The sequence below is a fragment of the Streptomyces sp. NPDC086766 genome (genome assembly GCF_044746005.1).
In the GTDB taxonomy this organism is placed as follows: domain Bacteria; phylum Actinomycetota; class Actinomycetes; order Streptomycetales; family Streptomycetaceae; genus Streptomyces.
Genome location: NZ_JBIVBI010000006.1, coordinates 382,239 through 437,613 on the forward strand (window position 1 = coordinate 382,239; position 55,375 = coordinate 437,613).

The window sequence follows — 55,375 nt, forward strand, 5'->3', positions numbered from 1 at the left end:
AGCCAGGCCGGGAGCAGCGCCTGCGCGGCGCGGACATGGGCCATCACGTTGACGTCCCAGGCCTGCGCCCAGACCTCCTCGCCGGCCGCCTCCGAACCGCCCGAGCCGACACCGGCGTTGGCGCAGTAGATGTCGACGGTGCCGCCGAGCGCGGCGCGGGCCTCCTCGACCACGGCGGACGCGTCGCCCGGGACCGGGACGCCGCCGATCTCCGCGGCGACCGCCTCGGCCCGCCCGGCGTCGAGGTCGTTGACGACGACCCGGGCCCCCTCGGCGGCGAACCGGCGGGCCAGCGCGGCGCCGATGCCGCCTCCAGCCCCGGTCACCACGACTGAGGCACCCTGCACGGCTTCCACCATCGGTCTCCTTCGACACGGCGTCGCGGGCGCGCGTGGCCGCACGCCCCGGCTCTGCTGGACGGTCAGACTAACCGGTCGGTATGTGGCCGCGGAAGGGGTCCGTGCGACGCGGCGGCGCCGCTTCGTTCCCCTGCGCCGGGGCCCGCGCTAGCGTGCGTGTGCATGACACCCGCTGCGATCACGGAGGTCCCCGCATGAAGCTGACCAGACGGAGCCTGCTCGCCGGGACGGCCGCGGTCGCGGCCACGACGGTCCCCGCGGCCCCGGCGCGAGCTGCCGGCCGGCCCGGCGAACGGCTGCGCACCGGCTTCGAGCGCCTCGCGGCGGACGGCTACGCCCTCCTCGCCGGGCAGCGCGTCGGCGTCGTCACCAACCCGACCGGCATCACCCGGGACGTGCGCCACATCGTCGACGTCATGCACGCCGACCGCCGGGTGGACCTGGTCGCCGTCTTCGGCCCCGAGCACGGCTTCCGCGGCACCGCGCAGGCGGGCGGCTCCGAGGGCCGCTACGACGACCCGGCGACCGGACTGCCCGTCTACGACACGTACCTCAAGAGCGGGCAGCCGCTCGCCGACGTCTTCACCGCCTCCGGCGTCGACACCGTCGTCTTCGACATCCAGGACGTGGGCGCGCGCTTCTACACGTACATCTGGACGCTGTACGACTGCATGGAGGCGGCACGGCTCGCGGGCAAGCGGTTCGTGGTGCTCGACCGGCCCAATCCGGTGACCGGGCGCGCGGCCCTCGGGCCGGTCCTGCACCGGGAGTTCGCCACCTTCGTCGGGCGGCAGCCCGTCTCCCAGGCGCACGGGATGACGGTCGCGGAGCTGGCGCGGCTGTTCAACGGGGAGTTCCTGAGCGCGCCGGTGCCGCTGGAGACGGTCCTGATGACCGGCTGGAGACGCTCGGAGTTCTACGACGCCTCGGGCCTGCCGTGGGTCCCGCCGAGCCCGAACATGCCCACCCCCGACACCGCGCTGGTGTACGCGGGGACGTGCATGTTCGAGGGGACGAACCTGTCCGAGGGCCGCGGCACCACGCGCCCCTTCGAACTGCTCGGCGCGGACGGCATCGACGGGCGGTGGGCGGCCGAGGCCGGCCGGCTCGCCCTTCCGGGCGTGCGCTTCCGCGAGGCGTACTTCGCGCCCACCTTCTCCAAGTTCCAGGGCACCACCGTCGGCGGGGTGCAGATCCATGTGCACGACCGGGCCGCCTTCGACCCGGTGCGGACGGGCATCGCCCTGCTCGTCACCGCGCGGAAGGTCTGGAGCGGCTTCGCCTGGCGCCCGGACCACTGGATCGACAAGCTGACCGGCTCCACCTGGGTGCGCACGGCGATCGACTCCGGGGCGGACACCGACGCGGTGGTGGCGGGCTGGCAGGAGGACCTGGCCGCGTTCCGTGCGGTGCGGCGGAAGTACCTCGTCTACGGCTGAGGCCCGTCGTCCGCCCGTCCGCGGACGGGGCCCGTCCTCCGCGGATGAGGCGTGACGTATGGCCAACTCCGCCCGATGGCAGGACGATGCGCCCACATCAGCCGCCGTGGGGGACGAAGGAGTCGGTCATGACGGATCCTGGGATGAGTGTGGCTCCGTACTGGGAGCTGACCTTCGACGCCGACGGGGACGTGGACGGCCGGGAACGGGACCGGCTGCTGGACGGGGTCACGCGGGAGGGCGTGCGCGACCTGATCGTCTTCGCGCACGGCTGGAACAACGACCGCAGGCGCGCCACCGACCTGTACCGGCGCTTCTTCGCCCCGATCCCGGGCCTCGCAGCGGCGGCCCGGATCGGGTACGTCGGCGTGGTGTGGCCGTCGATGCGGTTCTGCGACGAGCCGGTCCCGGACTTCCCGCGCGCCACGGCCGCCGGGCCGCTGCCGGGCACGGCGCTGGACAAGGACACCCGCGTCGCGCTGCTGGCGGCGTTCCCGGGACGGGCCACGGTGATCGACCGGATCGCCCGGCTGCTGGACGGGCCGCCGCCCGAGGCGGCCGCGCTGGACGAGTTCGGGCGGCTGGTGCGGCTGCTCGTCGAGGTGGAACCGAGAGCCCCGCGGACGCTCTTCGCGGCGGACACCGTGGCCGAGGGCGAACCACCGGGCGAGCCGGAGATGTTCTCCCGGCCCGCGGCGGAGGTCTGCGCGGAGTTCGCCGGGGCGCTGGCGGACCTGCGGGCCGCGGCGGGCGAGGAGTCCCTCGCGCTGCCCGGGGCGCTGGGCGACGCGCGGTCCGGGGCGCTGGAACTGCTGCGCCAGGCCACGTACTTCGAGATGAAGCGGCGGGCGGGCACGGTCGGCGAGCGCGGGCTCGGCCCGGCGGTCGGCCGGCTCGCCGGGGCGGCCCCGGACGTCCGGGTGCACCTGGTGGGGCACAGCTTCGGGGGCCGTCTGGTCTCGTTCACGCTGCGCGGCCTGCCCGGGGGCGTGCGCACGGTGAAGTCGGTGACGCTGCTCCAGGGGGCGTTCTCGCACCACGCGTTCGCGGACCGGCTGCCGGACGACGCGCGCGCGGGCGGGGTGCTGCGGGGCCTGTACCGCCGGGTCGACGGTCCGGTGGTGTGCTGCTTCTCCCGCTTCGACTCGGCGCTCGGCACGCTGTATCCGATGGCCTCGCGGATGGCGGGCGACGACCGCTCGCTGGCGGGCTTCGACCTCGGGCGGCTGCTCGGCGCGCGGTGGGGCGCCATGGGGCACGACGGGGTGCAGGGGGTGCCGGGCACCCACGCGTGCGCCCTCGCCGACGCCCTGCGGGCGCCGCTGCCCGTGTCGGGCTGCGTGAACGTCGACGCCGCCGAGGTCGTCCGGCGCGGCGGGCCGCCGAGCGGGGCGCACAGCGACATCCTGCACCCGGAGCTGGCCCGGGTGGTACTGGCGGCGGGCCGCATAGGCTGACCCGCCGCCATGGGGTGTCACCGGTGTGACGTGTACTCCACCACCTGCTGGTAGGTGGGCCGGTTCTGCCAGCCGATCCTGTCGTGCTTGATGCCGCCCAAGGGGCGCTGCACGATCGAGTCGGCGCACCACTGGTCGCCCGCCGCGCACTGGTCGTCGCCGGGGTAGACCTCGGACGCCGTCCTGCCGGCCGCCTCCTTCAGGGTGCTGATCAGGATGTCCCGGCAGGAGGTGAGGCTGCCGCCGCCGCAGTACTTCTGCGCCAGTGGGCCCCGCACCGGCTCACCGAGCACCGACCGGAGGTCCTTGTCGACATAGCTCCACCAGCCGTACTGGAAGGAGCTTCCGGCGTGCGCGCCGGTCGGGCCGTGGGCGGCCGAAGGCGCCTCGTCGACGGGCAGGTTGGCGGTGAGTGCGGTGTACAGGTCGCTGCCGAGCCCCGGTTCGAACTCGGCCTTCACCAGCAGCGGCCACCAGGCGTCGAGGATCCGGATCGCCTCGGCGTCGGCGTACGTCTTCGAGCCGGCCGCGGTCTCGGTGCGCCGGGCGCCCGCCGTGACCCACGCCTGGAGCTTGCCCACCGCCGCGGCGGCCGTAGGGTCGGTGACCGCCGAGCTGGTGACCACCTGCAGCAGCCTCGGCAGCACGTCCTCCGCCCGCAGGTCCGCGAGCGCCGCGTCCGCCATCGCCTTCACCAGGGACGCGCGGGTCACCCCGCCCGCCGCGACGAGCCGCCCGACCCGGTCGTCCAGCAGATCGCCGCGGTGCACCGATCCCTCGCCCCAGGGCGCCGCCGTGTACTCCTCGGCCTGCTTGTTGTTCCAGGAGATGTAGTAGTCCTGGTCGACGGAGTTCGGGTGGGCGGAGGCGGGGGTGTAGTCGGCGGTGTTGGTCGCCGGGTCCCAGCCGCGCCACTCGTACGCCGTCCGCGCCCACACCGGGAACTCGGCGTCCACGCCGTCCGCCCGGACCGGGTTGTCGCCGCTGTTGTAGTACGCGGTGTGCCGGGAGTCGGCGTAGAACCAGTTGAACGTGTAGTTGATGTGCTGCGTCGCGCTCTGGAAACTCTCCGGGCCCTTGACGTAGTCCGGGTCGTTGAGCATCTGGAAACCGATGATCGAGTCGGTCTCGTGAAAGTAGGAGGAGCGCAGGGTGGTGTAGGCGACCTTCTTGCCGCCGACGGTCGCCCGGTACTGGACGGGGCCGTACTTGGTGCGCCACACGCGCATCGTGTACGAGCCGGCCGCGGTGCCGTCGGCCACGGTCGGCGACCAGGAGTTCTTCTGCTCCACCTTCTCCATCGCCGTGCAGGTGCCGTGGTAGAGGTAGTGGTGGTCGTCCTGGCACAGCTCCACCGCGTAGGTGTCGATGACGTCCTGGCCCGAGGTCGTGGCACTCCACGAGTAGTCCTGGCCGCGGCCCAGTTCGACGTACATGCTCAGGCCCGCGAAGGAGGCGCCGCGGGCGCTGAGGCCGGGTCCCTGGATCTCCTGGAGCATCAGCAGCTGGGGGGCGAAGTACCCGGTCTGCGGTCCGAACACGGCGACGGGGTGGCCGCTCGCGGTGTGCTTGCCGCTGACCACCAGGGCGTTGGACATGCCGCGCCGGGCGGAGCTCAGCGCGGTCGTGGCGGCGGCGGCCGAGGCCCCGGTCGCGGCGGAGGTGCCGGCACTGCCGGTACGGTCGTACACGAGCTGTTCCCGGTCGACCGAGCCCGCGTCGGGCAGGGCCTCACCCTGGGGGTCGTCCGGTCTGGTGGCGTAGGGGAACTTCTCGCCGTTGTGGAGGGTCAGGACGGCCTCGGGGTCGTTGCGCTCGCGGAATGACTCCCAGACCCGGGTGCCCTCGGTCACGCCGTACTTGGACTGGGCGGAGAGCAGGGAGAGCGCGTTGTTCACCTCGCCGCCGCCGCCGGAGCCGAACAGCGCGCCGACCACGGAGGCCAGCGCGACCAGGTCGGTGACCTTGAAGTGCTCGATGGTGCCGGCGTTGGTGATCGCGTCCTTGTGGCCGGTGAGGACGTACTCGCCGGGGAAGTAGCGGCCGGAGTCGGAGGCGTCGATGTACGCGTTGACACCGGCGAGGTAGGCGTTGACGTCGGCCAGGGCCTGCTGCCCGCGGGCGCCGCCGCGCGCCACGGCGCCGTCGATCTGGGCCTGGAGGTCGGCCTCGGTGTACGGGGCGTTGCGGTAGAACTCCTGCTCCAGGCCCTGGTTGGCGGGGGCGCCGCCCGCGAAGCCGGTCAGCTGGCCGCGGCCGACGTGCCGGAAGACGTCCATGAGCCACAGCCGGTCCTCGGCGGCGGCGTACCCGGCGCCGAACTCGGTGCCGTAGCGGGTGGTTCCCGTGATGTGCGGCACACCGGACTTCTTGTCCCGGACGATGGTGACGTCGCCGCGGCCGGCCGGCTTCTCCGAGGACGCCACCTGGTCCGAGGGCACCCCGAACGAGGCGTCCCGGAAGAAGTCGTTGATCTTGGCGTCGGTGAGCGCGGGGTAGCCCTTGGCCAGGCCGGCGTAGGGGCCGAGCTGGTCCTCGGCGTGGCTGGGCTGGGTGCCGAAGGCCTGGTTGAGCAGGATCTGGGCGAGGGTGGCGTTTCCGTTCTCGCCGGGCGGCAGGATGTCCGAGCACTGAGAGCCGCAGTAGTCGTTCACAGTGGCCGACTCGGCCGCGGCCGCTTGGGAAAAGGGCGACAAAAGACCGGCAATGAGGACGCATACGGATGCGGTCTTCAGGAACCCGTTGAGTCTGCGGGGAGTTCTCTCTTCGTCGAGCGCGTGACGTGGGGTGCGCCGTGGCATGGGGCGGCTCCTCCGGACGGGGACGGGGCGGGACGTTACCGCCGGTATCCCCGAGTTGGAAGATGAACGTGCGTCACTTTTTGGAGTCGGCGTGGAGGTGCCGGGAGGTCAAGCAGGGCGGGCTTATGGAGGGCATCGGAAATCGGATGGAGCCGATTGGCGTGTCGACACGTCTATTCGGCGACGTCCGTACGACGACTTCGTACGACGCGTACGACGACGCCGAAGTGACCGAAGTGCAGGTGCAGATGTGACGGAGGTGCAGGGCGATGGCCGGTTTCCGGAGTCTGGCGAGACAGGTGAGGGACCCGCGGTGCGATCTGGCGCTGCGGCGCTACTCGTTGCGCAAGTGCCTTGAGCGATTCGCCCCTTACGGGCACAGGGCGACCTGGGACCACCTGTGCTCCCGGTGGGGGTTCGGCCCCGAGGACCGCTCCCCCGATCCGGCGCGGCTCGTGGCCGCACTGGACGAGCTGGAGCAGGCGCGTTCGGTCTGGCTGGGCTACGAGGTCGAGTTCGCGGACCGGCGCAGGAAGGAGAAGCACGACGGGCTGCGCAGGCCGGGCAGCGTGGACGACTGGCACCGGATGACCTGGGGCGGGTTCGGCGTCGCCTGGTGCGACGACCCGCGGGTCCACCCGCGTGAACCGCTGGCGGAGGTCCTGCGCCGGCTGATCGCCGCACTGCAGCGCGAACCGGGCTCGGGGTGCCCGGTGTGCGGGGGCGTGCGCCTGGTGTGGCAGTACGACCTGGACCACGAGCCGTCCTCGGGTCCGGTCTGCACCGACTGCGGCATCCTGGTGCCGCGCCCCGTCCTCACCGCGGAGGCGCTGGCCTTCGCCCGGCGGGGACGGCTGCTGGTGTCGGCCTGAGTACGCGGGGGTGCGACGGGGATGCCGCACCCCCTTCGCCGGCGGACGCGCGTCAGGGCCGCCGGCCGGGCGAACGGGCGGCGGCGCGGCCGCCGGAGGGTTCGCCCGGACGTTCCACCATCAGCCGTGACCCCGCCCGGCGCTCGCCGAAGGCGTCCTCGGGGTTGGACAGGACACAGCCCTCCAGGGACAGGCAGCCGCAGCCGATGCAGTCGGTGAGGTGGTCGCGCAGCCGGTTGAGCTGCCTGATGCGTTCGTCCAGTTCGGACCGCCAGGCCTCGGACAGGCGCGCCCAGTCCGCCCGGGTGGGCGTGCGTTCCTCGGGGAGTTCGGCGAGCGCCTCGCGGATCGTCGCCAGCGGGATCCCGACGCGCTGCGCGGCCCGCACGAACGCCACCCGGCGCAGCGTGTCGCGTGTGTAGCGGCGCTGGTTGCCGGCGGTGCGGCGGCTGCTGATCAGTCCCTTGGCCTCGTAGAAGTGCAGGGCCGAGACGGCGGCCCCGCTGCGCGCGGACAACTGGCCGACGGTCAGCTCGTGGATCTTCTCGGGAATCTGCGGCACCCCGCAGAGCCTACCCACCGCACCCCGGCCCGGTCCGTTGACAGCGGCCCCGCGGCCCACCATGCTAAGCAGTTGCTTAGAGATGGCGATGTGGGCGACGGACACGGCGCCGCACGACGGAGCAACCCGAGAGGCCGGGCACATGGCAGAGCCGAGGATCTTCACGTCCGCCGACGAGCTGAAGGCGGCGGTGGGCGAGCAGCTGGGGTACACCGACTGGCTGGAGATCGACCAGAAGCGGATCGACCTGTTCGCGGAGGCGACCGGCGACCACCAGTGGATCCACGTGGATCCGGAGAAGGCCGCCGCGGGCCCCTTCGGCACGACCATCGCGCACGGCTACCTGACCCTGTCGCTGCTCCCGCTCTTCGGACCGCAGCTGATGGGCGTCGAGGGCGTGAAGATGGGCGTCAACTACGGCACCAACAAGGTCCGTTTCCCCGCCCCCGTCCCGGTCGGCTCGCGGGTGCGCGCCACCGCGACGATCACCGGCGTGGACGACGTGCCGGGCGGCGTGCAGGTGAGCGTCGGCTTCACGGTGGAGCGCGAGGGCGGGGACAAGCCGGTGTGCGTCGCGGAGTCGGTGGCCCGGTACTACCTCTAGGCCCCGAAGGAGCCGCGCGCCGCCCGCCGCCGGGGCCCCGTGCCGGGCCCCGGTCACTTCCGCCGGGCGTCCGGCTCCTTCGCCCCGACCATCCGCAGCACGAGGTCGGCGTAGAGCGCGCCGACCTCCTCCGGGGTGCGGGGGCCGTCGAGGTTGAACCAGCGGGCGACGTCGATGCAGAGGGAGAGCACGGCGAGCGTGGTTCCGTGGACGTCCAGGACGTCGAACTCGCCCGACGCCACGCCCTCCTCGATGATCCCGCGCACCTCGGCGTCGACCTTGTGGCGCAGCGCGAGGATCTCCGCGCGGGCGTCCGGGCCGAGCGAGTCCAGCTCGTACTGCACGACGCGCGCGGTGGTGCGACCGCCGGCGTGCCAGCGGACGAAGGAGCTCACCGCGTCGGCGAGCCGCTCGGTCGCGCCGCCCTCGCGCCGGGCCGCCGTCCGCAGGATCTCCAGGGCCTTCTCGTGGCCGATCCGGCTGATGCGGTGGAGCAGCTCTTCCTTGGTCTTGTAGTGGATGTAGAGCGCGGCCGGGCTCATGCCGGCGCGGCCCGCGATGTCGCGGGTCGTCGTCGCGTGATAGCCCCGCTCGGCGAAGGCCTCCACGGCGGCCACGAGCAGCCGCCGGGCCGCGTCAGGCGTGACCTCGCCCCACGGCTGCGCCTCGCCGCCGGCCGTCTCCTCCGCCGTAGTCATCGCTCGCCCCTCTCTCGTCAGGGGCACCACCATACCGCCGAAGGTGAGCGGTCGCTTAGCGCGACCGCTCGCCGGAGTGCCGTGGCACCGTCACGGCTTCGCGGGCGCTCCGGTTCCGTCAGAGCTTCTCGAAGGGGTCGTGGTCGGCGAGCAGCCTCTCCAGGCGGGCCTGGTCGACCCGGCTGACGATCTGGCCGGCCTCCTGGCGGTCCCGGATCACCTTGGCGAGGGTGAAGGCGGACGTGACGAGGTAGAGGACGGCGATGGCCAGGAAGCCCCGGACCCAGGCGTCGGCGTTCAGCCGGAAGATCCCGACCGCGGTCGCCGCCATGGCCACCGCGAAGGAGGCGACCGCCTGGCCGTAGAAGGCGGCGGTGCTCTGCTGCTTGACCGGTGTCTCACTCATGCCGACCAGCCTCGGCGCACGGGGCCGCCGGCACATCCGCACAGGTACTCAGCGGAGGTACTCAGCCGGGGCACCCGGCCGGGACCCTCGGCCGGATCCCCACCGAGTTCCCGCGCGGGCCCTCAGAACGCCGAGACCCCCGTCAGAGCGCGCCCGATGACGAGCTTCTGGATCTGGCTGGTGCCCTCGTAGAGGGTCATCACGCGGGCGTCGCGCAGCAGTTTGCCCGCCGGGTACTCGTCGATGTAGCCGTAACCGCCGTACACCTGGAGGGCGTTGTTGGCGGCGCGCACCGCGGCCTCGGAGGCGAAGAGCTTGGCCTTGGAGGACTCCACCGCGAAGGGCAGTCCGCGGTCGATCAGGTCGGCGACCCGCCAGGTCAGCAGCCGGGCCGCGTCCACGTCCACGGCGATGTCGCTGAGCAGTTCCTGCACGAGCTGGTGGTGGGCGATGGACCTGCCGAACTGCTCGCGCTCGCCCGCGTACCGCACCGCCGCGTCCAGCGCGGCCTGGGCTATGCCGACACAGCCCGCCGCCACCGACATCCGGCCCTTGGCCAGCGCCGACATGGCCACCGAGAAGCCCTTGCCCTCCGGCGCCAGCATCGCGGAGGCGGGTACGCGGACGTCCTCCAGGACCAGCTCGGCGGTGGCCTGGCCGCGCAGGCCGAGCTTGCCGTGGAGGGTGCGCCGGCTCAGGCCGGGGGTGTCGGTGGGCACCAGGAAGGCGGAGACGCCCTTGTGCCCGGGGGCGTCGGTGGAGCGGGCGAAGAGCAGGACGACGTCGGCCCAGGTGCCGTTGGTGATGAACATCTTGGTGCCGTTGACGACGTAGTCGCCGCCGTCGCGGACCGCCCGGGTGGCGAGGTTGCCGGCGTCGGAGCCGGTGCCGGGCTCGGTCAGGCCGAAGCAGCCGACCAGCTCGCCGGAGGTCAGCCCCGGCAGCCAGCGCCGCTTCTGCTCCTCGCTGCCCCAGGCGGCGATCGTCTTGGCGACCAGTCCGAGGGAGACGGACACGATGCCGCGCACCGACGAGTCCCCCCGCCCGAGCTCCTCGGTCACCAGGCAGTAGGCGAGGTGGTCGCCGCCGCAGCCGCCGTACTCCTCGTCGACGGTCAGCCCGAGGAAGCCGACCTCGCCGAGCTTCTTCACGATCGACCGGTCGACTTCCTCGGCGCGGTCCCAGGCCACGGCGTGCGGGGTGATCTCGCGCTCGACGAAGTCCCGGGCCAGTCGCCGGACCGCGGCCTGCTCCTCGCTGAGTCCGAGGTTCATGACGGATCACCCCACAAGTGACGGACGGTGCGGACCGTCCCTTAAATTAGCACTGCTAGTTTAAAGACTCAGCCCTACTATGTGCGCCATGGCCCGACCGCGCAAGCCCCTGCTCAGCACCGACCGCATCGTCGCGACGGCGCGGGACCTCGTGGACCGGGAGGGCCTGGCGGCCGTCTCCACCCGCCGGCTCGCCGCCGAACTGGGGGTCAGCGGACCCTCGCTCTACAACCACTTCCGCACCAAGGACGAGATCCTGGAGGTGGTCGCGGACTCGGTGAGCGCCCAGGTCGACCTGTCGATGTTCGAGGACGGCCGCGACTGGCGGACCGCGCTGCACGACTGGGCCGTCTCCTACCGGGCCGCCCTGCGCGACCACCCGAACATCGTCCCGGTCCTCGCCCGCGGCCCCGGACGCCGCCCGGCCGCGCTGCGCCTGGCCGACGCCGTGTACGGCGCGATGGTCGAGGCGGGCTGGCCGCCGGCCCAGGCGACCTCGATCGGCGCGCTGATGCGGTACTTCATCATGGGCTCCGCGCTGGGCTCCTTCGCGGGCGGCTTCGTGGACGACGCGAGCGCCTACGACCCCGCCGACTATCCCCACCTCGGGCAGGCGCACCTGCTGGCCGACCAGCAGGAGAAGATCGACGAGCGGGCCTTCGAGACCGGGCTGACGGCCCTCCTCGACGGCCTGGCGCAGCAGTACGAGCGGGCGGCGCGGACCGCCTGAGCACCCCCGCACGGGGCACTCCCCCGGGGTGCCGCGGGCCTTCCCCACGGACGCGCCCGCCGGCCCCGCGCCACAAGGCTGCCGCCCGGGATGTGGGGCGTCCCGAAGGCGTGGCGCCCGAGAACATGACGTCCGGGATACGTGACGCCCGGGAGCGTGGCGCCCGGGAGCGTGGCGCCCGGGATACGTGACGCCCGGGAGCGTGGCGTCCGAAATCCGCCAGACCTTGCGCGCTCCCCCGCCTAACCTCTGGAGCATGATGAACGTCTCTCCGTCCCGCCGCGCCGCGGGTGCCGCCACGGTCACCGTGGTGCTGTGGGCCTCCGCCTTCGTCTCGATCCGCAGCGCGGGCGCCGCGTACTCACCGGGCGCGCTGGCGCTCGGGCGGCTGCTGTCCGGGGCCCTGGCGCTGGGACTGATCTGCCTGGCGCGGCGGGAGGGGTGGCCGCCGCGGGCCGCCTGGCGCGGGATCGCGATATCCGGGCTGCTGTGGTTCGGCTTCTACATGGTGGCCCTCAACTGGGGCGAGCAGCAGGTGGACGCCGGCACGGCCGCGCTGGTCGTCAACATCGGACCGCTGCTCATCGCCCTGCTCGGCGCGCGCCTGCTCGGGGACCCCATGCCGCCGCGGCTCCTCGCGGGCATGGCGGTCTCCTTCGCGGGCGCGGTGACCGTGGGCCTGTCGATGTCCGGCGCGGGCGGAGCCTCGGTGCTCGGCGTGGTGCTGTGCCTGCTCGCCGCCGTCGCGTACGCCGCCGGGGTCGTCGCGCAGAAGCCGGCGCTGGGCCGGGCGAGCGCGCTGCAGGTGACGACGTTCGGGTGCCTGGTCGGGGCGGTGGCCTGTCTGCCGTTCGCCGGGAGGCTGCTGTCCGACGCCGCCGACGCGCCGGTGCCGGCCACCCTCAACATGGTCTACCTGGGCGTCTTCCCCACCGCTCTGGCCTTCACGACCTGGGCCTACGCCCTGTCCCGGACCACGGCCAGCCGCATGGGCGCGACCACGTACGCCGTTCCCGCCCTGGTGGTGCTGATGTCCTGGCTGGCGCTCGGCGAAGTGCCGGGGCCCGTCACGCTCGTGGGCGGGGTGCTGTGCCTGGCGGGCGTGGCGGTGTCCCGCTCGCGGCCGCGGGTCCCGCGCACGGCCGCGGCCCCGGACGCCCGTCCGGAGCCGCAGCCCGAGCGGGCCTCCTGATCAGGAGCTGCGGGTACGGGCCCGGCTCGCCAGGACCTTGATGCAGACCAGGGCGATCACGGCGAGGGCGACGATGTAGCCGGACACCGCCATCGACGTGCCCGTCGCCTCCAGCAGCAGCACCATCACGAAGGGCGCGAGACCGCCGCCGAACACGGCCGCGATCTGGTAGCCGAGCGAGGCGCCCGTGTACCGCATCTCGGGCGTGAACAGCTCGGCGAACAGCGCGGCCTGCGGGCCGTACATGATGCTGAGGAAGCAGCTCGCGACGAACGTGCCCACCGCCAGCCACAGCAGCGAGCCGGTGTCGATCAGTAGGAACAGCGGTACGGCCCACAGCGCGATGCCCGCCGCGCCGAGCGCGTAGATCCGGATGCGGCCGATGCGGTCGGACAGCGCCGCCGAGGCCGGGATCAGCACGAGCTGGGTGACGCTGACGCAGAGCGAGACGGTGAGCACGGCGCCGCGATCCATGTGCAGGGCCCGGGTGGTGTACTCGAGGACGCCGGTGATCAGGATGTAGAAGGTCGCGGTGTTCACGGCGAAGGACCCTCCGGCGAGGAGGACCGTGCCGAGGTGGCCGCGCAGGATCTCCCGCAGCGGGGAGCCGCGCTCGGCCGCCTCCTTGCGTGCCAGCGCCTCCTCCGCCGCCCGGAACTCGGGGGTCTCCTCGACCCGGGTGTGGATGTACCAGGCCAGGACGAGGACGAGCAGGCCGACCAGGAAGGGCAGCCGCCAGCCCCAGGCCGCGAACGCGGAGTCGCTGGTGAAGGCGCCGGCCAGCAGGAAGACGGTGTTGGCCGTGATCACGCCGATGGGGACGCCGAGCTGGACGACGCTGCCGTAGACACCGCGCCGGCCCTCGGGAGCGTACTCGGTGGCCAGCAGCATCGCGCCGCCCCACTGGGCGCCGACCGCGACGCCCTGCACGACCCGCAGGGCGACCAGCAGGATCGGGGCGGCCACGCCGATGGTCGCGTACGTGGGCAGCAGGCCGATGCCCGTGGTGGCGAGGCCCATCAGGGTCAGGGCCAGGACCAGCATCGGCTTGCGGCCGCGCTTGTCGCCGAGGTGCCCGGCGACGATGCCGCCGATCGGGCGGGCCAGGAAGCCGACCGCGAAGGTGGCGAAGGAGGCCAGCACGCCGGCGGTGGAGCTGCCGGACGGGAAGTAGAGGCCGCCGAAGACGAGGGCGGCCGCGATGCCGAAGACGAAGTAGTCGTACCACTCGACGGCGGAGGCGAGCGCGGCGGCCGTGGCGACCCGGCGGCGGTGCCGGTCGACGGGGGCGGCGGGCGTGGTGAGCGGTTGAGCGGAAGGGGCCGTGTCCATGCGTGCACGCTCCGATGGGTGCGGGGACGGACGGGGGGGAAGCGGGGGGCGGCTCGAGTTCCGGGGAACGTACTGACCGGACGGTATGGACGTCAACGGGTCGCACACCAGCAGTTTTTACCTGTACATGGCACCAAATGCGGCCCGTGGGCACGCCGAGGGCCCGGTCCTCGGTGGGAGGGCCGGGCGCGTCGCGGGGCGGGCTAGAAGACGACCAGGGCCCGGCCGCCCTTCCCGGCCGCCATGTTCTCGAAGGCCGCCGGAATGCCGTCCAGGGCGATCCGATCGGTCACCAGCGCCCCCAGGTCCAGGCGTCCGGCGCGCACGTGCCCGGCCAGCACGGGCAGGTCCTTCGCCGGGTCCGAGTTGCCGTACACGCAGCCGGACAGGGTCCGGCCCCAGTGGAAGATCTCCAGCGCGTTGAAGGTGACCTGCTGGTCCTTGCCCCCGATGCCGACGACCGTGGTACGGCCGCCGCGGCGGGTGGACTCCCAGGCGGCGCGGATGGTGACCGCGCGGCCCACGCACTCGACGGACACGTCGACGCCCTGCCTGCCGGTCAGGGCGCGGATCTCGCGGGGGGTGTCCGCGGAGGCGACGACGTAGTCCGTGGCGCCGGCCGCGCGGGCCAGCTCCTCCTTCTCCGGGGAGACGTCGACGGCGACGATCTTCGAGGCCCCGGCGATCCGGGCGGCCTGCAAGGTGGCCAGGCCCACGCCGCCGACGCCGAACACGGCCACCGTCTCCCCGGGGCGCACCTGCGCCGAGTGGTGCACGGCGCCGTAGCCGGTGAGGACGGCGCAGCCGAGCAGGGCCGCGTCGGTGAGCGGGACGCCCTCGGGCAGCGGCAGGACGCAGGCGGCGGAGACGACGGTCTCCTCGGCGAAGGCGGCGACGTTCAGACCGGGGTGGAGGTCGGTGCCGTCCACGGTGCGGGCGTGGACGTCCGCCGCGCCGTTCAGGGCGTTGGCGCACAACCAGACCTCGCCGAGCGAGCAGGCGTGGCAACGCCCGCACGAGGGCGCCCAGTTGAGGACGACACGGTCGCCGGGCGCGACATGGGCGACGCCGTCCCCGACGGCGACGACGGTGCCGGCGCCCTCGTGCCCGAGGACGGCGGGCACCGGCACCCGCATGGTGCCGTCGGACAGCGACAGGTCGGAGTGGCAGACCCCGGCGGCGGCCAGGCGGACCCGGACCTGGCCGGGACCGGGCTCGGGCAGCTCGATGCCGGTGATCTCCAGCGGGGAGCCGATGGCGGGCAGGACGGCGGCGCGTACGGCCATGGTGGGCAACGCTCCTAGAACTGGAGGGACTTGGTCTGGAGGTACTCGGCGAGGCCGTGCGTGCCGAGCTCGCGGCCGACGCCGGACTGCTTGTATCCGCCGAAGGGGGCGAGGGGGTTGAAGCGGCCGCCGTTGATGTCGACCTGGCCGGTCTCCATCCGGCGCGCGAAGGCCACCGCCTCCGCCTCGTCTCCGGCCCACACGGCGCCCGCGAGGCCGTAGACCGTGCCGTTGGCGATGCGCAGGGCGTCCTCCTCGTCCTCGTAGCGCAGGAGGGTGAGGACCGGGCCGAAGATCTCCTCCTGCGCGATCGTCATCTCGGGGGTGACGTCGGCGAAGACGGTCGGGCTGACGAAGCAGCCCCGCTCGCGCGGGGATTCGGGGCCGCCCGCGACCAGCCGGGCCCCCTCCGCCACCCCCTGCTCGATGTAGCCGCGCACCCGCGCCCGCTGCTTGGCGTTCACCACCGGGCCGATGCGGTCGGCGTACTTGGCGGCGGCGGCCGCGGCGAGTTCGACGGCCGTGTCGTACTGGTCGCGGTGCACCAGCATCCGCGTCCAGGCGCTGCACGTCTGGCCGGAGTTGGACATGACGTTGGCGACGCCGACGTTGACCGCCTTGGCGAGGTCCGCGCTCGGCAGGATGACGTTGGCGGACTTGCCGCCCAGTTCCAGGGCGACCTTCTTCACGGCCGCGCCGGCCGTGGCGCCGATCTGCCGGCCGACGGCGGTGGAGCCGGTGAAGGAGACCAGGTCGACCCCGGGGTGCTCGGCGAGCGCCTGGCCGGCGACCGGGCCGAGGCCGGTGACCAGGTTGAAGACACCGGCCGGGACGCCGGCCTCGTGCACCGCCTCGGCGAACAGCTGGGCGGTGAGCGGGGTGTCCTCGGCGGGCTTCAGCACGATCGTGCAACCCGCGGCGAGCGCCGGGGCGGCCTTGGCGACGATCTGGTGCAGGGGGTAGTTCCAGGGGGTGATCGCGCCGACCACGCCGACCGGCTCGTGGTGGACGACGGAGTTGCCGACCCGCTCCTCGAAGGGGTGCGCCGCCGCGAGCTCCGCGTAGGATCCGGCGACGGCGATCGGCACGGCCGCGTGCACCGCCTGCGAGAACGCGAGCGGCGCGCCGAGTTCGGCGGTGATCGTCTCGGCGATCTCGTCCTTGCGGGCCGCCAGGACGTCCCGGAGGGCCGTCAGCCGGGCGGCCCGCTCGGCGGGCGGGGTCGCCGCCCAGGCGGGGAGGGCGGCCCGGGCCGCGCGCACGGCGGCGTCGACGTCCTCGGCGGTACCGGCCGGGACGGTGCCGACGACCTGCTCGTCGACCGGGTTCACGACCTCGATGGTGTCCCGGCCCGCGGCGGGGCGCCAGGCGCCGTCGATGTACAGGCCGTCGTGTGCCTTCATGGTGCTCCTCCGGGGCGGGGTGCGTCCGTTCGCGGCCGCGCCGCGGACGTCCGCGTCACAACCTGTCGACAGGCCCATAAACTAGCGCCGATAGTTTTTGACCGCCACACCCCGCCCCGCCGAGGGAGCCCGGCCCGCTCACTCCTCCAGGCCCGGCAGCCGGTCCGGGGCGGGGCAGACGCGCTCGCCGTGCTGGTCGAACACGAACAGATGGGCGAGATCGACGAGGAGCGGGACCTGCATCCCGTGGCGCAGCCGGAGGTCCGGGCTGGTGCGCACCACCAGGTCGCCGGTCAGGCGCGGCTCGGCCTCGGCGGGATCGGCGAACCCGGGCCCGGCGTCGGCCGGGTGCTCCAGGACCACCACCGGGCCGGCCCGCAGGGCGCCCGCCCGGTCCCGCAGGCGTTCCAGGACGGTGCCCTCGCGGCGGCGCCGCCGGACCGGGCGGCGGGCGGGCCGCGGGGCCTCCAGATCCGTCACCACGGCGGGGCGGGAACCGGTGTTGAAGTGGACGAGGACCTCGTGCCCCTGGAACTCCACGTGCTCCACCAGCCCGGTGAGCGCCACCTCGCCGGGCCGGGCCGCCGAGCGTTCGGCGATGCGCACGGCCTCCGAGCGCAGGCCCACGATCACCTCGCGGCCCTGCTGCACCCGCAGCAACTGGTGGTCGCGGGAGAGGGGTTCGGGCAGGCGCAGGAACTGCTTGCCCAGGCTGATGGACATCGCGCCGTCCAGCGGGGCGCGGACCATACCGCGCAGCAGGTTGATCCGCGGGGTGCCGATGAAGGCGGCGACGAAGACGTTGCGGGGCAGGGCGTAGACCGCGCGCGGGCTGTCGAGCTGCTGGAGCACCCCGCCGCGCAGCACGGCCACCCGGTCGCCGAGCGACATGGCCTCCGCCTGGTCGTGGGTGACGTAGACCGTGGTGACGCCCAGCTCTCCGGTCAGCCGGGCGATCTCGGCGCGCAGGTGGTTGCGCAGCTTGGCGTCGAGGTTGGACAGCGGCTCGTCCATCAGGAAGGCGGACGGGTGGCGGGCGATCGCCCGGCCCATCGCGACACGCTGGCGTTCACCGCCGGAGAGCTGGCCGGGGAAGCGTTCGAGGAGGTCCTCGATGCCGAGCATCCGGGCCGTGGCGTCCACGCGGGTGCGCGGGTCCGCGCCGGGCGACTCGATGCGCAGCGGGAAGCCGATGTTGTCGCGGCTGGTCATGTTGGGGTAGAGGGCGAAGTTCTGGAAGACCATCGCCATGTCCCGCCCCGCGGGCGGCAGGTCGTTGGCGTACTCGCCGTCGAGCCGCAGCTCGCCCTCGGTGATCTCCTCCAGCCCGGCGATCATCCGGAGCACGGTGGACTTGCCGCAGCCGGAGGGGCCGAGCAGCACCAGGAACTCGCCCGGCGCGATGTCGAGCGACAGGCGGTCCACCACCCGGCCGCCGCCCTTGGTGTAGGTCTTGCTCACGTCGTGCAGAGAGATGGCGCGTGTCATGAGGGTGCCCCCGGGACTCGACCGAGCACTGGCGCTCCGCCGCCGAAACGCCTCGTGCGGGTCGTACGGGGCGTGTGAGTCACGGAAGCTAACGGATTGTGCGCACCGGGGGGAAGACATCGGTCGGGATCGGACGCTCCGTCCAGCGTGCGGGAAAGCGGACGGCGAGATTTCGCCACGCGCGGACGGCCCGTCGGGGGGACGGACGGGCCGTCGGGGGGACGGACGGGCCGTCCGGGCCCGTCAGGCCGTCGAGGTCAGATGGGCGAAGACGACGATGTTGCTGGAGTAGCCGGCCCTGCGGGTGAAGAGGCCGCCGCAGGTGATGATCCGGAGTTCGGGCCGGCGGCTGGGGCCGTACACCTCCTTGTCGGGGAAGCGCGACTTGTCGAAGACCCGCACCTTGTCCACGGTGTAGACGGCGGTACGGCCGTCCGCCCGCCGGGCCTCGACGCGGCTGCCCGGCGCCACCTGCCCGAGCGCGGCGAAGACGGCCGCGCCGGTCGTGGTGTCCCGGTGCCCCACGGCCACCGCGGTGCCGGACTCGCCCGGTGTGGGCCCCTGCTCGTACCAGCCGACCAGCTTCGGCTTGTCCACCGGTGGTGTGCCCAACTCCCGCTTGGCATCGATCCGTACGCCCATGACGGGGGCGTCGATCCCGAGGGAGGGGATGCGCAGCGAGGTCGCCCGGGAGCGGGACAGCGGCGGGGGCGGAGGGGAAGGCGGGGCGGTGGGACTCGCCGACGCCTCCGCGTCCGCCCCGTCCTCCGGGTCCGAGTGCCCGGAGTCCGAGGAGCCCGACCCGTCGTCCCCCGCGCCGGGAACGGCCGGGGCCACGGCGTCCGGGCCGCCGGCCAGGTCCGGCCCGGACCGACCGTGGGGTCCCGCGCACCGGACCCCCGCCGTCACCAGCACGACCGCCAGCACGGTGGTCCTGGCGAGGCGGTAGGCGCGGGTCCGGTACCAGGGGCGCCTGCGTCGGCGCCTACGCGGCACCATGGGGGCGCCGGCGGATCATCCGGAGGTACACCACACCGCTCACCACGACGAGGCCGACGGCCGCGGTCCCGGTCAGCGGCGAGAAGGCCGCGGCGGCCGGGACGAGACCGCCGCCGCCCGCGTGCACACCGCCCCGGGGACCGTCGTGGTCGCCGCGGCCCGGGGCCGCCTGCCCGCGCTCGTCGTCGTCCCGGCCCGACTCCCGGTCGCCGCGGCCGCCCTGGTCCTCGATCTGACCGCCCGGCCCCTGCCCCTCGTGCCGCTCGTTCTCCTCGCGGCAGTTGACGCGGAAGATCTTCTCCCTGGTGGTGCCGCCGGGGACGGCCCAGATCAGCCGGTACTGCCCGTCGGTCAGCCCGAGGGGTTCGGTGTGGCCGGCGCCGGCCGCGAGGACGATGGAGCCCCCCAGGGTGGCGGTGTTGGGCAGCGGGGGCTGCGCCTGGATGGTGTAGGCCACGTTCGTGAGCGCGTCGAAGTTGATGGCGTCCAGGTAGAACCTGCAGACCACCGGGTCGTCCTTCGGGACGCCGAAGGGCACGCCCACCCGGTGGATCTTGATGTCCCCGTTGTCTCCGGGGACGGCCGCGGCTGCGGGTGCCGCCAGCCACGTGGTTCCCGCCGCGGTGAGGGCCGCGAGGACGGCCGCCGCGCCGACACGGGTGCCGTGATTGCGTGGGAGTGTCAGGGGGGACATGCGGGCTCCTCCGAATCAGACGATTTTCATACAATCGCTCTTTTCGTCTGACTCTCTTTCACATCTCCCGCTCCGGTGACCGCACCGGAGCCCGACGCGCCGTCAGAGATCGCCCGTCCGGCGCAACCACGGCCCGCCCCTCATCGGGCCGGGGCGACCTCGACGGGGACGCCGTTGAGGACCGCGTTGCCCGAGAGCGGGTCGAGCAGGCTGCCGTCCAGGAGCTGGTTGACGTTGACCCCGGGGTCAGTGGCGGCGTGCGTCAGCCGGGTGCCGGGCCGGTCGTGGCCCCAGCCGTGCGGCAGGCTCACCACGCCGGGACGCACACCGTCGGTGACCTCGGCCGGGGCGGTCACCTCTCCCCCGGCGCCCTTGACCCGCACCGGGGCCCCGTCGCGGATGCCGAGGCGGGCGGCGTCCTCGGGGTGGACGTGCAGGGTGCAGCGGTTGGAACCGCCGGTCAGGGCGGGCACGTTGTGCATCCAGCTGTTGTTGGAGCGCAGATGGCGGCGGCCGACGAGGAGGAGCCCGGCCGGGCGTTCGCGCAGGGCCGCCCGCAGGCGCGGCAGGTCGTCCGCGAGCGGCCGCGGCAGCAGCTCGACCTTGCCGCTGACCGTCCTCAGCGGCTGCGGCAGGCGCGGGCGCAGCGGGCCGAGGTCGATGCCGTGCGGGTGCGCGAGCAGCTTCTCCAGACTCAGCCCGTCGGGCCGTACGCCGAAGCCGTCGCCGTAGGGGCCGAGGCGCAGCATCAGGTCGAGGCGCCGCTCGGGGCCGGTGTCGCCGGTGAGCCGTGCGGCGAGTTCGTGCGGGTCGCGGCCGTGGACGGGTGAGTGCGCGTCGCGGACCGCCTTGCCGAGGGTCTGGTCGATCACCATCGTGTCGACCGCCGACGGGTCGGTGCCGTCCATGCCCGTCACGGCCAGGATCAGCCGGGCCAGGATCTCGGTCTCGGCCATCCGGCCGGGCTCCAGGGGGACGGCCGGGCGGGTGTAGCGGACCTGGTGGCGTACGGCGAGGGTGTTGAAGGCGAAGTCGTGGTGCGGGCTCTGCGCGGGCGGCGGCGGGGGCAGGACGACGTCGGCGTGGCGCGAGGTCTCGTTCAGGTACGGGTCGACGCTCACCATGAAGTCGAGCGACTCCAGGGCCTTGTCGAGCCGGGCGCCGTCGGGTGCGGACAGCACGGGGTTGGCGGCGACGACGACCAGGGCGCGGACGGGCTCGCCGTCCTCGGTGGCGGTGTCGATCTCCTCGGCGAGCGCGGACAGCGGCAACTCGCCCTTCGCCTCGGGGTGCTTGCTCACCCGGGAGTGCCAGCGCCCGAGCGCGAAGCCGCGGCCGGGCCCGGCCGGCCGGGGCGCCTTGTCGGTGGCCGCCTGCGGGAAGAGGGCGCCGCCGGGCCGGTCGAGGTTGCCGGTGAGGATGTTGAGGACGTCCACCAGCCAGCTGGCTAGGGTGCCGTGCGCGACCGTGCAGATGCCGATGCGCGCGTACACGGCGGCGGCGGGTGCGGCGGCGAGCTCACGGGCCAGCGCGCGGATCGTCCCGGCCTCCACGTCGCACGCCCCGGCGACCTCCTCGGGGGCGAAGTCCTTCATCGCCTGGGCGAGTTCGTCGAGGCCCTGGACGTGCGGGTCCAGCGCGCCGAGGGCGACGAGGCCCTCCTCGAAGAGCACGTGCGCCATCGCCGCGAGCAGCAGGGCGTCGGTGCCGGGCCGGATCGCGACGTGCCGGTCGGCGAGGCGCGCGGTGCGGGTGCGGCGCGGGTCCACGACCGTGAGGGTGCCGCCGCGGGCCCTGAGCGCCTTGAGCCTGCCGGGGAAGTCGGGGGCGGTGCACAGACTGCCGTTGGACTCCAGGGGGTTGGCGCCGATCAGGAGCAGATGGCCGGTGTGGTCCAGGTCGGGCACGGGGATGGCGTTCGCGTCGCCGTAGAGCAGGCCGCTGGAGACGTGCTTGGGCATCTGGTCGACCGTGGAGGCGGTGAAGAGGCTGCGGGTGCCGAGGGCGCCGAGCAGGATGGGCGGATAGAGGGCGCCGGCCATGGTGTGCACGTTGGGGTTGCCGAGGACGACGCCCACGGCGTGCGGCCCGTACCGCTCCACGACCGGCCGGATCCCGGCGGCCACGGCGTCGAACGCCTCCTCCCAGGTGGCCTCGCGCAGCTCGCCGTCCTTGCGTACGAGCGGGGCGCGCAGCCGGTCCGGGTCGCCGTCGACGGCCCCGAAGGCCGCGCCCTTGGGACAGATGAACCCCTTGCTGAACACGTCCTCGCGGTCGCCGCGGGCGCCGGTGACCCGGGTGCCTTCGACGGTGAGCGTCAGCCCGCAGGTGGCCTCGCACAGGGGGCAGATTCGCAGGGCGGTGCGGGACACGGGTCCTCCCGGAGGGGCGGCGGCAGCGGCGCTGGGACGGGGGTGAGCATACCGACCGGTAGGCATGGAGGGGAGGGCCGCGGAGGTATCGCCGGGAATTCCGGTCCCGGCCCGCCCCGCCGGGCCTAGTCGAGCACGCGCCCCAGATAGGCCCGCAGCAGGGCGCGCGTCTCCTCGACGATCTTCCCGTCGCCCTGCGGGTCCACCCGGAAGGCCAGTTGGACGAGGGTGTCGGCGGTCTCCACGGCGACCAGGAAGACCCGCCGCAGATCCTCGTCGGGCTCGCGGCCCAGATGGCCGGAGAGCAGTTCGGTGAGGCGGTCGGCGACGCGGTGGTTGGGCTCGGCGTGCCGGGCGCCGACGGGGATCTGGTTGCCGAAGTCGACGAGCGAGAAGCCGGGGGCGGTGCGCTTCATCGCCAGGTACTCGTCGAGCACGGCGTCCATGGCCGCGCGCCAGTCCGCCGCGGGAGGCGGGCCGGGCACCCCGGAGGCGGCCCCGGGCTCCTCGCCGGGCGCGGGCGTGGCGGATTCCGGACCGGCGGCCCGCCGCAGACGCTCGCCGACCCGGTCGGTGTACCGCTCCAGGTTGCGCTGCGCGAGCGCGTCGACCATCGCCCGCTTGTTGCCGAAGAAGCGGTAGACGGAGCCGATGGGCACACCGGCCCGCTGGGCGACGGCGCGCGTGCTCAGGGCGTCGTAGCCCACCTCGTCGAGCAGGTCGGCGCAGACGTCCAGGATCCTGGTCAGCCGTTCGGCGCTGCGCCGCTGCACGGGCACACGGCGGAGCGATCTCGCGTGGGGCACGCCCCTCATGATGCCGTTCCGCGGCGATCCGGTGAAGCGCACCCCGGTCGCGCTCCGGGGGTGCGCCGCCCCGTGGCCCCGGAAGGTAGCGGCCGTCCCCCGCACGGAGGGCCCCGCCCTCTTGCGCGGGAGCAACCGCAATCCTACGGTGTTGCATAGGAATCAGGGCGCAAGGGAGCGATCATGAGCGGGGACGCACGCAAGACCGCCGAGGGACTGACCTACCTCTCCGGTTTCGGCAACGAGCACAGCTCCGAGGCGATGCCCGGAGCGCTGCCCGAGGGCCGCAACTCGCCGCAGCGCGCCCCCCTCGGGCTGTACGCGGAGCAGCTGAGCGGTACGGCGTTCACCGAGCCGCGCGCCCACAACCGCCGCTCGTGGCTGTACCGGATCCGCCCCTCGGCCGCGCACCCGGCCTTCGCCCGCACCGCCAACGGCGCGCTCCGCACGGCGCCCTTCAACCAGACGGTGCCCGACCCCAACCGCCTGCGCTGGAACCCGCTGCCGGAGCCCCCCGCGGGCACGGACTTCCTGGCCGGCCTGTGGACCCTCGGCGGCAACGGCGACGTCACCCAGCGCACCGGCGTCGCGGTGCACCTCTACACCGCCAACTCCTCGATGGAGCGGGTCTTCAGCGACGCCGACGGCGAGCTGCTGATCGTCCCGGAGCGGGGCGGGCTGCTGCTGCACACGGAGTTCGGGATGCTGCACGCCGAGCCCGGCCACGTGGCGCTGATCCCGCGCGGAGTGCGCTTCCGGGTCGAGCTCCTGGACACCGAGCCGGACGGCGGGCTCCGCGAGGCCGCGCGCGGCTACGTCTGCGAGAACTACGGCGCCCCCTTCCGGCTGCCCGACCTCGGCCCGATCGGCGCCAACGGCCTCGCCAACGCCCGTGACTTCCGCGCCCCGGTCGCCGCCTTCGAGGACGTCGAGGGCCCGGTGGAGGTGGTGAACAAGTTCTGCGGCAACCTCTGGAGCGCCACCTACGGCCACTCCCCGCTCGACGTCGTCGCCTGGCACGGCAACTACGTGCCGTACGTCTACGACCTGCGCCGCTTCAACGTCATCGGCACGATCTCGTACGACCACCCGGACCCGTCGATCTTCACGGTGCTGACCTCGCCGTCCGACACCCCGGGCCTGGCCGGCGTCGACTTCGTGGTGTTCGCGCCGCGCTGGCTGGTGGGCGAGGACACCTTCCGGCCGCCGTACTTCCACCGCAACGTGATGACCGAGTACATGGGCCTGATCGAGGGCGCCTACGACGCGAAGGCGGAGGGCTTCGTGCCGGGCGGGGGCTCACTGCACAACATGATGTCGGCGCACGGCCCGGACCGGGAGACGTTCGACCGGGCGAGCGCGGCCGAGCTGCGGCCGCAGAAGATCGACGACGGTCTCGCGTTCATGTTCGAGACCCGGTGGCCGCTGACGCTCACGCCACAGGCGGCACGGGCGGAGCACCTGCAGCGGCGGTACGACGACGTGTGGCAGGGCCTCGAACGGCACTTCCGCCCGTTGCGCTGAACGGTGCCGCCCGGTACGGATAGGCCCGTGACCTCTTTCGCCCCGGATTCGATCGTCCTGAACCGCAAGCTGCCGCTGTGGTACCAGGTGTCCCAGTCGCTGCGCGCCTCCATCCTCGGCCGTTCGGCCCGGGACCCGCTGCGCCTGCCCACCGAGGAGCAGTTGGCGGGGCACTACGGGGTGAGCGTGCTGACCATGCGGCAGGCGCTGAAGGAGCTGGAGGACGAGGGACTGATCACGCGCCACCGCCGGCGCGGCACCTTCATCGAGCCAGGTGCCACCCGTGGCGCGCCGGTCCGGCTCCTCGGCTCGGTCGACGCGATCGTGGCCCAGCAGTCCGGCATGACGACCGAGCTGCTGGACCACGGCCGGGCCCCCGTGCCCGCCGAACTCGCCGAGTACTTCCCCGATCTCGGCGAGGTGGCGACGTACCACCGGCTGCGCAGCGACGAGAAGACCGGCGAGCCCACCAACCACGCCCGCAACTACGTCCGTCCGGAGCTGGCCGCGCGGATCGAGCTGGGCGATCTGGTGCGGTGGCCGATGACGAAGGTGCTGCGGGACGTGGTGGGCGCGGACATCAGCCGGATCACCGACACCGTGGAGGCGCGGCTGGCCGACCCGGAGACCGCGCGGCTGCTCGAAGTGCCGCTGCTCAGCCCGATCCTGCACTACACGGGGGTCACCTACGACGCCCAGGGGCGGCCGCTCGACGTGGCGGTCATCCACTACCGGGGCGACCGCTTCTCCTTCACGGTCACGCTCGAGGCCACCTGACCCGCCCCCGCCGTACCGGCGGCCCGTCGTACGATGCCCGGCGTGACGCGCGACGACGCTCCGCTGCTGGCGGACCTCATGCCGTGGTCCGTCGCACCGCCGCGGCTGGGCCGGGGGTGGCCGGCGGCCCCCGACGCGGCGTGCCTGAAGACCCGCTGGGACGCCCTGCTCGAGGCCGACGGGCCCGGCCGGGAGAGCCTGTTCGAGCCGACGCGGTCGCGCACCGCGCACACGGCGGTCGGGCAGCTGCCCGGACGATCCGGCGGCACCGGGAAGCTGATCCGCGCCACGGGCCCGTGCGCGGAGCCGGTGCGCGTGCTGTACGGGGCTTTCGACGAGCAGTGGCTGATCCCCGACCACCGCCTGATCGACGCGGCCCGCCCCGAGCTGTGGCGGGTGGCGGACGCCGCGCAGGTCTTCGCCGTGGAGACGGGCGCCGCGCCCGGCGCGGCGGGCCCACCGCTGCTGGCCACCTCCCTGCTGCCGCTCCTGCGCCCGGGGCGCGTCCGCCCGCTGTACCGGCGCCCCGGCGGCGCGGAGCCGAACCTGGCACCGGGCCTGGCGGACCACCTGGCCGCCCGTCTCGGGCACTCCCCCGCCCCGGTGGACGTCCTCGCCTGGATCCTGGCGACGGTGCGCCCCGGCCCGGACGGACTCGCCGTCCCGCTCACCTCCGACCCCGCACTCTGGTCCGCGGCGCTGGAGGTCGGCCGCCGGACGCTGTGGCTGATGCGGCGCGACGGCGAACGCCCGAAGCTCCCCGGCGGCCGCCGCCCCTACGTCCGCGCCCCGCTGCCGCCGCGCCCGCTGACCCTGCGCTACGACCGGGACGAGGAGACGCTGCACCTCGACGAGGGCCGTATCTCCCCGGTGCCGCCGGGGGCCTGGGACTTCGAGGTCGGCCAGGTGCGCGTCCTGGAGCAGTGGTTCGCGGCCCGGACCGGGGAGGCCCAGCCGGGCACCCTGGCCGCGATCCGGCCGGCGGTCTGGCCGCAGACGTGGACCTCGGAGCTGCTGGAGCTGATCACGGTCCTGGCGCTGCTGGCGGAACTGGGGCCGCGGCGGGAGGCGTTGGAGCCGTCCTCCCCGATCACCGCGGCCGAGTTGCGGGCGGCGGGCGTGCTGCCGGTCCCGGGCGCGGCCCGCCGGCCCGCCTCCGTCCTCGACCATCACGAGGAGGGGCCGGAGGGGCAGTTCGCCCTGCTGTGACGGCGCACCGGCCCGTGCGGGCACCCCGGCCCGCGTCGGCACCGCGGCCCGCGTAGGCATCCCGGCCGGCGCTCGCGCCTCGGCCCGCGCCACGCGATCGGCCCGCGCCCGCGCAGGGGCTCGGCCGCCCGGCTCCGCCTCAGCCGCGCGGCTCGAACCCGTCCAGCACCCGCCTCAGCGCCCGTTCGAACACCGCCTCCAGGTCGATCGGCCCCGCGTCCTCCTGGAAGGCCGCCGCCATGCGCGGATAGGCGCCGGTGGCGATCTGACCACCGAGGTAGGCGATCCGCACCGCGGTCTCCTGCTCCTCCGACCAGGGCAGCGAGCGGGTGCGCTCGGCGGTGGCCAGCTCGTTGGACACGTACATCGTCACCACCGCGTTGAGCATGGCGACCAGTTCCATCTTGGTGCCGTAGGACGCCTCCAGGGGGTCCAGGCAGGTCAGGCAGTGCTCCAGGTAGCGCAGGGCGTGGGGGCTGAAGCCGTAGATCCCGGACATCAGACGGGGCAGCCAGGGGTGGCGCCGCATCAGGTCGCGGGTCTGGTGGCCGACCCGGACCATGTCGGCCCGCCAGTCCCCGGACGGCTCCCACAGTTCGTGCTCGGCGCTGACGGCGTCCACCATCAGCTCGTACAGGTCCTCCTTGCGGGGGACGTAGTTGTACAGCGACATCGTCCCGCAGCCCAGTTCGGCGGCGACGTGCCGCATGGACACCGCGTCCAGCCCGCCGGCGTCGGCGATGCGCACCGCGGCGGCCGCGATGTCGGCCCGGCTGTACGCCGGCTTCGGGCCCCGTCCCGTCCGCTCGGGACGGGCCCAGATCACTTCGGGTACGGCCGCTCGGCCAGCCATCGATCATCACCTCGCCCCACCATCGTAGTTACGTACACCGTACGTAGTGCGCTATGGTCGGGGCATGACTTCTACGTACGCTGTACTTAGTGAGGGTCTGGAGAAGCGGTTCGGGGAGGTCCGCGCCGTGCGCGGGCTGGACCTCGCCGTGGCCGAGGGGACCGTCTGCGGGCTCCTCGGACCGAACGGCGCGGGCAAGACCACGGCGGTACGGCTGCTCACCACGCTGCTGCGGCCGGACGCGGGGTCGGCGCGCGTCGCGGGACACGACCTGCTGCGCGAGGCGGCCGCCGTGCGGAGCCGCATCGCCGTCACGGGGCAGTCCGCGTCGGTGGACGGGGACCTCACCGGGCGGCAGAACCTGCGGCTGTTCGCCCGGCTGCACCGGGTCCGGGACCCGCGGGCCCGGGCCGGCGAGCTGCTGGACCGGTTCGGCCTGGCCGACGCCGCCGACCGGCCGGCGTCCACCTACTCGGGCGGGATGCGGCGCCGCCTGGACCTCGCGGCCAGCCTGATCCGCCGCCCCGACGTGCTGTTCCTGGACGAACCGACCACCGGGCTCGACCCGGCCGGCCGCACCAGCGTCCGGGACGCCGTGGGCGAGCTGAAGCGGCAGGGCACCACGGTGCTGCTGACCACGCAGTACCTGGAGGAGGCCGACCAGCTCGCCGACGAGATCGCCCTGGTGGACCGCGGCCGGGTCGCCCACACCGGCTCGCCGGGCCGGCTGAAGGCGCTCATCGGCGCGCACGCGGAGGTCGTCGTCGCGCACACCGACGCGATGACGCGGGCGGCGGCCGTCCTGGACCGACTCACCGGCGCCGAGCCGGTCTTCGACCACGACCGGCGGGCCGTGGGCGCGGTCTCCACCGACCCGACCCTCACCCTGCCCCGACTGGTCCGCGAACTCGACGCGGCGGGGGTGCCGTTGCTGGACGCGAGCCTGCGGCCACCGACCCTCGACGACGTCTTCCTCCGGCTGACCGCAGAGTCCCCCGCCCCCTCCACCGACCCCGAGGAGCTCGTGGCATGAACGCGTTGACCTACGACGGCACGGCGATGACGGTCCGGCAGCTGCGCCGGGTCCGCAACAACCCGGGGCTGGCGATCCTCTCCCAGCTGATGCCGATCAACATGCTGCTGTTCTTCGGCTACGTCTTCGGCAGCGCGCTGGCGATGCCCGGCCGGGAGTACCGGTCCTTCCTGGTGCCGGGGCTGCTGGTGGCGACCGCCGCGGGCGGGGTCATGACCGGGATGTTCCAGGCGGCCCAGGACACGCACCGGGGCGTGATGGACCGCTTCCGCACGATGCCGGTGAGCCGGGCGGCGGTGCCGCTCGGGCAGGTCGTGGCGGATCTGGCGGTCACGGCCGTCGGGACGGTGCCGCTGCTGCTGGTGGGCCTCGCGGTGGGCTGGCGGGCCGAGGGCTCGGTGCCGGCCACGCTGGGCGCGGTGGGCCTGCTGCTGCTGTTCCGGCTCGCATGCACCTGGGTCGGCGTCTTCCTCGGGCTGCTCACCCGCAGCGAGGAGGCCGCCGGGCAGCTCGGCGCCTCGACCTTCCTGCTGCCGCTGCTGTCCAACGCTTACATCCCCACCGACAACCTCGCGGGCTGGCTGCGCACCCTCGCCGAGTGGAACCCGATCAGCGCGGTGACCACGGCCCTGCGGACCCTCTTCGGCAACGCGCCCGTCCCCGAGGGCGCCGCCTGGCCGGTCGCCCACCCCGTCGCCGGCTCCCTGGCCTGGTGCGCCGTCCTGATCACGGTCTTCGCCCCGCTCGCCGTACGCCGCTGCACCCACGGGGAGCGCTGACCGGAACCGCGTCCACACCCCTGCCCGGCAGCGCCCCGTCGTGTGGGCGGCTGCTGACAAAGGTGGTGTCCGCGGGTCATGATCCGGGGCATGGAGCAACTCCCCCTGCCCCTGGAGGGCATCACCGTCGTCGCCGTCGAGCAGGCCGTCTCGGCCCCCTTCGCGACCCGTCAGCTCGCCGACCTCGGCGCCCGGGTCGTGAAGGTCGAGCGGATCGACGGCGGCGACTTCGCGCGCGGGTACGACACCGCCGCCGGCGGGCTCGCCTCGCACTTCGTGTGGTGCAACCGCGGCAAGGAGTCGATCGCGCTGGACCTCAAGGACCCCCGGGGACTGGCGGCCGTGCGGCGGCTGGTGGCGGACGCGGACGTGTTCGTGCAGAACCTCGCGCAGGGGGCGGCGGCCCGGCTCGGGCTGGACGCGGCCACGCTGTGCTCCGCGCACCCGCGGCTGATCGCCGTCGACATCTCGGGTTACGGCTCGGCGGGGCCGTACGCGGACAAGCGGGCGTACGACATGCTCGTGCAGTGCGAGGCGGGGCTGGTGTCGGTGACGGGCACGCCGGAGCAACCGGTGAAGGCGGGAATCCCGGCGGCGGACATCGCGGCGGCCATGTACGCCTTCTCGGGCGTCCTGGCGGCCCTGGTGCGGCGTGGCACCACCGGTCGCGGCGGCCCGGTGGAGGTGTCGATGCTGGAGGCGCTCACGGAGTGGATGGGGCACCCGCTGCACCACGCGATGCACGGCGGCGCCGCCCCCGCGCGCACCGGACTCGCGCACGCGGTCATCGCGCCGTACGACGCCTACCCGACGGCCGACGGCGGGAGGGTGCTGCTGTCGGTGCAGAACGACCGGGAGTGGCGGCGGCTGGCCGAACAGGTGCTGGAGCGTGCCGACTTGGGCGCGGACCCGGCGTTCGCGACGAACGCGGCGCGGGTGGCGCACCGGGAGCGCACCGACGACCTGGTCGCGAAGGCGCTGGGCGCGCTGGACGCCGACGAGGCGCTGGCCCGGCTGGAGGGCGCGGGCATCGCGTGCGCACGCCTGAGGGACCTGCACGAGGTGGCGGAGCATCCGCAGCTGGCGGCCCGGGAGCGGTGGCGGGAGGTGGGGACGCCGGTCGGGCCGCTGCGGGCTCCGCTGCCGCCGATCACGCTGCCGGGCGCGGCGGAGCCGCGGATGGGGGACGTGCCCGCGCTCGGACAGCACACCGAGGCGCTGCTGCGTGCCGTGGGGATGACGGACGACGAGATCGCAGCGTTGCGCCGGGACGGCGTGGCGGCCTGAACGCGGGCCCTGGAGGGACGCGGGTCCTCGGGAAGACGGCCCGGAGGGACGCCGGTGGCGCTCAGTGCCCGCCGAACAGCGAGCGGCGCAGCCGGCGCAGCGGCGCGAACAGCGACACCCGGCGGACCCGTGCCCCCCTGCCCGTGCGGTCGTGCGCGTTCCGCGCGGTCAGCTCGCGCATCAGCGAGGTCGCCTCGGCCGTCTCGCGCTGCGGGACGGCGGGGCCGGCCAGCACCGAGAGATGGCGGTCGAGGCGCGAGCTGGTCGCGCTGCTCCCGCACGTGATCGCAGGGACCCTCGCCCTGCTGCGCACAGTTATCTGCTCCATGTCACTCCCCACCCGTACGAGTCCACCCGGCCCGGGCAGAGTAACCCTATCGCCCCGTTGCGGCACTCGTGTATCGCGGTCACAGGATTCACCTACCCCGTAAGGGGGTTGACGACTACCCTCCGAATCCGACCGATTTCAAGGCGAGTTGAACAATTGGCTGCGTAGTCGGCCGATCTGAGCCCCCGTTCGGTTCGACGGTCACGGCGAGTGACGTGGACGCCGGAGTGAGACCCGCGGCGACCAAGGGCGTGTCGGCCTCGAAGAGCCCGAGGGAGCGCGGTTGTGCGCCGGGGCGCATGAGCCACAGCTGCCGCACCCGGCCGCTCGGCGCGGGGCCGTATCCGCTCAGGGTGACGACGGCCCGCCCCTCCGAGGCGGAAGCGATCACTCCGATACTGCCGCCCCGCGCGTCCTGGCCGGTGGCGGCCCGCGCGTCGGAGGCGCCGAGAACGTGGGCGATCTCACGTGCCCGGTCCCGCTGCGCCTCCGCCTGGTCCTGCGCCTCGCGGGCCTGCACGGCGAAGAGCGCGGCCACCACGAGCGCCGCGGCGGCGGTCACGGTGGCGAACGGGACGAGCAGGAGGCGCGGCCGGGGCGCACGGGTGCGCGCGGGCGGCGGCTGCGTGCCCCAGACGTGCGGCGGCAGTTGGGGTGTGTGGCCGCGGGCCGGGGCGGGCTCCTGCGGAGTGGTGCGCACGGCGGCCAGCACCCTCGCGCGCAGCGCGGCCGGGGCCGGGGCCGCCGCGGAGCAGGCCAGGCGCACCGCGTCCTCGGACAGTGCCCGGACCTCGGCGGCGCAGGGGTCGCAGTCCTTCATGTGCTTCTCGAATCGGAGGCGTTCGGCGGGTTCCAGCGCGTCGAGGGCGTAGGGCGCGGCGAGGGAGTGCAGGTCCTCGCGGCGGAACAGGCGGCCGAGCCGGCTCATGCCGCACCTCCCAGGCACTCGCGCATACGGGTGAGCCCGTCGCGCATCCGCGTCTTGACCGTGCCCAGCGGCAGCGAGAGCCGCTCGGCCACCTCACGGTAGGTGTAGCCGTCGTAGTAGGCGAGGGTGAGGGACTGCCGCTGGAGGGCGGTGAGCCGGTCCAGGCAGCGCCGTACCCACTGCCGCTCCAGCCCGGCCTCGACCTCCTCGGCGACCTGGTCGAAGGCGGGCGAGGCGGCGCGCAGGGCCTCGCGCTGATCGCGTTCGCCGGCGGCGCGGGCGCTGCGCACCCGGTCGACGGCGCGCCGGTGGGCCAGGGTGAGCACCCACGACAGGGCGCTGCCGCGGCCGGGGTCGAACCGCCGGGCGGAGCGCCAGAGTTCGAGCAGCACCTCCTGGGCCACCTCCTCGGACTGCGCGGGGTCGCGCACCACCCGCCGCACCAGCCCGTACACGGGCCCGGACACCAGACCGTAGAGCTCCTCGAATGCCTTCTGGTCGCCCCCTGCGACGAGCACCAGAAGTTCGTCCGCCTCCACTGCCGTCCCCCTCTCCGCCGGCCGCCGCGGGCCGGTCCCTCAGGCGAGGCGTCCGCGGTGCGCACACCTCCTGACGGTGTTACGGATCAGCGGGCCGAAAACGCGGGTCGAGCAGGCGGAAAGAAAAATCTCCGCGCCGACCAATCCGCCTCCGCGGGGTCTCCGAATGCCCGGTCGACAGGCAAGTCGGCACTGAGGACGGAACGGCATGACACCTATTTCCAGTCTCTGGGGCGGTCCGGGGCGCAGGGGCCTGGCCGGCCTCGTCTGCGCGGCGCTGGCCGCCGGGGGGCTCACGGCCGTCGGCGTGGCCGCGCTGGAACCGGGGGCGGCCTCCGCCTCCAGCCACCGGGAGGCCCCGCTCATCTCGGGCACCCCGCAGTACGACAACACCGACGTGTACGCGTTCGTCAGCCCGGACAAGCCCGACACCACGACGATCGTGGCGAACTGGATACCGTTCGAGGAGCCGGCCGGCGGACCGAACTTCTACACCTTCGCGGACGACGCGCAGTACGACCTGCACGTGGACAACAACGGCGACGCGCAGAGCGAGCTGATCTTCCGCTACACCTTCACGACGCACGTCAAGAACAAGAACACCTTCCTCTACAACACGGGTCCGGTGAGGAGCCTCGACGACCCGAACCTCAACGTCACGCAGACGTACGACATCGACCTCATCAAGCTGCGCCACCAGAAGCTGGTCTCCAAGACGCGCCTCGCGGACAACGTGCCGGTCGCCCCGTCGAACGTCGGCAAGGCGTCGATGCCCGACTACGGCAAGCTGCGCGACCAGGCGATCCACAAGACGGCCGGCGGCGCGGCGACCTTCGCCGGGCAGGCCGACGACCCCTTCTTCCTCGACCTGCGCGTCTTCGACCTGCTGTACGGCGGGAACCTCTCCGAGGTGGGCCGGGACACCCTCAAGGGCTACAACGTCAACTCGATCGCCCTGCAGGTGCCGAACGACCTGATCCGCGAGTCGGCCGCCCAACCGGTTGTGGGCATCTGGTCGACCACCCAGCGCAAGAACGCCCGCGACGGCTGGAGCCAGGTCTCGCGCCTCGGCAACCCGCTGGTCAACGAGGTCGTCAACCCGCAGAAGGACAAGGACAGGTTCAACGCGTCCGCGCCCTGGGACGACGCGCAGTTCCTGAAGAACGTCACCAACCCCGAACTGCCCAAGCTGATCGAGCAGATCTACAAGATCAAGGCGCCCGCCGAGCCGCGCAACGACCTGGTCGACGTCTTCCTCAAGGGTGTGAAGGGCCTCAACCAGCCGCCGCACGTGAAGCCGTCGGAGGAGCTGCGCCTGAACACCTCCGTCAAGCCGAGCGCGCACCCGAAGCGGCTGGGCGTCCTCGACGGCGACAACGCGGGCTTCCCCAACGGCCGCCGACTCACCGACGACGTGGTCGACGAGGCGCTGCAGGTGATGGAGGGCGAACTGGTCGGCTCCAAGAACGACCTGGGCGACGCGGTCGACGCCAACGACAAGAAGTTCGAGAAGTACTTCCCCTACGTGGCCCAGCCGACGTCCGGTTCGCGCGGGCAGCTCGCCAAGGGCACGACCAGCGGGACCGACGTGCGCAGCCAGCTCGGCGACGCGCTGCAGCCGGCGGGCGCGTCCTCCGGCTCCGGCGACACCGTCCTGATCGCCTCCTCGGCGGCCTCGGGCGCGGCCGGGATCCTGCTCCTCGGCACGGCTCTGGCGTGGTGGCGCCGCCGGATGCGCCGGCCGTACTGACCCGCCGGCCCCACCGACTGGCGCGGCCCGCGCTCACCCCATCCCCCACGGCGCGGGCCGCGCCGCCCCACGCGACGACTTCGTCCACCACCGAGCACATCGCACCACCCAGGCGACCGAGGAGAGGGCATGGCCCCGCGGAGCAACGACAACGCGCCGGACGACGGCCCGGGCGACCACCCCGCCGTACCGCCCACCGCAGAACCCGCCGAACCGCCCGCCCGGCCCGCCGTGGCGGCGGACGGAAGGACGGTGGACGCCGGGACGGTGGACGCGGCGGAGGAGCCGGCCGACAGGGGCGACGCGCGGGTCGCCACGGCGGACGCGGGGCGCGAACCCACCCGCCGCGACGACACGCGGACCACCATTGCGGGAGCGACGGAACAACCCACCGACGCCGACGACACACCGACCACCGCGGCGGACGCGGCCGAACACCCGAGCGACAGCGACGGGCGAGTGGCCGCCGTGCGGCGGGTCGCGGCGGCCGGACGGCGGTGGCGGGCGGCGCGGCTCGCCGGCTCCTCGCTGCTGCTGGCCGTGGCGCTCACCGGCGGGGCGATCGCCGTGGGGGCCGCCCGGGACCCGGGAGGCGTGCCCGCGGCCTCCGCGGCCCCCGCCGTGTCGCCCGAACTGCTCGCCGGCGGCGGCCTCGACGCGAGCGTCGTCTCGCTCCAGGCCCATCTGCGCGGGCAGCCCCGGGACCACGACGGCTGGGCCACCCTCGGACTCGCCTACGTCGAGCAGGCGCGCACCAAGGGCGACCCGGCGCTCTACCCGCGGGCCGGGCGGGCGCTGGCCCGCTCGCTGGAGCTGGCGCCCGGCAACGATGTGGCGCTGGCCGGGCGCGCCGCGCTCGCCGCCGCCCGGCACGACTTCGTGGACGCCCTGGCCTACGCGGACCGTGCCCTGCGGCAGAACCCGTACAGCGAGCGCGCCCTGTCCTCGCGCATCGACGCCCTGGTGGAACTCGGCCGGTACGGCGAGGCGGCGCGGGCCGCCGACACGGCCGACGCCCGGCGCCCCGGCATCCCCGTCTTCACGCGCTACGCCTACGTGCGCGAACTGCGCGGCGACGTCAGCACCGCCCGCCGCGTCCTCACCCGGGCCCTCGACTCCGCCACCTCCCCGGGCGACATCGCGTACGTCGCCACGCAACTCGGCCTGCTCGCCTGGAACCAGGGCGACTACCGGACCGCCCTGCGCCAGTACGCGCGGGCGCTGGCCGCCGACGACGCCTGCCTCCCCGCCCTGGAGGGCCGCGCCCGGGCCCGGGCCGCGAGCGGTGACCGCGCGGGCGCCCTCAAGGACATGGAGGCCGTCGTCGCCCGCTACCCGCTGCCCGGCCCGCTCGTCGCACTCGGCGAGCTGTACGAGGCCCGGGGCGCCGCCGGCGACCGGAAGCGGGCGCACGCGCAGTACGCCCTCGTCGACGCCTGGATCGCGCTGGCCCGCGCGGGCGGCGTCAACGCCGACCTGGACACCGCGCTCGCCGCCGCCGACCACGGCGACCCCAAGGCCGCCCTGCGCGCGGCCCGCGCCGAATGGGCCCGCCGCCACACCGTGCACACCGCGGACGCCCTCGCCTGGGCCCTGCACGTCAACGGCCTCGACCAGGACGCCCTTCCCTACGCCCGGCAGGCGGCGGCCACCGGCTACCGCAACGCCGCCTTCCTCTACCACCGCGGCATGATCGAGCGCGCCACCGGCCACCCGGAGGACGCCCGCACCCACCTCGCCGCCGCGCTGCGGCTGAACCCGGGCTTCTCCCCGCTGGGCGCCCGCACGGCCCGTACCGCCCTGAAGTCCCTGGAGGCGGCCCGATGAGGCCCCGCCGTGTACTCGCCTCCGCCGCGGCCGTCTTCACGGCCGCCTGCGCCCTGGTCGTCGTGCTCTCCGCCGCCGCGAGCGCGCATCCCCTCGGCAACTTCACCGTCAATCGCTACGACGGCCTGGTCACCGCCCCCGGCCTGCTGCGCGTCGACCACGTCGAGGACCTCGCGGAGATCCCGGCGACCCAGGCCGGGCCCGACATCGAGCGGCTCGGCGCGACCGCGTGGGCCCGGCGGCGGTGCGAGCGGGCCGCGCGGGGCAGCCGGCTCACCGTCCAGGGGCGGAGGTCCGCGCTCGCCGTCCGCGGCAGCCACGCGCGGACGCGTCCCGGCCAGGCGGGCCTGCACACCCTCCGGGTCGAGTGCGCGCTGACGGCGCCGCTGCCGAAGCGCGGCACGGTCACCGTGGGCTTCCGCAGCGCGGGAGCGTCCTCCGGGCCCGGCTGGCGGGAGATCACGGCCGCCGGCGACCGTACGACACTCACCGTGTCCGACGTGCCGAAGACCTCCACCTCGCACGAACTCACCAGCTATCCGAAGGAGTTGCTCTCCTCCCCCGCGGACACCTCCACCGCCCTCCTGCGGGTGCGCCCCGGCGGTCCCGCCCTCGTCGAGGACCGGGCGGACGCGCCCGCCGCCTCCGTCCTCCCGCGCGGCGCCGACCGCTGGACCCGCGCCCTGGACGACCTGGTCGCCCGCCACGACCTCACCCTCGGCTTCGCCGCCCTCGCCCTGGTGATCGCGGTCGGTCTGGGCGCCCTGCACGCCCTGGCGCCGGGCCACGGCAAGACCCTGATGGCCGCCACGGCGGCGGCACGCGGTGGGCGCGCCCGCCTCGGGGACGTCCTCCCCCTGGCCGCGTCGGTGACGGTCACCCACACCCTCGGCGTGGTCGCCCTCGGCCTCCTGGTCACCGCGGGCTCGGCCGCCGCGCCCTCGGTGATCGCCTGGCTGGGACTCGCCAGCGGCGTCCTGGTGACCGTCGCCGGCGCGAACCTCGTACGCCGTGCCTGGCGCAACCGCGCGCACGGCCACAGGCACTCCCACGAACACGGGCACGGGCACGGGCACGAGCACTCCCACGAACACGGGCACGGGCACGGGCACGGGCACGGGCACGGGCACGGGCACGCGCACGACGACAGGCACGACCATGCCCACGCCCAGGACCCGGCACACGCGCACGACCACGACCCCGGCCACACACACGACCGGGGGCACGAGTCCGGGCACCACCATCCCCACCCCGCCGCCGTCGCCCACACCCACGGCGGCGTCACCCACACCCACCCCACCGCCCCCACCCTGCGCGGCACGCTCCTGCTCGGCTTCGCCGGCGGGCTGGTGCCCAGTCCCTCGGCCGTGGTCGTCCTGGTGGGCGCGGCCGCGCTGGGGCAGGCCTGGTTCGGGCTGCTGCTCGTGGTCGCCTACGGTGCCGGGCTCGCCCTGACCCTCACCGCCGCCGGGTTCGCCGTCGTCCGGCTGGGCAGCGGCGTCTCCCGGGTGCTGGACCGGCGCCCACGCTGGACCGCGGGCCCGCTGGCGGCCCTGGTGCGCCGGACCGCGCCGCTGGGATCGGCCTGCGTCGTCCTGGCCCTCGGTGCCGGATTGGTGCTCAAGGGGGCGGCATCCGCACTGGGCTGAGCTACTTTTGGGGAGAAATCACGCGAGTCACGTCGAGTGGAGACATCGCCGGGAAGCGAATGGGGGGCGCCGGTGTCCGAAGAACCGGGCCGTGAGCGTGTGATCGCGGGCCGCTACCGTCTCCTGTCCCCGCTCGGCGAGGGCGGCATGGGAACCGTGTGGCGCGCCCGCGACGAGGTGCTGCACCGCGAGGTCGCGGTCAAGGAGGTGCGCGCGCCGGCGGGGCTGGCGGCCGCCGACGTGGAGCGGATGTACACGCGGCTGGAGCGCGAGGCGTGGGCGGCGGCCCGGGTCTCGAACCGCAATGTGGTCACGGTGTACGACGTGGCCACCGACGGCGGCCGCCCGTGGGTCGTCATGGAGTTGGTGCGCGGGCTGTCGCTTGCCGACCTGCTGGAGGCCGAGGGCCCGATCGGCCCGCAGCGCGCCGCGCACATCGGTGCGGAGGTGCTGTCCGCGCTGCGCGCCGCGCACGCCGCCGGGGTGCTGCACCGCGACGTGAAGCCGGCCAACGTGCTGTTGGCGAACGACGGCCGGGTGGTGCTCACCGACTTCGGCATCGCCACGGTCGAGGGCAGTTCGGCGCTGACGATGACGGGCGAGGTGATCGGCTCCCCGGAGTTCCTGGCCCCGGAGCGGGCGCTGGGCCGCACCCCGGGCCCGGAGTCGGACCTGTGGTCGCTCGGGGTGCTGCTGTACGCGGCCGTCGAGGGCAGCTCGCCGTTCCGGCAGGACACCCCGCTGAGCACCCTGCGCGCGGTCGTCGACGAGGAACTGCCGCCCGCGCGCCGGGCCGGTCCCCTCGCGCCGGTCATCGAGGGACTGCTCCGCAAGGACCCGGCGGAGCGGATGCCGGCCGAGCGGGCCGAGCGGGACCTGCGCCTCGTCGGGGCGGGCGGCACACCCCGTGCGGACCCCGGACCGGCGGCCGCGTACGCGCCGACGGTCGCCACCGTCCGGGAGGAGCGGTCGCCGACCCCGCCGCTGCCGCTCCCGCCGGCCGGGACCGGGCCCACCCGGGCCGCGGCGGCGGCCCGCGAGCGCCCGGACGGCGGTCGCCGTACGGCCCTGGTGCTGGTCGCGGGCCTGGCCGCCCTCGCGCTGGCCCTGGCCGGGCTGACGTACGCGCTGCTCGACCGGAGCGGCGGGGGGAGGGGGAAGGAGAGCGCCGGCACCACCGGCGGCAGCCGGGCCGGGGTGACGCCGTCGCCGACGCCGAGCGAGGACCACACCCGTGACGGTGGCGCTGCGAGCGCCTCCCCGGGCGGCGGCTCGTCCCACTCCGCTCCGCAGTCGGTGAGGGTCGCGCTGACGGGGACGCACACGGCGTACTCCGGGACGTGCCCGCCGCCGCGTGCCGGGGCGCCGTCCTTCACGGCGACGTTCACGGTGGGCCGGCTGCCCGCGGAGGTCTCCTACCGCTGGGTGCTGCGCGACGGCGAGGTCTCCGACCCCGGTTGGAAGACGCTGTCGTTCCCGGCGGGCGGGGGGAGTTCCCGGCAGGACACGGTGGCCGTCACGACGTACTCGGACGGTGGGACGTACCACGACGCGATCGGTGTCGAGGTGCGGGCGCCGGTGCGCACCGCCTCGGACACGGTGCCGTTCTCGGTGACCTGCGTGACGGAGACCCCGACGGGCGGGGCCTCCGCTTCGCCAACGGCCTCGGCCTCCCCGTGACGGGTCAGGCCGCGTTGGTGAGCACCGGCAGGTAGCCGCCGGACTGGCCGGCCGCGGTGGGGTGGTACGACTCGCCGATGTTGAGCCAGTTGACGCTGTGCAGCCAGGAGCTGCCGGAGCAGATTTCGTGGCCGGTGAAGGTCGTGCGGACGTCGCCGAAGACGAAGCCGTGGTTCGCGACGACCTTGGCGATGGCGGCGTCGAGGTGGTCGGCCGCGTCGTTGATGGCGGACCGCTTGGTCTCGGACAGGCCGAGGCAGTAGGTGCCGAGCTTGTAGAAGCGCGGGTAGCCGAGGACGACGACCCGGGCCGACGGGGCCTTGGCGCGGATCGACGAGTAGACGTTGTCGAGCTTGCCGGGCAGCGTCGAGTCGACATAGGCCATGGCGGTGTTGATACGGGAGAGACAGGTGCTGTCGGACGACGTCACACAGGTCGTCATGACGTCGGCGAATCCCGCGTCGTTGCCTCCGATGGTGAGGGAGACCAGGGCGGTGGAGGAGCTGAGCGGGCCGAGCTGGTTGGCCAGGACGTCGTCCGTGGTGGCGCCCGAGCAGGCGGTGAAGTCGAACGACGACGGCGTGTGAGCCGCGTTCCAGAGATAGGGGTACGCCTTGGTGCTGCGGTCGCAGCTGCCGCTGGAGCTGATGTAGCTGCCCGCGCCGACCCCCGAGGAGTAGGAGTCGCCGAGGGCCACGTAGCCGCCGGCGGCCAGTTCGGATGCCTGCGCCGACGCGGCCCCGGTGAGAGCGATACCGGCGGCCAGGAGGAGGGAACTGACGTATGCGGTAAATCGGGAACGTCTCATGGAACCTCCCTTTAGCAGGATCTCTGCCACAACTGTGGTAGCAGCTACGCGTGTTGACTGGAAGTGTTCATGCCAAAACTTTTTCGCCGCTCAACAGAATCCATGAAGTCGTCAACAACCCACCCCTGACGCATACTCAGACAAATCACCCGAACGGATACGGTCCGAAAAAGGGCACACCGCTCCCCCGAACGCATGTTCAGAACCGGGCGCGAAGCGACGGCGTGTCCGACTGCCGGGGCCTGGTGCACCGCCCCGGCTTCACCCGGGACGCCCGGGACCCTGCGAGTGCGACCACCTGGTGGCGGGTCAGGAGCCGTTCGAGGCCGGAGCCTCCGGCGCCTTCCCCTCCCCGGTGATGGACGCCGGGCGTGCCGTGCGCCCTGTCGCCGTCGCGCGCGGTGCCGGCCGTGCCGCCGCTCCCGGTCAGGGCGCCGACCAGCGTCACGACCAGGGCCGGAACGGCCGCGTCGACGCCCCCCAGTGCGGTGAGCCGCCACCGCCGCTCCCCCGAGCTCCACCCGTGACGCCCCCTCAGCGGCGACGGTAACGGCAGAAATCGCCCGCCGGGCAGGTGTCGCCGGGCGACGACTTCGCCACAGGACGGGCGAGACCGCACCACGGCGGACGACTCCGTACGAGCGGGGACGGAGCGGAGAGATCCGCGACACTTCACGCGCACCTCGGAAAGCGGGTGCGTCCGGCGGTCCCGTGACGGATCATGGCGGCATGTCTGCCAACCCACACGACGCTCTGCCGATCCGGCTCAACGTCGACGACTCCGACTCGCCGTCCGACGTCGTCGACGCGCTGTTCCTCGGCCGCTTCGCGAAGGGCGAGCAGCCGTACTCGCACGCGGTGAACATCGACCGCGTCCGCTCCGGCGCCACGCTGCTGCCCGCGGGTGCCCGGGTGCTGCGCACGGCCCGCGACGACGACCGCAGCGCCACCCTCGCGGAGGGCGACGGCTGGACGCTGCTGGTCTCCCGCTGGAACCGGGGCGCCGACGTCACCGTCACCGCGACCACCGCCGAGCTGGCCGAACAGGTGCTCGGCGAGGCGACGGACGGTGCGGCGGACGAGCCGGAACCGCAGCCGGAGAACGTGACGATGGGCTTCTGGTACGTGTCCCCGCGCCGCGGACCGCACCGCACCACCCGCCAGATCTCCGCGGGCACCTGGGACGAGGTGCGGGCGAACTACACGGCCCCGGTGGCGGACGCGATGGACCGCCTGATGAAGACGACCCCGGAGACCATCGCGGGCCGGCTGCTCCTGCTGCACGGCCCGCCGGGCACGGGCAAGACGTCGGCGCTGCGGACGCTGGCCCGCTCGTGGCGGGACTGGTGCCAGGTGGACTGCGTCCTCGACCCCGAGCGGCTCTTCTCCGACGTCGGCTACCTGATGGACATCGCCATCGGCGAGGAGGACGTGGCGGGCAAGGGCCGCTGGCGGCTGCTCCTGCTGGAGGACTGCGACGAGCTGATCCGCGGCGAGGCCAAGCACACCGCGGGACAGGCGCTGTCCCGGCTGCTCAACCTCACCGACGGCCTGCTCGGCCAGGGCCGCAACGTGCTGGTCGGGGTCACGACCAACGAGGACCTGGAGCGCCTGCACCCGGCGGTGGTCCGGCCTGGCCGCTGTCTGGCCCGGATCGAGGTGGGGCCGCTGACCCGCGCGGAGTCGGTGAGCTGGCTGGGCACCGACCAGGGCGTCGGCCGCGACGGCGCCACCCTGGCGGAGCTGTACGCCCTGCGCCGGGGCACGTCCCCGACCGCCCTGCCGGAGCCCCGGGGCGGGGTGGACGCGGGGCTGTACCTGTGACGCGGAGTGCGCGGGCGACCGCGGGAGGACCGGTGCCGCGGCCGGTGCTTTGATGGTGGTATGACCCTGTTCGTCGGGACGTCGGGCTGGCAGTACAAGGACTGGCGGGGCGTGCTCTACCCGCAGGGGTGTCCCGTGCGGCTGTGGCTGGAGGAGTACGCCCGCCACTTCGCCACGGTGGAGATCAACAACGCCTTCTACCGGCTGCCGTCGCGGGAGAACTTCGCGGCCTGGCGGGAGCGGGTGCCGCCGGACTTCGTCGCCGCGGTCAAGGCGAGCCGCTATCTCACCCACGTCAAGCGGCTGAAGGAGCCCGCGGAGCCGGTACACCGGCTGATGAGCCACGCCGAGGGACTCGGCGACCGGCTCGGACCGGTGCTGCTCCAGCTCCCGCCGACGCTCCTCGCCGACGCGCGGCTGCTCGACGCCTGCCTGGCGTGCTTCCCGGCGGGCACCCGGGTCGCGGTCGAGCCGCGCCACATGTCGTGGTGGACGCACGAGGTGCGGGCGGTGCTGAGGGAGCGGGGGGCCGCGCTGTGCTGGGCCGACGCCTACGCCCGTCCGGTCACGCCGCTGTGGCGCACCACCGACTGGGGCTACGTCCGCTTCCACGTGGGGCGCGCCCGGGCCTGGCCGCACTACGGTCGCCGGTCCCTGGAGACGTGGGTCGACCGGATAGCGGCCGCCTGGCCGGACGACCAGGACGTGTACGCCTACTTCAACAACGACCCGGCGGGCGCGGCGGTCCGGGACGCGATGCTGTTCGCGCGGGTGGCCGCGATCGCGGGCCTCGAGGTCACCAGAACCCCGCGACGGCTCGCGACAGCGGCCCGATAGCCGTTCGCACGCCCCGCACCGGCAGGGTCCGCCCGCCGCGGCACGCACCACCGGCGTCCGGCGAGGGCCCGCCCGCGGCTTCCGGTCCCGTGGTCCGGCCGCCGGCCTCCGCGTCCGCGGGGCCCGGGTCCGCCGGCCGCCCGCCGACGTCCCGCCCGTACCCCGCCCGCCGACGTCCGCCCCCCGCAGACCACCGCCGGCCTCCGCGCCCGCGCACCACCCACCGGGCTCCGGGCCGCAGACCACCCGCCGACATCCGCGTCCGGGCGCCGTCCACCGACTTCCGCGCCCGCCCCCCACCGGGCTCCGGGCCCGCAGGGCCCCGCCGGTTCCCGCGCCCGCAAGCTCCGCGCGCAGGGTTCCGGGTCCGCGAGCTCCGCGCGCAGGGCTGCTACTTCCCGTAGGCCGCGCGCAGGGCGTCGCGGACTGCCGTGAGCGCGGCGTCCTCGTCCAGACCCAGCCGCCGTACCCGTTCCGCGTAGCCCTGGGCGGCCATCGCCGCCTCGCGCTCGGCGGCCGAGCCGGCCGCCGCGACGAACGTGCCGTTGCGCCCCCGCGTCTCGATCACCCCGTCCGCCTCCAGCGCCCGGTACGCCTTGGCGACCGTGTTCGCGGCGAGCCCGAGCGACTCGGCCAGCCCGCGCACCGTGGGCAGCCGGTACCCGACCGGGAGCGCCCCCGACCGCGCCTGCTCGGAGATCTGCGCCCGCACCTGCTCGTACGGCGGTGCGCCGTCCTCGATGTGGATCTTCAACGTCACCCGCCGATTGTCCCGTACCCGGCGGAAAATGAGAGGCACCCCGCCCGTTCTCCCCCGTAGCGTGCGCCCTCATGACCGTGACCATCCGCGACCTCAGGCCCGACGCGCGGGCCGACCTCGAGGGCTTCGCCCGCGTGCGGCACCTCGCGCTCCCCTTCATCCTGTTCACCCCCGAGTCCCTGGCCCACGACCTCCTCCACATGCACCCCGCCGCCCACTACCGCCCGCTCGTCGCCGAGGCGGACGGCGAGGTGATCGGCACGGCGCAGGTGCACATGGTCCACGAGAGCCCCGAGCCCGGCCAGGGCAACATCAACGTGTACGTCGACCCCGGGCACACCCGCCGGGGCGCCGGCCGCCTCCTCGTACGCGCCGCCGAGGAGCACCTGGCCGCCCACGGGGCGAGGAAGCTGTTCTCCTGGGTGCTGGACGAGCCGGGCAGCCGGGCCTTCGCCGAGCGGCACGGCTACCGAGCGAGCCGCGCCGCGCACTTCCTCCGGCTGGACCTGGCGAACGGCGCGCTCCCGCCGCTCCAGGCCCCGCCGCCGGGCGTCGAGGTGCGCCGGGGTTCGGACTTCGCCGACGACCCGCGGCCCCTGTTCGCCCTGGACGCGGAGACCGTGGCGGACGAACCGAGTGACGTGGACACGGAGTTCACCGACTACGAGGCCTGGCTGGAGGAGACCTGGCGGCACCCGCTGTTCAGCGCCGAGCTGACCTCGGTGACGGTGGTCGACGGGCGTCCCGCCGCGTTCAGCGCGGCCCGCACGGACGGCGGGAGGCGGTACGGCACCGTCATGACCGGCACCGCCCGCGCCTTCCGCGGCCGGGGCCTGGCCAAGCTCGCCAAGAACGACTCGCTGCACCGGGCCCGCGCCGCCGGATACACGGAGGCGTTCACGGGCAACGACGCCGGCAACGGGCCGATGATGGCGATCAACAAGTGGTTCGGGTACGAGATCTGCGGCACGGAGGTGCGTCATGTACGCGAACTCCGCTGAGCCGAGCGGGCTCCTGGATGTCGTCCTCGTCAAGGCGGGCGCCACGAAGATCCGTTACCCGGCGGAACTGCTCGCCGACGACGGCACCCGGATCGTCGTCCGCGCCCCGTGGGCGGGCGACGGGGCGCGCGACTTCGGCTTCGTACGGTTCGAGCCGGGCGACGTCTTCACCGAGTACTACTGGCGGGACCGCTGGTACGCGGTGAAGGAGGTCCGGGACGCCCGGGGCGCGGTGAAGGGCTGGTACTGCGACGTCACCCGCCCGGCCACCCGTTCCGGCGCGGAACTGGTGGTCGAGGATCTGGACCTGGACCTGTGGCGCTCCGCCGACGGCACGGACGTACGGCGCCTGGACGAGGACGAGTTCGCGGACAGCGGCCTGGCGCGGACGGACCCCGAGGCCGCGGCGGCCGCCGTCGCGGCCCTCGACACCCTGGAGGCCCTGGCCCGCGGGGACGGCTTCGAGGCACTGCTGGCCTGAGGCCGCGGAGCGGCGGCGCCTTCGACGTGCCCCTTACGCGGCCCCGACCTCCGCCACCACCGCGTACCGCTCGTCGTCCACCTCCCGGCCCCACAGCCGCGCGTCGGCCGACAGCGGTTCGCTGCGGATCTCCTCGGCGAGCGGGCGTACAAGCATGGTCAGCCGGTGCGCGGGTATGCCGACCGGCGTGACGGAACCCCACCGGCCCTCGATCAGGACCAGCCGCCCGGCCGGGCGCAGCAGCGCCCGCCAGTGGCGCAGCACCCGGTCCGGCTCGGGCAGCGCCCACAGCACGTGGCGCACCAGGACCACGTCGAAGCGCCGCTCGCCCACCGGTGGCGCGGCCGCGTCGCCGACCAGGAACGCCGCGTCCCGGCCGGCCAGTTTGGCGCGGGCCCGCTCCACCATGGCCGGGGACAGGTCGATCCCGGTCACCCGGTGCCCCTGCTCGGCGGCGAGGAGCGACATGCTGCCGGTGCCGCAGCCGAGGTCGAGGACGTCGCACGGGCGTCCCGGCAGCCAGCCGCGCAGCCGCTCGGCCCAGGCCGCGCGCACGTCCGGGTCGCGCAGCCCGTGATCCGGCTCGTCGTCGAAGACGGCGGCCTGCGCGTCCCAGTCCACCCGAGCCGCAACCGGCCCGTCACCGTCGTCCGTGATCCGTGTCGTCATGCGTCCCAGGGTGACACCCGCCACTGACAGTCGAATGTGACAGCGGCCACAGACAGACCCGCACCGATGAGGAACTCTCGCCCGCAACGGTCTACCACCGTGGCAGCACGGACTCGGTAGGCGTCGAAGGAGGCAGCGATGCGCCGTACGACAGTGCAGAAGCCCCTGAGGAAGACGGACACCCGCCGGGTCCGCGAGGAGGCCGAGGAGCGTCCCGCCGCGCGCCCCGAAGTGCGCAAGGACATCGCGCGCACCTGGTGGCCGGACGGATGAGGGGCCGAGGGCCCGGACATGAGACGTCTCAGACCAGCCGCTTGCGGTAGTGGATCCGGTCGTAGGGCCCGTCCACACGGCGCTCGACGGCCTCGTAGCCGAACTTCGGGTAGATCCTGCGGTTCTCCCACATCATCGCGTTGGTGTAGAGCCTGACCTCGGGCAGGCCCAGCGCACGCGCGTGCGCGTCCACGAACTCCAGCAGCAGCCGGCCGACGCCCGTGCCGTGGGCGTCGGGACGGACGGCGATGCTGTCGAGGAAGAGGTGATCGGTGTGCGCCTCGACCACCACGAGGCCGATCACCCGGCCCGTCGCGGGCTCCTCGGCGACGAACACCCTGCCCGCGGCCACGTCCGCCGCGTGGTCCGCGTCCATGGGCGCCGGCCGCACTCCGATGCGCGCGACGTAGGGGCGGTACGCCTCCTCGGTCACGGACCCGACGGCCGGGACGTCGGCGGCACGGGCCGCCCGGATCACCTCGTTCGGCATGCCGCGCACGCTCCCTGTCTGAGCGCAGCCTCAGCGCTCCCTTAACGCGAGCATAAGGATCTCCTCCCGCCGCCTCCGGCGGGCGATTTCACGGTTTCCGCGGGCTAGCTTGCTGATCGCCCCCACGGGATCCGGCGCCCGGAGTCCGCGCTCCGGGTCCCGCCCCCCCAGGACCGTTCCGAGGAGTTCTTCCATGCCCTTCCCCAGGCTCTCCGCGCCGTTCGAGCGGGGGACGACGGCCCGACGCCGCGGGGCCGCCGCGGGCGTCGCCGCCCTCGGCACTGCCTCGCTCGCGCTGACCGTACTGGCCGCCGCGCCCGCGTCCGCCCACGGGTCCATGGGCGGCCCGGTCAGCCGGGTCGCCCAGTGCTACGCGGAGGGTCCGGAGAGCCCGAAGTCGGCCGCGTGCAGGGCGGCGGTCGCGGCCGGCGGCACCCAGGCGCTCTACGACTGGAACGGGATCCGGATCGGCGACGCGAACGGCCGCCACCAGGCGCTGATCCCGGACGGCAGGCTGTGCAGCGCGAACAACCCGGAGTTCAAGGGCCTCGACCTGGCCCGCGCGGACTGGCCCGCGACCGGGGTGCGCGGCGGCTCGTACACCTTCAGGTACCGGGTGACCGCCCCGCACAAGGGCACCTTCAAGGTCTACCTCACCAAGGCCGGCTACGACCCGGCGAAGCCGCTCGCCTGGGCGGACCTCGACCTCGCGCACCCGGTGGCGACGGCGACCGACCCGGTGGCGTCCGGCGGCTTCTACACGTTCACCGGCACCCTCCCCGAGCACTCGGGCCGGCACGTGCTGTACGCGATCTGGCAGCGCTCGGACAGTCCGGAGGCGTTCTACTCCTGCTCGGACGTCGTCTTCGGCGGCGGCAGCGGTGGCGGCGGTACGGCGGCCGGCGCGTCCCCGGCCCCGGCCGCCTCCGCGCCCACCGGGCGGCAGATCGAGGACGGTGCCGGCAGGTCGACGGCCGGGCACCACGGCCACGGGGACACCGGCGCCCGTACGGCGACGGACCCGGCGTCCGGCCCGGCGTCCGCTTCCGGCCCCTCGGCGGCGGACCGGCCGGAGAGCGCCGGAGCCGCCCGCGACACCGCGAACGCCGGGAACGCGTCCACGGCCGACCGGCCCGAGGCCGCCGGTGCGTCAGACGCCTCCGGCGACCTGGCCGAGACCGGCGGCGACGGCGGCGCCCCGTACGTCGCGGTCGGCTCGGCCGCCGCCCTGGCGGTCGGCTCGGCCGCGCTGTTCGCCTCGGTGCGCAGGCGCGCGGCGAACGGCGCCCGGCAGGGCCGCCGCTGAGGGCGGTCCCACCAGCGCGGGGCCTGTCCGGCGGCTCAGGCCGGACAGGCCCCGGAACACACGTCAGCTGAACGCCGACGCGCAGGTGGTGGCGGTGGCGTGGCCCGGGTCGAGGGCGTTGGCCACCTCGTGGAAGGCGATGCGGTCGAAGAGCGCGATCGCCAGGTGCTCGGAGAGGTCCACCGAGCACAGGTCCTGCAACAGGACGTTGCGCACGTCGGGGCCGGTGAGGTACTGGCTGCGCCACGGCGTGGCGACCTCGTCGTACTTGGTGGCGATGACCGTGTAGTGGACGCCGGCCACGGTGTCGCCGCCGTCGTTGAGTCTGGTGAGGAAGTCGGAGCCGGGGATCTGGTCGGCGAGGCCGGGGGTGTTGGCGGAGATGAGGTCCTCGGCGCCCGGGAAGTACGGCAGCAGCTTGGTCAGCCCGCTGAGGGTGGCGCCGTGGTTGTCGGGCGCGATGCCGACGAGCGCGTTCACCTTGCCCGCGCCGCCGAGGAACTTCAGGTAGTAGCGGGGCATCATCCCGCCCTGCGAGTGGCCGACGAGGTCGGTCTTCGCGGCTCCGGTGGCGCCGAGCACCCTGTCGACGAAGTCGGACAGCTGCTGTGCCGACTTGTCGATGGGGCCGAGGCCGTGGAAGAGCGGGACGCCCTGCAGCTGTCCGTAGTCGAGGGAGAAGACGCAGTACCCGCGGTCCTTCAGGTACGGCGCGAGGGACAGCCAGTTGTCGACGGAGTTGCCGAGGGTGCCGTGGACGAGGACGACGGGGCGGGGGTGGGTGGCCGACGGCTTGCAGGACCAGTCGTTCCAGCCACTGTGGGGTGCGTCGGTCGCGTGGGCGGTGGCGGCGGGGACGAGGGCGACCGCGGCGGCGAGCAGCAGGGCGGCCAAGGGTCTGAGGAGGACGCGCTTGTGGGGCAGCATCGAGTGATCTCCTTGCGGCTCAAGGGGGGAGGTGCGACGGCACTAAGCCCTGTGATCCGGATCACGAGGATGCTGTTCATCCGTCAAGTTACGGACGAGTAGCTCGCATGGGAAGTTACGCGTCAGTAAAAACTTCTGGCACCAATCGGAGACCGTGATAACGCCCCTGACAAACCGTCACCAGACAGGCCTGATCGGACCGTACGGCGCGATACGCGCCAGCCGCTCACGCAACGCACGCACCTCACCCTCGCCGATCAGTTCGACCCATGCCCCCACGGCCTCGGCGGCCGCCTCCTGGGCCGCGCGGGTGCAGGCCCACCCCTGGTCGGTCAGCACCACCAGCCGGGACCGCGCGTCGCCCGGATGCTGCCGACGCTCCGCGTACCCCTTGCGCACGATCTCGTCGACGAGCTGACTCGCCGCCTGCTTGGTGACTCCGAGATGGGCGGCGAGCTCACCGACCGTGGCGCCGTCCGGCGCCAGCCGCGCGAAGGCGAAGCCGTGCGCGGGCCTGAGCCCCTCGAAACCGCGGGCCACCACGCCGTCGTGGATGCGCTGAGTGAGCCCACCGGCGGCGGCGAGCAGGGCGGCGGACAGGGCCATGGCTTCGGAGTTCTGCACCAGGGCATTGAAACACCCTTGACGAAATCGACAAGCAGCTTGACGATGTAGTCAAGCAACTTGACTACATGAACGGAGCCCCACCATGCCCGTAGTCCGCTCCGGCGAAGCCGTGACCCATGAGATCCACGGCGCCCGCTTCGTCTCGTACGCCACCCCCCTCACCGGCAGCAGGGAACTGTGCGCCTGGCGCGGCGAGATCCCGGCGGGGACGAAGGCCCCCGCCCACACCGTCAACCGCGAGGAGATCCTCCATCTGCTCGTCGGAGAACTCCTGATCACCCTCGACGGCCGGTGCGAGCGGATCTCCGCGGGCGACACGGTGATCATCAATCCCGGTGCGACGGTGGCCGTCGAGAACCCCACCGGGCACACCGCGCTCTCCTGGGTCACCACGTCCGTCGGCCTGGAGGCGGAGCTGGCCGACGGCACGCGCATCACTCCCCCGTGGGCCAACTGACGCCTGCGGAGGCGGGATCACGCCGCCAGTGCCCCCGGTACCACCGCGCGCGGGCCGAACCTCGCCCGGACGCGGTCGGCCGCCTCCTCGACGCGGCGGGCCTTCTCGTCCACGGGGTCGAAGGTGAGCTGGTGGGAGGCCCGGTCGGCGGGGGTCAGGCCCTCGGCGCGCAGGGCGATCGCGCGGACGCGGGCGCGTTGCAGGCCCAGGGAGTCGTACAGGCCGTGAGCCGCCCCGATCAGCACGGCCGAGTGGGCGGTCGGTTCCGCGAGGGTGCGGCCGCGGGTCGTGGCGGAGCGGTCGGCGTAGCGCACGGTGAGGGTCAGGACGCGGCAGACCTTGTCCAGGGCGCGCAGCCGGACGCCCAGTTCCCAGGCGGCCGAGAGCAGCGCCCGGCGATGACGGCCGGGGTCCGTCTCGTCGCGTGCGAAGGGGCGTTCCGCGGCGAGGGAGCGTGAGACCCCGTCGGGAACGACCCGACCGCGGTCCACACCGTTCGCCCGCTCGTGCAGTGCGCGGCCGGCACCCGCGCCGACCAGGCGCTGGAGGGTGGACAGGGGCGCGGCGGCGACCCGGTCCACGGTGTCGAGGCCGTACTCGGCCAGGGTGCGGGCCGTCGCCGCGCCGACGCCGGGCAGCGCGGCGACATGCCGCCCGGCCAGGAACTCCGCGACGGCGTCAGGGTCGCCGGGCACCACGCGGGTCGTCCCGGGCCGGGCGTCGCGCAGCGCCATACGCGCCAGCATCGGCCCGGGCCCGGCGCCGATCACGCAGTCGACTCCGTGCAGCGCGAGAGCCCGGATCCGGATCACCGAGGCCAGTTCGACGGCGTTCCGCCCGAAGTACCGCTCGGCGCCGCGCAGATCGGCCAGCGCCCCGTCCGGGGGCAGCGCCTCGACGACCGGGGTGAACTCCTCCAGCAGGCCGAGCAGCCCGGGCAGGGCGGCCTCGCGCGCCGGCGGCAGCTGGAAACGTACGCAGAGGATGGTCATCCCGCACTCCCCGGGCTCTGGTGCCACAACTTCCGTCCACCCGCGGGGCCTTCGCCCGCGGGACGCAGATCGGCCCAGGGGTGCATCTCGTACCCCGTGGGCAGGCGGATCGTGCGGCCGGGGCGCCCCGGGTCCGGACGGCCCTCGCCGGTGCCGCCGTCCGGGTCCGGCTCCGGGCCCCGCTCCGAATCCCGCCCCGGACCCCGCTCCGGGTCCCGCTCCTGGCTCCCCTTCGGCAGAGGCTCCGCCAGCCGTGCCGCCACCTCCTCCAGGCCGCCCGCGGCGCGCAGTTCGGCCAGCTCGGCGAGGTTCCAGGCGGCGGAGCCCACCACGCTGAGGCTGCGCGGGCCGCGCCGCTGCACCACCCCGCGCACCAGCAGCAGCCAGGAGTGGAAGACGGTGTGGGCGCAGGCGTCGTGGGAGTCGTCGAAGAAGGCGAGGTCGACCAGGCCGGTGCCGTCGTCCAGCGTGGAGAAGATGACCCGCTTGCCGGACCGGATCGGCGGGGTCTGGGTGGCCGCCTTGGCGCCCGCGACCAGCACCGTCTCCCCGTGCCGGGCCTCGCGCAGCCGGCGTGCGGACACCACGCCCAGCTCGTCGAGGAAGGCGCGGTGGTCGTCCATCAGGTTGCGCGAGGCGTCCATGGACAGCACACCCAGTTCGGCGCTGAGCCGCTCCGCGTCGGACAGATCCGGCAGCCCCGCGGACGCGGTCTTCCGGCCACCCGCCAGCGGAAGTTGGCCACCGCCTCCGCCCCGGGCGCCCCGGTGCAGCTCGGTCAGGTGCAGTTGCAGGTCGCGGCGGTTGGCACCGAACGCGTCCAGCGCGCCCACCTGGGCGAGCCGTCCGGCGACGGGGCGGCTCGGCCTGCCCCGCTCCCAGAAGTCGAGCAGGGAGGCGTACGGCTGCCCGTCCGCGATCCGGGCCGCCTCGGCCTCGCTGATGCCGTGCACGTCGCAGAGGGCCAGCCGAAGTCCCCACATACCAGGCGAACCAGACTCTGAATCAGACACCAGTTCGATACGGTGGGCGACCCCCGACCGGTTCACGTCCAGCGGCAGGATCGGCACCCCGCGCCGCCGCGCGTCCGCCAGCAAGAGCCGCTTCGGGTACATCCCCGGGTCGTGGGTGAGCAGACCCGCGTAGAAGGCGGCCGGGTGATGCGCCTTCAGCCAGGCCGACTGGTACGTCGGTACGGCGAAGGCGACGGCGTGCGCCTTGCAGAAGCCGTAGGAGCCGAACGCCTCGACGATCTCCCAGGTGCGCCGGATCGTCTCCGCGTCGTAGCCGTGCGCCGCCGCGTGCTGCGCGAACCAGATCCGGATGCGCGCCTGCGACTCCGGGTCGGACAGCCCGCGCCGCACCCGGTCCGCCTCGTCCCGGCCGCAGCCGGTCATGATGTGCAGGATGTGGATGATCTGCTCGTGGAAGACGACGACCCCGTACGTCTCCCGCAGCGGCTCCTCCAGGTCCGGGTGGGGGTAGCGGACCGGGGCGCGCCCGTGCCGCGCCTCGATGAACGGCCGCACCATGTCGGCGGCGACCGGTCCGGGCCGGAACAGCGAGATGTCGACGACCAGGTCGTGGAAGCCGGCCGGCTGCAACCGCCCGACCAGGTCCCGCTGGCCCGGCGACTCGATCTGGAAGCAGCCGAGCGTCTCGGTGGACCGGATGAGCCCGTACGTCGCCGGGTCGCCCGGCGGCACCGCGTCCAGGTCGATCCGCTCCCCCGTCGCCCGCTCCACCTCCGCGACGGCGTGCGCCATCGCCGACTGCATCCGCACGCCCAGCACGTCCAGTTTGAGCAGCCCGAGGTCCTCCACGTCGTCCTTGTCGAACTGGGACATGGGGAAGCCCTCGCCGCTGGTGGGCATGACCGGCGTACGGGACAGCAGGGAGGCGTCGGACAGGAGCACTCCGCAGGGGTGCATGGCGACCCCGCGCGGGAGCGCGTCGAGGGCCTCGACCAGCTCCCACAGCCTCCCGTACCTGTCCCGCTCCCCCGCCAGCGCCCTGAGCTCGGGCAGTTCGTCCAGGGCGGTGCGGGCGTCGCGGGCGCGGATGTGCGGGAAGGACTTGGCGATGCGGTCGACGTCGGCGGGGTCCATGGACAGCGCGGCGCCGACGTCGCGGATCGCGTGCCGCACCCGGTACGTCTCCGGCATGGCGACCGTCGCCACCCGCTCGGTGCCGAACCGCCCGATGATCGCCCGGTAGACCTCCAGACGGCGCGCGGACTCCACGTCGATGTCGATGTCGGGCAGGGCCACGCGGCGCTTGGACAGGAAGCGCTCCATCAGCAGCCCGTGCTCGACCGGGTCGGCGTGCGCGATGCCGAGGAGGTGGTTGACCAGGGAGCCCGCGCCGGAGCCGCGCGCGGCGACCCGGATGCCCATGTCCCGCACGTCGTCGACGACCTGGGCGACGGTGAGGAAGTAGGAGGCGAAGCCGTGGTGGGCGATGATGTCCAGCTCCTCGTGCATCCGCTCCCAGTAGTCCCGCCGCCCGGCGTAGCCGCGCAGCACCATGCCCGCCGCGGCCCGGGAGGCGAGCGTGCGCTGGGCGGTGCGGCGGCCGGCGCCGACGAGGTGCGCCTCGGGGAAGTGGACGGAGCCCATGCCGAGGTCGTCCTCGGGGTCGACCAGGCACTCGGCGGCCGTGGCCCGGGTCTGCTCCAGCAGGCGGTGGGCGGTGTCGCGCCGGAAGCCCGCGGCCTCGACGATCCGCTCGGCGGCGTGCAGCATCGCGTCCGCGCCCTTCAGCCAGGCCTCGCCGGAGTCCAGCTCCCGGGTGGGGTCGACGGGGACCAGGCGGCGGGCGGCGTCCAGGACGTCGGCGACCGGGCCCTGGCCGGGGTCGGCGTAGCGGACGGCGTTGCTCAGCACCGGCCGGACGCCTTGCTCGGCGGCGAAGCCGACGGTACGGGCGGCCAGGCGCAGGGAGCCGGGTCCGGTGCCGGTACGGCCGTGCCAGACGGCCTCGAGCCGCAGGGCGTCGCCGTAGACCTCGCGCCAGGGGACGAGCAGGGAGGCCGCGCGGTCCGGGCGCCCGGCGGCGAGGGCGCGGCCCACGTCGGAGGCGGGGCCGAGCAGGACGGTCAGGCCGTCGGCGTGGTTGTCGGGCCAGGACAGCAGGGGGGTGCCGGCGGCGGTGTGTGCGGCGGTGACCAGGCGGCACAGGCCGGCCCAGCCGCGGGCGCCGTCCCGCGCCAGGAAGGTGACGCGGGGAGCCGACTCGTCGACGAAGGCGCCGCCGCGCACGGGCGCCCGGCGCCGCTCGTGCCGGACGGGGCCGTCCCGCCGTACGGGCTCCGGCCCGGCCACCGCCAGCTCCGCGCCGAACAACGGGCGGACGCCCGCGGCGGCGCAGGCCTTGGCGAACCGGACCGTTCCGGCGACGGTGTCGCGGTCGGTGAGCGCGAGGGCGTCCATGCCCCGCTCGGCGGCGCGCTCGGCCAGCCGCTCCGGGTGCGAGGCGCCGTAGCGCAGGGAGAACCCGGAGACGGTGCGCAGATGCGTGAAGCCCGGCATCCGCACCTCCCGCACACGCGACCCCTCACAGGGTCTCGAACATCAGTTCCCTCAACTCTCACCCCCACCATAGACCAATTTCCGAACATCTGTGCGACAAGCGTCTCGGGTGCCCCCACCTGCGCGGATCCGCGGCCGCCCGGCGCGTGCGGGTCCGCGCGAAGCCCCCGCGGGAAGCCGCCCGAAACCCGCCCGAGAAGCCCGCGCGAGGGCCGCGCGAGTCGGCGAGAAGTCCGCGGAGCCCACGCGAAAGCCCCGCCCCCCTCGCGCGCGGGGGCGGGGCTCAGCGGTGACGCTCAGCGGATCCCGTCAGGTCAGCCGATCTGGCTTCCGGTGGCCGACAGGGCCTCGGTGACCGGCTGGAAGAAGGTCTCGCCGCCGGAGGTGCAGTCGCCGCTGCCGCCGGAGGTGAGGCCGAGCGCGGTGTCGCCGTCGAACAGCGAGCCGCCGCTGTCGCCCGGCTCGGCGCACACGTCGGTCTGGATGAGGCCGCTGACCGTGCCCTCGGAATAGTTCACGGTGGCGTTCAGACCGGTGACCGTGCCGGTGTGCACGTGGGTCGTGGAGCCGCTGCGGGTGACCTTCTCGCCGACGGTCGCCTCGCCGGCCTTGGCGATCGCCTGCGTCGAGCCGTTGTAGAGGTCCACCGCGCTCGGGTGGTCCGCGCTCGCGGTGTACTTCACCAGGCCGAAGTCGTTGCCCGGGAAGCTGGACTGCTCGTTCTTGCCGATCTGGTTGCCGCTGGAGTCGGACCAGGTGGAGATCGCGGAGGTGCAGTGCCCGGCGGTCAGGAAGTACGGCTGGCCGCCCTTGACCACGTTGAACCCGAGCGAACAGCGGCCGCCCGAGCCGGTGATGGCGTCGCCGCCCGCGACGAAGGGCTTGAACTCCCCCTTCGAGCGCTTGAGTTCGGCCTTGGCGCCGAGCCCGTCGACGACCTTGGAGAGCGTGGCCCACTCGGCCTTCGAGACGGATCTGTCGGCGGTGACCACGACCTTGTTGCTGACCGGGTCGGTCGCCCACGAGGTGCCGGGGATGGTGGCGTCCTCGCGCAGCGTGGTGCGCGCTCCGTCCAGCTCCGCGAGGGAGTTCTCGACGATTCTCGCCTTGGCGCCGGACTGCTGGACGGTCTTCGCCGCGGCGGCGTCGAGCACGTTGACCACGAGGCTCTTCGCCCGGGCGTCGTAGTACGTGCCCGCCGCGTCGGTGCCGAGGTCCTTGACCAGCGTCGAGGCGAGCTTTCCGGCCGCCGTGGACGACAGGGTCCGCGCCACGGGGGTCTTCGGGGCCTCACTGGCGTTCGCACTCTGGAAGGTCACTCCCGCGGCGACCAGCGCGGCGATGCCCGCACCTGCCACGGCCGCACGGCGCCTGGGTATGCGTCGGTGCTTCAACTCTCGTCCTCCTGTGGGGGGTCGGCACACGAGGTTGTGGGGACCCCGTGCACCGGAAGGCG

50 protein-coding genes (1 of these 50 running past the window's edge) are annotated in these 55,375 nt (G+C 74.0%); 23 read left to right on the plus strand and 27 right to left on the minus strand.

Features of this window, described 5'->3' with window-relative positions:
• On the minus strand, positions 1-359 hold the beginning of the coding sequence (locus tag ACIPM1_RS14730; RefSeq protein WP_402433762.1) for an SDR family oxidoreductase. Its footprint begins 406 nt before the window's first position; 359 of the gene's 765 nt are visible here — the first part of the coding sequence; its start codon is at positions 357-359; its stop codon lies beyond the left edge, outside the window.
• Positions 360-553: 194 nt separating this feature from the next.
• Here ACIPM1_RS14730 and ACIPM1_RS14735 point away from each other — a divergent pair, with 194 nt between their 5' ends.
• Positions 554-1,798, plus strand: a complete 1,245-nt coding sequence (locus tag ACIPM1_RS14735; RefSeq protein WP_402433765.1) for an exo-beta-N-acetylmuramidase NamZ domain-containing protein — start codon at positions 554-556, stop codon at positions 1,796-1,798.
• A gap of 128 nt (positions 1,799-1,926) precedes the next feature.
• Positions 1,927-3,255, plus strand: a complete 1,329-nt coding sequence (locus ACIPM1_RS14740; protein WP_402433768.1) for a serine-threonine protein kinase — start codon at positions 1,927-1,929, stop codon at positions 3,253-3,255.
• A gap of 17 nt (positions 3,256-3,272) precedes the next feature.
• Here ACIPM1_RS14740 and ACIPM1_RS14745 read toward each other — a convergent pair whose 3' ends face one another.
• Positions 3,273-6,056, minus strand: a complete 2,784-nt coding sequence (locus ACIPM1_RS14745) for a penicillin acylase family protein (protein WP_402433771.1) — start codon at positions 6,054-6,056, stop codon at positions 3,273-3,275.
• A 269-nt stretch (positions 6,057-6,325) separates the two neighbouring features.
• On the opposite strand from ACIPM1_RS14745, the gene ACIPM1_RS14750 reads away from it, so the two are divergent.
• The gene (locus ACIPM1_RS14750; protein WP_402433774.1) at positions 6,326-6,928 is read left to right on the plus strand and encodes a hypothetical protein; all 603 of its coding nucleotides are present in this window, start codon (positions 6,326-6,328) and stop codon (positions 6,926-6,928) included.
• A gap of 52 nt (positions 6,929-6,980) precedes the next feature.
• On the opposite strand, the gene soxR is transcribed toward ACIPM1_RS14750, so the two are convergent.
• Positions 6,981-7,490: a redox-sensitive transcriptional activator SoxR gene (gene soxR, locus ACIPM1_RS14755; protein ID WP_402433777.1), complete on the minus strand. Its 510-nt coding sequence runs from the start codon at positions 7,488-7,490 to the stop codon at positions 6,981-6,983.
• Between the two features lie 142 nt (positions 7,491-7,632).
• On the opposite strand from soxR, the gene ACIPM1_RS14760 reads away from it, so the two are divergent.
• On the plus strand, positions 7,633-8,094 hold the full coding sequence (locus ACIPM1_RS14760) for a MaoC family dehydratase (RefSeq protein WP_356190241.1): 462 nt from the start codon (positions 7,633-7,635) through the stop codon (positions 8,092-8,094).
• Between the two features lie 53 nt (positions 8,095-8,147).
• On the opposite strand, the gene ACIPM1_RS14765 is transcribed toward ACIPM1_RS14760, so the two are convergent.
• The 3 genes from ACIPM1_RS14765 to ACIPM1_RS14775 all read right to left on the minus strand — a co-directional run bounded on the left by ACIPM1_RS14765 (position 8,148) and on the right by ACIPM1_RS14775 (position 10,472).
• Entirely contained in the window at positions 8,148-8,792 is a 645-nt protein-coding gene (locus ACIPM1_RS14765; RefSeq protein ID WP_402433781.1) for a TetR/AcrR family transcriptional regulator, read from the minus strand.
• A gap of 118 nt (positions 8,793-8,910) precedes the next feature.
• Positions 8,911-9,198 carry a YiaA/YiaB family inner membrane protein gene (locus ACIPM1_RS14770; RefSeq protein WP_402433784.1) on the minus strand — a complete coding sequence of 96 codons (288 nt, stop codon included), beginning with the start codon at positions 9,196-9,198 and terminating at the stop codon, positions 8,911-8,913.
• Positions 9,199-9,320: 122 nt separating this feature from the next.
• Entirely contained in the window at positions 9,321-10,472 is a 1,152-nt protein-coding gene (locus ACIPM1_RS14775; protein ID WP_402433787.1) for an acyl-CoA dehydrogenase family protein, read from the minus strand.
• A gap of 88 nt (positions 10,473-10,560) precedes the next feature.
• On the opposite strand from ACIPM1_RS14775, the gene ACIPM1_RS14780 reads away from it, so the two are divergent.
• Together ACIPM1_RS14780 and ACIPM1_RS14785 are read left to right on the plus strand one after the other, a co-directional pair.
• On the plus strand, positions 10,561-11,202 hold the full coding sequence (locus ACIPM1_RS14780; protein WP_356190233.1) for a TetR/AcrR family transcriptional regulator: 642 nt from the start codon (positions 10,561-10,563) through the stop codon (positions 11,200-11,202).
• 256 nt (positions 11,203-11,458) lie between these two features.
• Positions 11,459-12,394 carry a DMT family transporter gene (locus tag ACIPM1_RS14785; RefSeq protein WP_402433790.1) on the plus strand — a complete coding sequence of 312 codons (936 nt, stop codon included), beginning with the start codon at positions 11,459-11,461 and terminating at the stop codon, positions 12,392-12,394.
• Here ACIPM1_RS14785 and ACIPM1_RS14790 read toward each other — a convergent pair whose 3' ends face one another.
• The 8 genes from ACIPM1_RS14790 to ACIPM1_RS14825 all read right to left on the minus strand — a co-directional run bounded on the left by ACIPM1_RS14790 (position 12,395) and on the right by ACIPM1_RS14825 (position 22,783).
• The gene (locus tag ACIPM1_RS14790) at positions 12,395-13,726 is read right to left on the minus strand and encodes an MFS transporter (RefSeq protein ID WP_402433792.1); all 1,332 of its coding nucleotides are present in this window, start codon (positions 13,724-13,726) and stop codon (positions 12,395-12,397) included. It lies immediately after the preceding gene.
• A 203-nt stretch (positions 13,727-13,929) separates the two neighbouring features.
• Positions 13,930-15,012 carry a Zn-dependent alcohol dehydrogenase gene (locus ACIPM1_RS14795; RefSeq protein WP_402433795.1) on the minus strand — a complete coding sequence of 361 codons (1,083 nt, stop codon included), beginning with the start codon at positions 15,010-15,012 and terminating at the stop codon, positions 13,930-13,932.
• A gap of 14 nt (positions 15,013-15,026) precedes the next feature.
• Positions 15,027-16,415, minus strand: a complete 1,389-nt coding sequence (locus tag ACIPM1_RS14800; protein WP_402433798.1) for an aldehyde dehydrogenase family protein — start codon at positions 16,413-16,415, stop codon at positions 15,027-15,029.
• Between the two features lie 138 nt (positions 16,416-16,553).
• A complete protein-coding gene (locus ACIPM1_RS14805) occupies positions 16,554-17,903 on the minus strand; it encodes an ABC transporter ATP-binding protein (RefSeq protein ID WP_402433801.1) in 1,350 nt (449 codons plus the stop codon).
• A gap of 243 nt (positions 17,904-18,146) precedes the next feature.
• On the minus strand, positions 18,147-18,902 hold the full coding sequence (locus tag ACIPM1_RS14810) for a class F sortase (RefSeq protein ID WP_402433804.1): 756 nt from the start codon (positions 18,900-18,902) through the stop codon (positions 18,147-18,149).
• Positions 18,889-19,596, minus strand: a complete 708-nt coding sequence (locus tag ACIPM1_RS14815; RefSeq protein ID WP_356190216.1) for a hypothetical protein — start codon at positions 19,594-19,596, stop codon at positions 18,889-18,891. The genes ACIPM1_RS14810 and ACIPM1_RS14815 overlap by 14 nt, the downstream gene beginning before the upstream one ends.
• Positions 19,597-19,736: 140 nt before the next feature.
• Positions 19,737-21,968, minus strand: coding sequence for a molybdopterin oxidoreductase family protein (locus ACIPM1_RS14820; protein ID WP_402433807.1), 2,232 nt, complete (start codon positions 21,966-21,968; stop codon positions 19,737-19,739).
• A 125-nt stretch (positions 21,969-22,093) separates the two neighbouring features.
• Complete coding sequence (locus ACIPM1_RS14825) at positions 22,094-22,783, minus strand: TetR family transcriptional regulator (protein WP_402433810.1); 690 nt, start codon at positions 22,781-22,783, stop codon at positions 22,094-22,096.
• A 174-nt stretch (positions 22,784-22,957) separates the two neighbouring features.
• Between ACIPM1_RS14825 and hmgA the strand changes: the two genes are divergently transcribed.
• The 3 genes from hmgA to ACIPM1_RS14840 are packed head-to-tail and all read left to right on the plus strand — an operon-like array spanning position 22,958 to position 26,284.
• Positions 22,958-24,298 (plus strand): homogentisate 1,2-dioxygenase, encoded by a 1,341-nt coding sequence (gene hmgA / locus ACIPM1_RS14830; protein WP_402433813.1) that lies wholly within the window; start codon positions 22,958-22,960, stop codon positions 24,296-24,298.
• Positions 24,299-24,325: 27 nt separating this feature from the next.
• Positions 24,326-25,075, plus strand: a complete 750-nt coding sequence (locus tag ACIPM1_RS14835) for a GntR family transcriptional regulator (protein ID WP_402433816.1) — start codon at positions 24,326-24,328, stop codon at positions 25,073-25,075.
• A gap of 33 nt (positions 25,076-25,108) precedes the next feature.
• Positions 25,109-26,284, plus strand: a complete 1,176-nt coding sequence (locus tag ACIPM1_RS14840) for a type ISP restriction/modification enzyme (protein ID WP_402433819.1) — start codon at positions 25,109-25,111, stop codon at positions 26,282-26,284.
• Positions 26,285-26,423: 139 nt separating this feature from the next.
• Here ACIPM1_RS14840 and ACIPM1_RS14845 read toward each other — a convergent pair whose 3' ends face one another.
• Entirely contained in the window at positions 26,424-27,137 is a 714-nt protein-coding gene (locus ACIPM1_RS14845) for a TetR/AcrR family transcriptional regulator C-terminal domain-containing protein (protein ID WP_402433822.1), read from the minus strand.
• 64 nt (positions 27,138-27,201) lie between these two features.
• On the opposite strand from ACIPM1_RS14845, the gene ACIPM1_RS14850 reads away from it, so the two are divergent.
• The 3 genes from ACIPM1_RS14850 (at position 27,202) to ACIPM1_RS14860 (ending at position 30,236) form a co-directional block, all read left to right on the plus strand.
• Positions 27,202-28,170 carry an ATP-binding cassette domain-containing protein gene (locus ACIPM1_RS14850; protein WP_402433825.1) on the plus strand — a complete coding sequence of 323 codons (969 nt, stop codon included), beginning with the start codon at positions 27,202-27,204 and terminating at the stop codon, positions 28,168-28,170.
• Complete coding sequence (locus ACIPM1_RS14855) at positions 28,167-28,949, plus strand: ABC transporter permease (RefSeq protein ID WP_402433828.1); 783 nt, start codon at positions 28,167-28,169, stop codon at positions 28,947-28,949. Before ACIPM1_RS14850 ends, ACIPM1_RS14855 begins: the two co-directional genes overlap by 4 nt.
• Positions 28,950-29,027: 78 nt before the next feature.
• On the plus strand, positions 29,028-30,236 hold the full coding sequence (locus tag ACIPM1_RS14860) for a CaiB/BaiF CoA transferase family protein (protein ID WP_402433831.1): 1,209 nt from the start codon (positions 29,028-29,030) through the stop codon (positions 30,234-30,236).
• Between the two features lie 61 nt (positions 30,237-30,297).
• Here the strand turns inward: ACIPM1_RS14860 and ACIPM1_RS14865 are convergent, their stop codons facing one another.
• The 3 genes from ACIPM1_RS14865 to ACIPM1_RS14875 all read right to left on the minus strand — a co-directional run bounded on the left by ACIPM1_RS14865 (position 30,298) and on the right by ACIPM1_RS14875 (position 32,031).
• Positions 30,298-30,564: a hypothetical protein gene (locus ACIPM1_RS14865; protein WP_356190191.1), complete on the minus strand. Its 267-nt coding sequence runs from the start codon at positions 30,562-30,564 to the stop codon at positions 30,298-30,300.
• A 115-nt stretch (positions 30,565-30,679) separates the two neighbouring features.
• Positions 30,680-31,492 carry an anti-sigma factor gene (locus ACIPM1_RS14870; RefSeq protein ID WP_356190188.1) on the minus strand — a complete coding sequence of 271 codons (813 nt, stop codon included), beginning with the start codon at positions 31,490-31,492 and terminating at the stop codon, positions 30,680-30,682.
• Entirely contained in the window at positions 31,489-32,031 is a 543-nt protein-coding gene (locus tag ACIPM1_RS14875) for a sigma-70 family RNA polymerase sigma factor (RefSeq protein WP_392193559.1), read from the minus strand. The genes ACIPM1_RS14870 and ACIPM1_RS14875 overlap by 4 nt, the downstream gene beginning before the upstream one ends.
• A 208-nt stretch (positions 32,032-32,239) precedes the next feature.
• On the opposite strand from ACIPM1_RS14875, the gene ACIPM1_RS14880 reads away from it, so the two are divergent.
• The 4 genes from ACIPM1_RS14880 to ACIPM1_RS14895 all read left to right on the plus strand — a co-directional run bounded on the left by ACIPM1_RS14880 (position 32,240) and on the right by ACIPM1_RS14895 (position 38,937).
• On the plus strand, positions 32,240-33,781 hold the full coding sequence (locus ACIPM1_RS14880; RefSeq protein ID WP_402433836.1) for a DUF4331 domain-containing protein: 1,542 nt from the start codon (positions 32,240-32,242) through the stop codon (positions 33,779-33,781).
• Positions 33,782-33,910: 129 nt separating this feature from the next.
• Entirely contained in the window at positions 33,911-35,608 is a 1,698-nt protein-coding gene (locus tag ACIPM1_RS14885; protein WP_402433839.1) for a hypothetical protein, read from the plus strand.
• Positions 35,605-37,257, plus strand: coding sequence for a nickel transporter (locus ACIPM1_RS14890; protein WP_402433842.1), 1,653 nt, complete (start codon positions 35,605-35,607; stop codon positions 37,255-37,257). Before ACIPM1_RS14885 ends, ACIPM1_RS14890 begins: the two co-directional genes overlap by 4 nt.
• A gap of 72 nt (positions 37,258-37,329) precedes the next feature.
• Positions 37,330-38,937 (plus strand): serine/threonine-protein kinase, encoded by a 1,608-nt coding sequence (locus ACIPM1_RS14895; RefSeq protein WP_402433845.1) that lies wholly within the window; start codon positions 37,330-37,332, stop codon positions 38,935-38,937.
• Positions 38,938-38,941: 4 nt separating this feature from the next.
• Here ACIPM1_RS14895 and ACIPM1_RS14900 read toward each other — a convergent pair whose 3' ends face one another.
• The gene (locus ACIPM1_RS14900; RefSeq protein ID WP_402433847.1) at positions 38,942-39,745 is read right to left on the minus strand and encodes an SGNH/GDSL hydrolase family protein; all 804 of its coding nucleotides are present in this window, start codon (positions 39,743-39,745) and stop codon (positions 38,942-38,944) included.
• Between the two features lie 729 nt (positions 39,746-40,474).
• Between ACIPM1_RS14900 and ACIPM1_RS14905 the strand changes: the two genes are divergently transcribed.
• Positions 40,475-41,569 carry a DUF5925 domain-containing protein gene (locus tag ACIPM1_RS14905; protein ID WP_402433850.1) on the plus strand — a complete coding sequence of 365 codons (1,095 nt, stop codon included), beginning with the start codon at positions 40,475-40,477 and terminating at the stop codon, positions 41,567-41,569.
• A gap of 60 nt (positions 41,570-41,629) precedes the next feature.
• The gene (locus tag ACIPM1_RS14910; protein ID WP_402433853.1) at positions 41,630-42,406 is read left to right on the plus strand and encodes a DUF72 domain-containing protein; all 777 of its coding nucleotides are present in this window, start codon (positions 41,630-41,632) and stop codon (positions 42,404-42,406) included.
• 391 nt (positions 42,407-42,797) lie between these two features.
• On the opposite strand, the gene ACIPM1_RS14915 is transcribed toward ACIPM1_RS14910, so the two are convergent.
• Entirely contained in the window at positions 42,798-43,166 is a 369-nt protein-coding gene (locus ACIPM1_RS14915; protein ID WP_402433856.1) for a GntR family transcriptional regulator, read from the minus strand.
• A gap of 71 nt (positions 43,167-43,237) precedes the next feature.
• On the opposite strand from ACIPM1_RS14915, the gene ACIPM1_RS14920 reads away from it, so the two are divergent.
• On the plus strand, positions 43,238-44,167 hold the full coding sequence (locus tag ACIPM1_RS14920) for a GNAT family N-acetyltransferase (protein ID WP_402433859.1): 930 nt from the start codon (positions 43,238-43,240) through the stop codon (positions 44,165-44,167).
• The gene (locus ACIPM1_RS14925) at positions 44,148-44,648 is read left to right on the plus strand and encodes a DUF402 domain-containing protein (protein WP_402433862.1); all 501 of its coding nucleotides are present in this window, start codon (positions 44,148-44,150) and stop codon (positions 44,646-44,648) included. Before ACIPM1_RS14920 ends, ACIPM1_RS14925 begins: the two co-directional genes overlap by 20 nt.
• Positions 44,649-44,681: 33 nt before the next feature.
• On the opposite strand, the gene ACIPM1_RS14930 is transcribed toward ACIPM1_RS14925, so the two are convergent.
• The gene (locus ACIPM1_RS14930; RefSeq protein WP_402433865.1) at positions 44,682-45,317 is read right to left on the minus strand and encodes a class I SAM-dependent methyltransferase; all 636 of its coding nucleotides are present in this window, start codon (positions 45,315-45,317) and stop codon (positions 44,682-44,684) included.
• Positions 45,318-45,455: 138 nt separating this feature from the next.
• On the opposite strand from ACIPM1_RS14930, the gene ACIPM1_RS14935 reads away from it, so the two are divergent.
• Complete coding sequence (locus ACIPM1_RS14935; RefSeq protein WP_356190157.1) at positions 45,456-45,590, plus strand: hypothetical protein; 135 nt, start codon at positions 45,456-45,458, stop codon at positions 45,588-45,590.
• Between the two features lie 28 nt (positions 45,591-45,618).
• Here ACIPM1_RS14935 and ACIPM1_RS14940 read toward each other — a convergent pair whose 3' ends face one another.
• Positions 45,619-46,080, minus strand: coding sequence for a GNAT family N-acetyltransferase (locus ACIPM1_RS14940; protein ID WP_402433869.1), 462 nt, complete (start codon positions 46,078-46,080; stop codon positions 45,619-45,621).
• 193 nt (positions 46,081-46,273) lie between these two features.
• Between ACIPM1_RS14940 and ACIPM1_RS14945 the strand changes: the two genes are divergently transcribed.
• On the plus strand, positions 46,274-47,386 hold the full coding sequence (locus tag ACIPM1_RS14945) for a lytic polysaccharide monooxygenase (RefSeq protein ID WP_402433873.1): 1,113 nt from the start codon (positions 46,274-46,276) through the stop codon (positions 47,384-47,386).
• Positions 47,387-47,449: 63 nt separating this feature from the next.
• Here ACIPM1_RS14945 and ACIPM1_RS14950 read toward each other — a convergent pair whose 3' ends face one another.
• Positions 47,450-48,313 carry an esterase/lipase family protein gene (locus ACIPM1_RS14950; RefSeq protein WP_402433876.1) on the minus strand — a complete coding sequence of 288 codons (864 nt, stop codon included), beginning with the start codon at positions 48,311-48,313 and terminating at the stop codon, positions 47,450-47,452.
• A gap of 177 nt (positions 48,314-48,490) precedes the next feature.
• A complete protein-coding gene (locus ACIPM1_RS14955; RefSeq protein ID WP_402433880.1) occupies positions 48,491-48,937 on the minus strand; it encodes a MarR family winged helix-turn-helix transcriptional regulator in 447 nt (148 codons plus the stop codon).
• A gap of 85 nt (positions 48,938-49,022) precedes the next feature.
• Between ACIPM1_RS14955 and ACIPM1_RS14960 the strand changes: the two genes are divergently transcribed.
• Positions 49,023-49,397: a cupin domain-containing protein gene (locus ACIPM1_RS14960; RefSeq protein ID WP_402433883.1), complete on the plus strand. Its 375-nt coding sequence runs from the start codon at positions 49,023-49,025 to the stop codon at positions 49,395-49,397.
• A 17-nt stretch (positions 49,398-49,414) separates the two neighbouring features.
• On the opposite strand, the gene ACIPM1_RS14965 is transcribed toward ACIPM1_RS14960, so the two are convergent.
• The 3 genes from ACIPM1_RS14965 to ACIPM1_RS14975 form a co-directional block, all read right to left on the minus strand.
• Positions 49,415-50,389, minus strand: coding sequence for a DNA polymerase thumb domain-containing protein (locus ACIPM1_RS14965; RefSeq protein ID WP_402433886.1), 975 nt, complete (start codon positions 50,387-50,389; stop codon positions 49,415-49,417).
• Complete coding sequence (locus tag ACIPM1_RS14970; RefSeq protein WP_402433889.1) at positions 50,386-53,919, minus strand: DNA polymerase III subunit alpha; 3,534 nt, start codon at positions 53,917-53,919, stop codon at positions 50,386-50,388. Before ACIPM1_RS14970 ends, ACIPM1_RS14965 begins: the two co-directional genes overlap by 4 nt.
• Positions 53,920-54,233: 314 nt before the next feature.
• Positions 54,234-55,313, minus strand: coding sequence for a S1 family peptidase (locus ACIPM1_RS14975; RefSeq protein ID WP_402433892.1), 1,080 nt, complete (start codon positions 55,311-55,313; stop codon positions 54,234-54,236).
• Between the last annotated feature and the right edge of the window lie 62 nt (positions 55,314-55,375).

Excerpts from the sequence above, each read along its gene's own strand:
- ACIPM1_RS14795 (WP_402433795.1), bottom strand. The coding sequence starts at position 15,012 with ATGGCCGTACGCGCCGCCGTCCTGCCCGCCATCGGCTCCCCGCTGGAG.
- ACIPM1_RS14965 (WP_402433886.1), bottom strand. The coding sequence starts at position 50,389 with ATGACCATCCTCTGCGTACGTTTCCAGCTGCCGCCGGCGCGCGAGGCC.
- ACIPM1_RS14860 (WP_402433831.1), top strand. The coding sequence starts at position 29,028 with ATGATCCGGGGCATGGAGCAACTCCCCCTGCCCCTGGAGGGCATCACC.
- ACIPM1_RS14750 (WP_402433774.1), top strand. The coding sequence starts at position 6,326 with ATGGCCGGTTTCCGGAGTCTGGCGAGACAGGTGAGGGACCCGCGGTGC.
- ACIPM1_RS14960 (WP_402433883.1), top strand. The coding sequence starts at position 49,023 with ATGCCCGTAGTCCGCTCCGGCGAAGCCGTGACCCATGAGATCCACGGC.
- ACIPM1_RS14825 (WP_402433810.1), bottom strand. The coding sequence starts at position 22,783 with ATGAGGGGCGTGCCCCACGCGAGATCGCTCCGCCGTGTGCCCGTGCAG.
- ACIPM1_RS14780 (WP_356190233.1), top strand. The coding sequence starts at position 10,561 with ATGGCCCGACCGCGCAAGCCCCTGCTCAGCACCGACCGCATCGTCGCG.
- ACIPM1_RS14840 (WP_402433819.1), top strand. The coding sequence starts at position 25,109 with ATGCCCGGCGTGACGCGCGACGACGCTCCGCTGCTGGCGGACCTCATG.
- ACIPM1_RS14970 (WP_402433889.1), bottom strand. The coding sequence starts at position 53,919 with ATGCCGGGCTTCACGCATCTGCGCACCGTCTCCGGGTTCTCCCTGCGC.
- ACIPM1_RS14885 (WP_402433839.1), top strand. The coding sequence starts at position 33,911 with ATGGCCCCGCGGAGCAACGACAACGCGCCGGACGACGGCCCGGGCGAC.
- ACIPM1_RS14805 (WP_402433801.1), bottom strand. The coding sequence starts at position 17,903 with ATGACACGCGCCATCTCTCTGCACGACGTGAGCAAGACCTACACCAAG.
- ACIPM1_RS14855 (WP_402433828.1), top strand. The coding sequence starts at position 28,167 with ATGAACGCGTTGACCTACGACGGCACGGCGATGACGGTCCGGCAGCTG.
- ACIPM1_RS14905 (WP_402433850.1), top strand. The coding sequence starts at position 40,475 with ATGTCTGCCAACCCACACGACGCTCTGCCGATCCGGCTCAACGTCGAC.
- ACIPM1_RS14865 (WP_356190191.1), bottom strand. The coding sequence starts at position 30,564 with ATGGAGCAGATAACTGTGCGCAGCAGGGCGAGGGTCCCTGCGATCACG.
- ACIPM1_RS14940 (WP_402433869.1), bottom strand. The coding sequence starts at position 46,080 with ATGCCGAACGAGGTGATCCGGGCGGCCCGTGCCGCCGACGTCCCGGCC.
- ACIPM1_RS14790 (WP_402433792.1), bottom strand. The coding sequence starts at position 13,726 with ATGGACACGGCCCCTTCCGCTCAACCGCTCACCACGCCCGCCGCCCCC.
- ACIPM1_RS14735 (WP_402433765.1), top strand. The coding sequence starts at position 554 with ATGAAGCTGACCAGACGGAGCCTGCTCGCCGGGACGGCCGCGGTCGCG.
- ACIPM1_RS14935 (WP_356190157.1), top strand. The coding sequence starts at position 45,456 with ATGCGCCGTACGACAGTGCAGAAGCCCCTGAGGAAGACGGACACCCGC.
- ACIPM1_RS14910 (WP_402433853.1), top strand. The coding sequence starts at position 41,630 with ATGACCCTGTTCGTCGGGACGTCGGGCTGGCAGTACAAGGACTGGCGG.
- ACIPM1_RS14785 (WP_402433790.1), top strand. The coding sequence starts at position 11,459 with ATGATGAACGTCTCTCCGTCCCGCCGCGCCGCGGGTGCCGCCACGGTC.
- ACIPM1_RS14740 (WP_402433768.1), top strand. The coding sequence starts at position 1,927 with ATGACGGATCCTGGGATGAGTGTGGCTCCGTACTGGGAGCTGACCTTC.
- ACIPM1_RS14870 (WP_356190188.1), bottom strand. The coding sequence starts at position 31,492 with ATGAGCCGGCTCGGCCGCCTGTTCCGCCGCGAGGACCTGCACTCCCTC.
- ACIPM1_RS14815 (WP_356190216.1), bottom strand. The coding sequence starts at position 19,596 with ATGTCCCCCCTGACACTCCCACGCAATCACGGCACCCGTGTCGGCGCG.
- ACIPM1_RS14845 (WP_402433822.1), bottom strand. The coding sequence starts at position 27,137 with ATGGCTGGCCGAGCGGCCGTACCCGAAGTGATCTGGGCCCGTCCCGAG.
- ACIPM1_RS14880 (WP_402433836.1), top strand. The coding sequence starts at position 32,240 with ATGACACCTATTTCCAGTCTCTGGGGCGGTCCGGGGCGCAGGGGCCTG.
- ACIPM1_RS14850 (WP_402433825.1), top strand. The coding sequence starts at position 27,202 with ATGACTTCTACGTACGCTGTACTTAGTGAGGGTCTGGAGAAGCGGTTC.
- ACIPM1_RS14775 (WP_402433787.1), bottom strand. The coding sequence starts at position 10,472 with ATGAACCTCGGACTCAGCGAGGAGCAGGCCGCGGTCCGGCGACTGGCC.
- ACIPM1_RS14770 (WP_402433784.1), bottom strand. The coding sequence starts at position 9,198 with ATGAGTGAGACACCGGTCAAGCAGCAGAGCACCGCCGCCTTCTACGGC.
- ACIPM1_RS14810 (WP_402433804.1), bottom strand. The coding sequence starts at position 18,902 with ATGGTGCCGCGTAGGCGCCGACGCAGGCGCCCCTGGTACCGGACCCGC.
- ACIPM1_RS14950 (WP_402433876.1), bottom strand. The coding sequence starts at position 48,313 with ATGCTGCCCCACAAGCGCGTCCTCCTCAGACCCTTGGCCGCCCTGCTG.
- ACIPM1_RS14945 (WP_402433873.1), top strand. The coding sequence starts at position 46,274 with ATGCCCTTCCCCAGGCTCTCCGCGCCGTTCGAGCGGGGGACGACGGCC.
- ACIPM1_RS14760 (WP_356190241.1), top strand. The coding sequence starts at position 7,633 with ATGGCAGAGCCGAGGATCTTCACGTCCGCCGACGAGCTGAAGGCGGCG.
- ACIPM1_RS14920 (WP_402433859.1), top strand. The coding sequence starts at position 43,238 with ATGACCGTGACCATCCGCGACCTCAGGCCCGACGCGCGGGCCGACCTC.
- ACIPM1_RS14765 (WP_402433781.1), bottom strand. The coding sequence starts at position 8,792 with ATGACTACGGCGGAGGAGACGGCCGGCGGCGAGGCGCAGCCGTGGGGC.
- ACIPM1_RS14930 (WP_402433865.1), bottom strand. The coding sequence starts at position 45,317 with ATGACGACACGGATCACGGACGACGGTGACGGGCCGGTTGCGGCTCGG.
- ACIPM1_RS14925 (WP_402433862.1), top strand. The coding sequence starts at position 44,148 with ATGTACGCGAACTCCGCTGAGCCGAGCGGGCTCCTGGATGTCGTCCTC.
- hmgA (WP_402433813.1), top strand. The coding sequence starts at position 22,958 with ATGAGCGGGGACGCACGCAAGACCGCCGAGGGACTGACCTACCTCTCC.
- ACIPM1_RS14745 (WP_402433771.1), bottom strand. The coding sequence starts at position 6,056 with ATGCCACGGCGCACCCCACGTCACGCGCTCGACGAAGAGAGAACTCCC.
- ACIPM1_RS14900 (WP_402433847.1), bottom strand. The coding sequence starts at position 39,745 with ATGAGACGTTCCCGATTTACCGCATACGTCAGTTCCCTCCTCCTGGCC.
- ACIPM1_RS14890 (WP_402433842.1), top strand. The coding sequence starts at position 35,605 with ATGAGGCCCCGCCGTGTACTCGCCTCCGCCGCGGCCGTCTTCACGGCC.
- ACIPM1_RS14800 (WP_402433798.1), bottom strand. The coding sequence starts at position 16,415 with ATGAAGGCACACGACGGCCTGTACATCGACGGCGCCTGGCGCCCCGCC.